At 36.1% G+C, this 56313-nt stretch carries 70 protein-coding genes and 2 pseudogenes (1 of these 72 only partly in view); 12 read left to right on the top strand and 60 right to left on the bottom strand.

Annotated elements, in window-relative coordinates:
- Positions 1–116 precede the first annotated feature (116 nt).
- Positions 117–653, bottom strand: a complete 537-nt coding sequence (locus AC2IP4_RS19260) for a nucleotidyltransferase family protein (protein ID WP_486310850.1) — start codon at positions 651–653, stop codon at positions 117–119.
- Between the two features lie 258 nt (positions 654–911).
- Positions 912–1058, bottom strand: coding sequence for a hypothetical protein (locus AC2IP4_RS19255; protein WP_196581848.1), 147 nt, complete (start codon positions 1056–1058; stop codon positions 912–914).
- A 335-nt stretch (positions 1059–1393) separates the two neighbouring features.
- On the opposite strand from AC2IP4_RS19255, the gene AC2IP4_RS19250 reads away from it, so the two are divergent.
- Positions 1394–1684 (top strand): hypothetical protein, encoded by a 291-nt coding sequence (locus AC2IP4_RS19250; RefSeq protein ID WP_486310892.1) that lies wholly within the window; start codon positions 1394–1396, stop codon positions 1682–1684.
- A gap of 149 nt (positions 1685–1833) precedes the next feature.
- Here the strand turns inward: AC2IP4_RS19250 and AC2IP4_RS19245 are convergent, their stop codons facing one another.
- The 15 genes from AC2IP4_RS19245 to AC2IP4_RS19175 all read right to left on the bottom strand — a co-directional run bounded on the left by AC2IP4_RS19245 (position 1834) and on the right by AC2IP4_RS19175 (position 12489).
- Positions 1834–2364 carry a hypothetical protein gene (locus tag AC2IP4_RS19245; RefSeq protein ID WP_155663177.1) on the bottom strand — a complete coding sequence of 177 codons (531 nt, stop codon included), beginning with the start codon at positions 2362–2364 and terminating at the stop codon, positions 1834–1836.
- 44 nt (positions 2365–2408) lie between these two features.
- Positions 2409–3254, bottom strand: a complete 846-nt coding sequence (locus tag AC2IP4_RS19240; RefSeq protein WP_054776360.1) for an IS3 family transposase — start codon at positions 3252–3254, stop codon at positions 2409–2411.
- Between the two features lie 11 nt (positions 3255–3265).
- Entirely contained in the window at positions 3266–3574 is a 309-nt protein-coding gene (locus AC2IP4_RS19235; protein ID WP_023604646.1) for a transposase, read from the bottom strand.
- 185 nt (positions 3575–3759) lie between these two features.
- Positions 3760–4044, bottom strand: a complete 285-nt coding sequence (locus AC2IP4_RS19230; protein WP_486310891.1) for a hypothetical protein — start codon at positions 4042–4044, stop codon at positions 3760–3762.
- A 293-nt stretch (positions 4045–4337) separates the two neighbouring features.
- Positions 4338–5093 (bottom strand): hypothetical protein, encoded by a 756-nt coding sequence (locus AC2IP4_RS19225; RefSeq protein WP_486310890.1) that lies wholly within the window; start codon positions 5091–5093, stop codon positions 4338–4340.
- A 206-nt stretch (positions 5094–5299) separates the two neighbouring features.
- A complete protein-coding gene (locus AC2IP4_RS19220; protein WP_486310889.1) occupies positions 5300–5872 on the bottom strand; it encodes a hypothetical protein in 573 nt (190 codons plus the stop codon).
- Positions 5873–6132: 260 nt separating this feature from the next.
- Complete coding sequence (locus AC2IP4_RS19215) at positions 6133–7197, bottom strand: hypothetical protein (RefSeq protein WP_486310888.1); 1065 nt, start codon at positions 7195–7197, stop codon at positions 6133–6135.
- A 239-nt stretch (positions 7198–7436) separates the two neighbouring features.
- Positions 7437–7847 carry a VOC family protein gene (locus tag AC2IP4_RS19210; protein ID WP_069594778.1) on the bottom strand — a complete coding sequence of 137 codons (411 nt, stop codon included), beginning with the start codon at positions 7845–7847 and terminating at the stop codon, positions 7437–7439.
- A 195-nt stretch (positions 7848–8042) separates the two neighbouring features.
- Positions 8043–8699 carry a hypothetical protein gene (locus tag AC2IP4_RS19205; RefSeq protein ID WP_486310887.1) on the bottom strand — a complete coding sequence of 219 codons (657 nt, stop codon included), beginning with the start codon at positions 8697–8699 and terminating at the stop codon, positions 8043–8045.
- A 135-nt stretch (positions 8700–8834) separates the two neighbouring features.
- A complete protein-coding gene (locus AC2IP4_RS19200) occupies positions 8835–9422 on the bottom strand; it encodes a hypothetical protein (protein WP_486310886.1) in 588 nt (195 codons plus the stop codon).
- A gap of 142 nt (positions 9423–9564) precedes the next feature.
- The gene (locus AC2IP4_RS19195; RefSeq protein ID WP_486310885.1) at positions 9565–10029 is read right to left on the bottom strand and encodes an ASCH domain-containing protein; all 465 of its coding nucleotides are present in this window, start codon (positions 10027–10029) and stop codon (positions 9565–9567) included.
- Positions 10030–10186: 157 nt separating this feature from the next.
- Entirely contained in the window at positions 10187–10417 is a 231-nt protein-coding gene (locus AC2IP4_RS19190) for a hypothetical protein (RefSeq protein ID WP_486310884.1), read from the bottom strand.
- Between the two features lie 68 nt (positions 10418–10485).
- Positions 10486–11442: an IS30 family transposase gene (locus tag AC2IP4_RS19185; RefSeq protein WP_486310642.1), complete on the bottom strand. Its 957-nt coding sequence runs from the start codon at positions 11440–11442 to the stop codon at positions 10486–10488.
- A 59-nt stretch (positions 11443–11501) separates the two neighbouring features.
- Entirely contained in the window at positions 11502–11756 is a 255-nt protein-coding gene (locus AC2IP4_RS19180) for a hypothetical protein (protein WP_486310883.1), read from the bottom strand.
- A gap of 151 nt (positions 11757–11907) precedes the next feature.
- Positions 11908–12489: a hypothetical protein gene (locus AC2IP4_RS19175; RefSeq protein ID WP_486310882.1), complete on the bottom strand. Its 582-nt coding sequence runs from the start codon at positions 12487–12489 to the stop codon at positions 11908–11910.
- Positions 12490–12848: 359 nt separating this feature from the next.
- Between AC2IP4_RS19175 and AC2IP4_RS19170 the strand changes: the two genes are divergently transcribed.
- Positions 12849–13973, top strand: a complete 1125-nt coding sequence (locus tag AC2IP4_RS19170) for an ISAs1 family transposase (protein ID WP_375319889.1) — start codon at positions 12849–12851, stop codon at positions 13971–13973.
- 22 nt (positions 13974–13995) lie between these two features.
- Here the strand turns inward: AC2IP4_RS19170 and AC2IP4_RS19165 are convergent, their stop codons facing one another.
- Positions 13996–14799 carry a caspase family protein gene (locus AC2IP4_RS19165; protein WP_486310881.1) on the bottom strand — a complete coding sequence of 268 codons (804 nt, stop codon included), beginning with the start codon at positions 14797–14799 and terminating at the stop codon, positions 13996–13998.
- Complete coding sequence (locus AC2IP4_RS19160; protein ID WP_486310880.1) at positions 14796–15206, bottom strand: TIR domain-containing protein; 411 nt, start codon at positions 15204–15206, stop codon at positions 14796–14798. Before AC2IP4_RS19160 ends, AC2IP4_RS19165 begins: the two co-directional genes overlap by 4 nt.
- 312 nt (positions 15207–15518) lie before the next feature.
- Between AC2IP4_RS19160 and AC2IP4_RS19155 the strand changes: the two genes are divergently transcribed.
- Entirely contained in the window at positions 15519–15761 is a 243-nt protein-coding gene (locus tag AC2IP4_RS19155) for a type II toxin-antitoxin system ParD family antitoxin (protein WP_017019247.1), read from the top strand.
- On the top strand, positions 15758–16057 hold the full coding sequence (locus AC2IP4_RS19150; protein ID WP_017019248.1) for a type II toxin-antitoxin system RelE/ParE family toxin: 300 nt from the start codon (positions 15758–15760) through the stop codon (positions 16055–16057). Before AC2IP4_RS19155 ends, AC2IP4_RS19150 begins: the two co-directional genes overlap by 4 nt.
- Positions 16058–16751: 694 nt before the next feature.
- Here AC2IP4_RS19150 and AC2IP4_RS19145 read toward each other — a convergent pair.
- Entirely contained in the window at positions 16752–17204 is a 453-nt protein-coding gene (locus AC2IP4_RS19145) for a GNAT family N-acetyltransferase (protein WP_486310879.1), read from the bottom strand.
- 764 nt (positions 17205–17968) lie between these two features.
- Between AC2IP4_RS19145 and AC2IP4_RS19140 the strand changes: the two genes are divergently transcribed.
- The 3 genes from AC2IP4_RS19140 to AC2IP4_RS19130 all read left to right on the top strand — a co-directional run bounded on the left by AC2IP4_RS19140 (position 17969) and on the right by AC2IP4_RS19130 (position 19960).
- Positions 17969–18217, top strand: coding sequence for a type II toxin-antitoxin system Phd/YefM family antitoxin (locus AC2IP4_RS19140; RefSeq protein WP_045103969.1), 249 nt, complete (start codon positions 17969–17971; stop codon positions 18215–18217).
- Positions 18207–18491 (top strand): type II toxin-antitoxin system RelE family toxin, encoded by a 285-nt coding sequence (locus AC2IP4_RS19135; RefSeq protein WP_012535033.1) that lies wholly within the window; start codon positions 18207–18209, stop codon positions 18489–18491. Before AC2IP4_RS19140 ends, AC2IP4_RS19135 begins: the two co-directional genes overlap by 11 nt.
- A gap of 368 nt (positions 18492–18859) precedes the next feature.
- Positions 18860–19960 (top strand): ISAs1 family transposase, encoded by a 1101-nt coding sequence (locus tag AC2IP4_RS19130; protein WP_486310151.1) that lies wholly within the window; start codon positions 18860–18862, stop codon positions 19958–19960.
- A gap of 5 nt (positions 19961–19965) precedes the next feature.
- On the opposite strand, the gene AC2IP4_RS19125 is transcribed toward AC2IP4_RS19130, so the two are convergent.
- The 8 genes and pseudogenes from AC2IP4_RS19125 to AC2IP4_RS19090 form a co-directional block, all read right to left on the bottom strand.
- Positions 19966–20490: a hypothetical protein gene (locus AC2IP4_RS19125; RefSeq protein ID WP_486310878.1), complete on the bottom strand. Its 525-nt coding sequence runs from the start codon at positions 20488–20490 to the stop codon at positions 19966–19968.
- Between the two features lie 162 nt (positions 20491–20652).
- Positions 20653–21609 carry a DUF4917 family protein gene (locus AC2IP4_RS19120; RefSeq protein WP_486310877.1) on the bottom strand — a complete coding sequence of 319 codons (957 nt, stop codon included), beginning with the start codon at positions 21607–21609 and terminating at the stop codon, positions 20653–20655.
- 151 nt (positions 21610–21760) lie between these two features.
- A complete protein-coding gene (locus AC2IP4_RS19115; RefSeq protein ID WP_155654025.1) occupies positions 21761–22357 on the bottom strand; it encodes a DUF2971 domain-containing protein in 597 nt (198 codons plus the stop codon).
- Between the two features lie 383 nt (positions 22358–22740).
- Positions 22741–24183, bottom strand: a complete 1443-nt coding sequence (locus AC2IP4_RS19110; protein ID WP_486310876.1) for a DUF2971 domain-containing protein — start codon at positions 24181–24183, stop codon at positions 22741–22743.
- 142 nt (positions 24184–24325) lie between these two features.
- Positions 24326–24592, bottom strand: a pseudogene (locus tag AC2IP4_RS19105) (GNAT family N-acetyltransferase); the annotation flags it as partial.
- Positions 24593–24630: 38 nt separating this feature from the next.
- On the bottom strand, positions 24631–25755 hold the full coding sequence (locus tag AC2IP4_RS19100) for an ISAs1 family transposase (protein WP_486310362.1): 1125 nt from the start codon (positions 25753–25755) through the stop codon (positions 24631–24633).
- A gap of 118 nt (positions 25756–25873) precedes the next feature.
- A pseudogene (locus AC2IP4_RS19095) lies at positions 25874–26068 on the bottom strand (GNAT family N-acetyltransferase); the annotation flags it as partial.
- A 179-nt stretch (positions 26069–26247) separates the two neighbouring features.
- Positions 26248–26427 (bottom strand): hypothetical protein, encoded by a 180-nt coding sequence (locus AC2IP4_RS19090; RefSeq protein ID WP_486310875.1) that lies wholly within the window; start codon positions 26425–26427, stop codon positions 26248–26250.
- 65 nt (positions 26428–26492) lie between these two features.
- Here AC2IP4_RS19090 and AC2IP4_RS19085 point away from each other — a divergent pair, with 65 nt between their 5' ends.
- The gene (locus tag AC2IP4_RS19085) at positions 26493–27614 is read left to right on the top strand and encodes an ISAs1 family transposase (RefSeq protein ID WP_486310649.1); all 1122 of its coding nucleotides are present in this window, start codon (positions 26493–26495) and stop codon (positions 27612–27614) included.
- A gap of 4 nt (positions 27615–27618) precedes the next feature.
- Here AC2IP4_RS19085 and AC2IP4_RS19080 read toward each other — a convergent pair whose 3' ends face one another.
- From AC2IP4_RS19080 to AC2IP4_RS19060, 5 genes are all read right to left on the bottom strand, one after another.
- Positions 27619–27981, bottom strand: a complete 363-nt coding sequence (locus AC2IP4_RS19080; protein ID WP_486310874.1) for a hypothetical protein — start codon at positions 27979–27981, stop codon at positions 27619–27621.
- Between the two features lie 41 nt (positions 27982–28022).
- Positions 28023–28235 carry a hypothetical protein gene (locus AC2IP4_RS19075; RefSeq protein ID WP_486310873.1) on the bottom strand — a complete coding sequence of 71 codons (213 nt, stop codon included), beginning with the start codon at positions 28233–28235 and terminating at the stop codon, positions 28023–28025.
- Between the two features lie 125 nt (positions 28236–28360).
- Positions 28361–28843: a GNAT family N-acetyltransferase gene (locus AC2IP4_RS19070; protein WP_486311208.1), complete on the bottom strand. Its 483-nt coding sequence runs from the start codon at positions 28841–28843 to the stop codon at positions 28361–28363.
- Between the two features lie 939 nt (positions 28844–29782).
- On the bottom strand, positions 29783–30313 hold the full coding sequence (locus AC2IP4_RS19065; RefSeq protein ID WP_486310872.1) for a hypothetical protein: 531 nt from the start codon (positions 30311–30313) through the stop codon (positions 29783–29785).
- 147 nt (positions 30314–30460) lie between these two features.
- The gene (locus AC2IP4_RS19060) at positions 30461–31018 is read right to left on the bottom strand and encodes a hypothetical protein (protein WP_486310871.1); all 558 of its coding nucleotides are present in this window, start codon (positions 31016–31018) and stop codon (positions 30461–30463) included.
- A 208-nt stretch (positions 31019–31226) separates the two neighbouring features.
- Between AC2IP4_RS19060 and AC2IP4_RS19055 the strand changes: the two genes are divergently transcribed.
- Together AC2IP4_RS19055 and AC2IP4_RS19050 are read left to right on the top strand one after the other, a co-directional pair.
- Positions 31227–31448, top strand: a complete 222-nt coding sequence (locus AC2IP4_RS19055) for a TA system antitoxin ParD family protein (RefSeq protein ID WP_105055931.1) — start codon at positions 31227–31229, stop codon at positions 31446–31448.
- Positions 31441–31731, top strand: coding sequence for a type II toxin-antitoxin system RelE/ParE family toxin (locus AC2IP4_RS19050; protein ID WP_045103942.1), 291 nt, complete (start codon positions 31441–31443; stop codon positions 31729–31731). The genes AC2IP4_RS19055 and AC2IP4_RS19050 overlap by 8 nt, the downstream gene beginning before the upstream one ends.
- Positions 31732–31863: 132 nt before the next feature.
- Here the strand turns inward: AC2IP4_RS19050 and AC2IP4_RS19045 are convergent, their stop codons facing one another.
- From AC2IP4_RS19045 to AC2IP4_RS18975, 15 genes are all read right to left on the bottom strand, one after another.
- Positions 31864–32787 (bottom strand): arginase family protein, encoded by a 924-nt coding sequence (locus AC2IP4_RS19045; protein WP_486310870.1) that lies wholly within the window; start codon positions 32785–32787, stop codon positions 31864–31866.
- A 318-nt stretch (positions 32788–33105) separates the two neighbouring features.
- Positions 33106–33486, bottom strand: coding sequence for a hypothetical protein (locus AC2IP4_RS19040; protein ID WP_486310869.1), 381 nt, complete (start codon positions 33484–33486; stop codon positions 33106–33108).
- A 1030-nt stretch (positions 33487–34516) separates the two neighbouring features.
- The gene (locus AC2IP4_RS19035) at positions 34517–35662 is read right to left on the bottom strand and encodes an IS91 family transposase (protein ID WP_486310868.1); all 1146 of its coding nucleotides are present in this window, start codon (positions 35660–35662) and stop codon (positions 34517–34519) included.
- 222 nt (positions 35663–35884) lie between these two features.
- A complete protein-coding gene (locus AC2IP4_RS19030; protein ID WP_069582252.1) occupies positions 35885–36295 on the bottom strand; it encodes a VOC family protein in 411 nt (136 codons plus the stop codon).
- 193 nt (positions 36296–36488) lie between these two features.
- On the bottom strand, positions 36489–36953 hold the full coding sequence (locus AC2IP4_RS19025) for an ASCH domain-containing protein (protein ID WP_486310867.1): 465 nt from the start codon (positions 36951–36953) through the stop codon (positions 36489–36491).
- A gap of 268 nt (positions 36954–37221) precedes the next feature.
- Positions 37222–37368 carry a hypothetical protein gene (locus AC2IP4_RS19020; RefSeq protein WP_017019179.1) on the bottom strand — a complete coding sequence of 49 codons (147 nt, stop codon included), beginning with the start codon at positions 37366–37368 and terminating at the stop codon, positions 37222–37224.
- A 236-nt stretch (positions 37369–37604) separates the two neighbouring features.
- Positions 37605–37922: a hypothetical protein gene (locus AC2IP4_RS19015; RefSeq protein ID WP_155692088.1), complete on the bottom strand. Its 318-nt coding sequence runs from the start codon at positions 37920–37922 to the stop codon at positions 37605–37607.
- Positions 37923–38093: 171 nt separating this feature from the next.
- A complete protein-coding gene (locus AC2IP4_RS19010) occupies positions 38094–38597 on the bottom strand; it encodes a GNAT family N-acetyltransferase (RefSeq protein ID WP_486310866.1) in 504 nt (167 codons plus the stop codon).
- A 145-nt stretch (positions 38598–38742) separates the two neighbouring features.
- Positions 38743–39501: a TIR domain-containing protein gene (locus tag AC2IP4_RS19005; RefSeq protein WP_486310865.1), complete on the bottom strand. Its 759-nt coding sequence runs from the start codon at positions 39499–39501 to the stop codon at positions 38743–38745.
- A gap of 166 nt (positions 39502–39667) precedes the next feature.
- Entirely contained in the window at positions 39668–40090 is a 423-nt protein-coding gene (locus AC2IP4_RS19000) for a GNAT family N-acetyltransferase (RefSeq protein WP_486310864.1), read from the bottom strand.
- Positions 40091–40244: 154 nt separating this feature from the next.
- Positions 40245–40847, bottom strand: a complete 603-nt coding sequence (locus AC2IP4_RS18995; RefSeq protein ID WP_486310863.1) for a putative adenosine monophosphate-protein transferase Fic — start codon at positions 40845–40847, stop codon at positions 40245–40247.
- Entirely contained in the window at positions 40840–41295 is a 456-nt protein-coding gene (locus tag AC2IP4_RS18990) for a YhfG family protein (protein ID WP_012535201.1), read from the bottom strand. Before AC2IP4_RS18990 ends, AC2IP4_RS18995 begins: the two co-directional genes overlap by 8 nt.
- A gap of 407 nt (positions 41296–41702) precedes the next feature.
- Positions 41703–42848: an IS91 family transposase gene (locus AC2IP4_RS18985; RefSeq protein WP_486307435.1), complete on the bottom strand. Its 1146-nt coding sequence runs from the start codon at positions 42846–42848 to the stop codon at positions 41703–41705.
- Between the two features lie 207 nt (positions 42849–43055).
- A complete protein-coding gene (locus AC2IP4_RS18980; protein ID WP_486310862.1) occupies positions 43056–43814 on the bottom strand; it encodes a TIR domain-containing protein in 759 nt (252 codons plus the stop codon).
- A 156-nt stretch (positions 43815–43970) separates the two neighbouring features.
- Positions 43971–44516 carry a hypothetical protein gene (locus AC2IP4_RS18975; RefSeq protein WP_486310861.1) on the bottom strand — a complete coding sequence of 182 codons (546 nt, stop codon included), beginning with the start codon at positions 44514–44516 and terminating at the stop codon, positions 43971–43973.
- A 335-nt stretch (positions 44517–44851) separates the two neighbouring features.
- On the opposite strand from AC2IP4_RS18975, the gene AC2IP4_RS18970 reads away from it, so the two are divergent.
- Positions 44852–45019 (top strand): hypothetical protein, encoded by a 168-nt coding sequence (locus AC2IP4_RS18970; RefSeq protein WP_486310860.1) that lies wholly within the window; start codon positions 44852–44854, stop codon positions 45017–45019.
- Between the two features lie 12 nt (positions 45020–45031).
- On the opposite strand, the gene AC2IP4_RS18965 is transcribed toward AC2IP4_RS18970, so the two are convergent.
- From AC2IP4_RS18965 to AC2IP4_RS18955, 3 genes are all read right to left on the bottom strand, one after another.
- A complete protein-coding gene (locus AC2IP4_RS18965; RefSeq protein WP_486310859.1) occupies positions 45032–45271 on the bottom strand; it encodes a hypothetical protein in 240 nt (79 codons plus the stop codon).
- 321 nt (positions 45272–45592) lie between these two features.
- Positions 45593–46498: an AbiTii domain-containing protein gene (locus tag AC2IP4_RS18960; protein ID WP_486310858.1), complete on the bottom strand. Its 906-nt coding sequence runs from the start codon at positions 46496–46498 to the stop codon at positions 45593–45595.
- Positions 46499–47394: 896 nt separating this feature from the next.
- Complete coding sequence (locus tag AC2IP4_RS18955) at positions 47395–48540, bottom strand: IS91 family transposase (RefSeq protein ID WP_486307435.1); 1146 nt, start codon at positions 48538–48540, stop codon at positions 47395–47397.
- A gap of 296 nt (positions 48541–48836) precedes the next feature.
- Here AC2IP4_RS18955 and AC2IP4_RS18950 point away from each other — a divergent pair, with 296 nt between their 5' ends.
- Complete coding sequence (locus tag AC2IP4_RS18950) at positions 48837–49127, top strand: hypothetical protein (protein WP_486310857.1); 291 nt, start codon at positions 48837–48839, stop codon at positions 49125–49127.
- Between the two features lie 185 nt (positions 49128–49312).
- Here AC2IP4_RS18950 and AC2IP4_RS18945 read toward each other — a convergent pair whose 3' ends face one another.
- From AC2IP4_RS18945 to AC2IP4_RS18905, 9 genes are all read right to left on the bottom strand, one after another.
- Positions 49313–49591 (bottom strand): hypothetical protein, encoded by a 279-nt coding sequence (locus AC2IP4_RS18945; RefSeq protein ID WP_486310856.1) that lies wholly within the window; start codon positions 49589–49591, stop codon positions 49313–49315.
- A gap of 156 nt (positions 49592–49747) precedes the next feature.
- Positions 49748–50485, bottom strand: a complete 738-nt coding sequence (locus AC2IP4_RS18940) for a phospholipase D-like domain-containing protein (protein ID WP_486310855.1) — start codon at positions 50483–50485, stop codon at positions 49748–49750.
- Positions 50486–50626: 141 nt separating this feature from the next.
- Positions 50627–51142, bottom strand: coding sequence for a DUF6933 domain-containing protein (locus tag AC2IP4_RS18935; RefSeq protein WP_486310854.1), 516 nt, complete (start codon positions 51140–51142; stop codon positions 50627–50629).
- Positions 51143–51305: 163 nt separating this feature from the next.
- Positions 51306–51740 carry a GNAT family N-acetyltransferase gene (locus tag AC2IP4_RS18930; protein WP_486310853.1) on the bottom strand — a complete coding sequence of 145 codons (435 nt, stop codon included), beginning with the start codon at positions 51738–51740 and terminating at the stop codon, positions 51306–51308.
- 136 nt (positions 51741–51876) lie between these two features.
- A complete protein-coding gene (locus AC2IP4_RS18925; protein ID WP_486310852.1) occupies positions 51877–52629 on the bottom strand; it encodes a GNAT family N-acetyltransferase in 753 nt (250 codons plus the stop codon).
- A gap of 8 nt (positions 52630–52637) precedes the next feature.
- The gene (locus AC2IP4_RS18920) at positions 52638–53168 is read right to left on the bottom strand and encodes a GNAT family N-acetyltransferase (RefSeq protein ID WP_005423934.1); all 531 of its coding nucleotides are present in this window, start codon (positions 53166–53168) and stop codon (positions 52638–52640) included.
- Positions 53165–53434, bottom strand: coding sequence for a type II toxin-antitoxin system TacA family antitoxin (locus AC2IP4_RS18915; RefSeq protein WP_486310851.1), 270 nt, complete (start codon positions 53432–53434; stop codon positions 53165–53167). The genes AC2IP4_RS18920 and AC2IP4_RS18915 overlap by 4 nt, the downstream gene beginning before the upstream one ends.
- 428 nt (positions 53435–53862) lie before the next feature.
- Positions 53863–55008 carry an IS91 family transposase gene (locus AC2IP4_RS18910; RefSeq protein WP_486307435.1) on the bottom strand — a complete coding sequence of 382 codons (1146 nt, stop codon included), beginning with the start codon at positions 55006–55008 and terminating at the stop codon, positions 53863–53865.
- Between the two features lie 403 nt (positions 55009–55411).
- On the bottom strand, positions 55412–56313 hold the 3' portion of the coding sequence (locus AC2IP4_RS18905) for an IS91 family transposase (RefSeq protein WP_486307435.1). Its footprint extends 244 nt past the window's final position; the window shows 902 of its 1146 coding nt (coding positions 245–1146); its start codon lies beyond the right edge, outside the window; it ends in the stop codon at positions 55412–55414.

The following is a 56313-nucleotide window of genomic DNA, read 5'->3' as shown; positions in this document are numbered from 1 at the left end:
ACGCCTGCATAACACGTTTGCTACCATACATACCTAGCTGAATTTTACTGCCTTAATCACTGAAACTAAAGGCAAACTGACAACGCCGAATGTAGCAAATCGTGTTGATGCATTTGTTATAACGCAGTTCTCAATTTAGACCAATGACTCAGCCAATCTTTCGACGTTACACGGTCACTGAAAATTTCTAAAGAACGTTTCGGATTATGTGTAACCTGCAAATTGAACAACGATTCAAAGCCAAAAGCAGAAATACATTCATATTTTCCATTGCCTAATTTTCGTATGGCTACCGCTGTTTCTTTTTCTGGCCAATAACTCATTGCGTCGATAATATTTAAATACGGTTTATCACCATTTCGTTTGTGCATAATTGCTTGATTACGCACTTCCCAATTCAATTCTGGCATCAATGCAGAAAGCTGAGATTCTATTAGTTTGTAGTTTTCAGGATTAGATTCAGTTTCATCGAAATAAATAACGTCAACGTCATTCAAAGGCGTTGATACTAATTTCTGATGCAAATGATCCCACACCAAATTTCGGACGAAACCAGCGGCTAAATAGCAATGAGGTAAATTGAGCTGCCGAACACAATCAAGAGCTTTAACCCTTAATTCATCTTTCTCAATTAATGTGATAATTCTATCCATAACCACCCTGCGTTATAACGCCTGCATAACACGTTTGCTACGATATAGGCTTAGCTGAATTTTAACGCCTTAATCACTGAAACTAAAGGCAAACTGACAATGCCGAGTGTAGCAAATCGTGTTGATGCATTTGTTATAACCATCTGATAATGTTACTGAAACCGTAACTGTTTACCTTCAACATTATAATCACTACCTTGATCATCTTATTTCCAGCAAGTCATGCTCTTTGGCACCGATAACTATCAATTATTTGCTTTATTTTTTCTTCGTAACAATAACGTAATTAACTAGAGTTAATCCAATGACAAAACACCAAAATTGTAAGCTAGGTAGCACCGTTGAAACAGATCCAACAAGTAAACCAGATCCAAGCCCAATTGCAATTTTTTGAAGAGTTGTCATTTTCAAAGTCCTTTTTTATTCAATGATTACTAAATAGCTGCAATCTATAGTATGAAATCAATTCTACCTTAACTATCACTTAAACAATTAATATTTAAGTGTATTTGAGAAATATCTCACCTAGGTTATAACGCCGCCATAACACGTGCTGACGACCAACTTTCAAAACCAATTATACTTCAAACCAAAAACGCCGAATGTTATAAGCATCGTGTTGATGGCTTTGTTATACGGCACAGATAAAATTAATTGCGTGGTACCAAGATATTACCCTCAGTTACACTAGCTAAATACGGTTATGATACTTACAACCGACACAAAATCAAGAGAACAAAATGGACGCTATTGCTCATTTAATTATCATTTTAGGAAATCCATTTGCATATAAAATTGGACGCCTAATTATTTTAATTTTAAGCATTGGGAAATTGTCCATTCAACCATTACCAACTAAGTTTCCCGCCAATTTCGTACAAGCCTTCGATAAAGATAAGGTCGTAGAAAACCAAGAGAAACAAAACCACTCAATATCATATGGAATTGCCATTTCAATTGGTTACGCTGTAACTATGGCTATATTTGGAACCCTATTATTTTATAATATTGATGGGTTGATTGAAGCATAACCATCGATGTAAAACACCCGTATAACGCCTGCATAACACGTTTGCTACCATGAAGATTAAGCTCAATTTACCACTTAACACGGTAAACTCAAAGAAACCTAGAATGCCGAATGTAGCAAATCGTGTTGATGCGATTGTTATGTTTCGCCCTACAACGACTGACCAACTTCCCAAACGCACGCTACACAAGATACAGGTTTTACATACCTACTTTGTTTGGTATCGAACGTTACTTTATGAAGTGGCTTTACTTGATAATTAGGTAAACATTCAATATATGCTTGACGACCATCATCAGGTAATTGATGGTTAAATACGTCGACTAGAGCACAGAATAATCTTATACACTTTTCTTCTTTGATCCGACCAAGTTTTTCAATATCGTTTTGATATGCTGTCGTTGTATCTCGCAACTTAAATTCAATTGCTATGGTATAACCAGAATCCAATTTAAAAACTAAATCAGTTGGTCCGCCATTTTTAAGATCGCATTCCCTACACCATTCAACTGTCGTTTCACCAAAGATACTCTTTGATTCTTTGATAATTGCCTTACCGCATTCATATGCAAAAGCTAACTCAGGCATATGAAATATACCTTCCTGTGAAATATCAGATAGTTCTTTATTTTCACTCTCAGCCACAGAGCAGATTATCTGAGCGATACGATTAATATCCATATTTTCCCTTTAGAAACTGGTGTGCCCCTCGAAAAGCGAACACTTTATTTTACAAATTTACTTTCAAATTCAAATGGACTCAAGTTGTTTAATGTTGAGTGACTGCGCTTACGATTATAGAAGATCTCAATATATTCAAATATGCCAGTTTGAACATCGGTAACTGTTTGATAATTCTTTGGGTAAATCAGTTCGACTTTTAGTCGACTGAAAAAGGATTCCATTGCTGCATTATCCCAGCAGTTTCCTGTTCGACTCATACTTTGGACGCAACCATTATCATTTATAAGTTCTTGATAATTGTTAGAACGGTATTGAACTCCTCGATCTGAATGAATGATTAAACCTTGTTTAATCTTTCTTCGACGGAAGGCCATTTTTAATGCATCTGAAATAAGAACCTCAGTCATTGAGTCGTCTAATGACCACCCAATTATTTTCCTTGAAAATAAGTCCATAACAACGGCCAGGTACATAAATTTATCATTAACCCAAATGTACGTAATATCTGTTGTCCAACGTTCGTTGGGGCTTTCAGCGGTAAAGCGCCGGTCTAAAATGTTGCCTACCACATTACGAGTTGATTCAACTCGTCGTCCATAACGGAAGCCTTTTCCGTTATGGGCTCTAATACCTCGATCCTTCATGATCTTTGCTACATAATTAGTTGAACAAGGATATCCTAGCTTTACAAGCTCATTCCTAACTCTTCTAGAGCCGTATTTAGCCTCAAACTCAGCAAAGGTTGATAATATCTTCTTTTCAAAGTCTAGCCTCCTTTTGGAGGCTTTGCTTAATGATTTATTATGCCATGCATAAAAACCAGTTGAAGATGCTTTTAAAACTCGGCAAAGAAAACGAACACTATAGTTACTTCTAAAATCACGAATAAGAGCGTACTTTACTCTTGGTTTTTGGCAAAGTACGCCGCTGCCTTTTTTAAGAACTCATTCTCTTTTTTTAGGTCATTTAGCTCTTTTCTCATCTTACGCATTTCTGAGTTTTCTTTTATTGAATAATCGATACCATCATGAACCGTAAACTGTTTATTTGTCAGAAGGTTAAACTGTCTGCGCCAGTTATAAATTTGATTAGGGTGTAACCCTAATTCCTTCGCGACGGAAGCCGTCGTTCTATCTTTTTGATCTGCGAGTCGAACAGCTTCTTTACGATACTCTTCAGGGTAAGATTTAGTATAATGCTTGCTCATGGTAGCCTCCAGATAGGTATAACCTAAGTATAGAATGTGTTCTAATTCTGTGGGGCACACCAAAACATAACGCCTGCATAACACGTTTGCTACGATACAGACTAAACTGAATTTTACTGCCTTAATCACTGAAACTAAAGGCAAACTGACAACGCCGAGTGTAGCAAATCGTGTTGATGCATTTGTTATGTGCGTTTCAATTTAGACAGATGTTTTTGATATTTACGCTCTCGAAAAAACCATGAAATTAGACTTGTTGGTATCAATACACAAATTGCAATTGTGATATAAATCGCTGATTCTTGTATTGATGATAAATACCACACAGAAGATGGGAAAATAAAACCAGCAAGAATGTGTCCAACAAGTAAACCAAATAGAGCAAGACTAGAGTTACGTATCATATAGCTAATCATTCCTCTTTTACGTTCATTTTTCCATTTGTGAAATTCAATATCAGGATCTTTCATAAAGCTTAACCTTATATCGTGAACTAGATTTCAATTGAGTCATTAAGAATTTAACGATACTGTTAATCTTCATTTCTCAAGCTAAGAGATTATACTCTTCATGATAAATAAAATACGCTCTACTCAATAGAAAAGAGAAGAAGCTCAAACAATAAAAAAGCACATAACGCCTGCATAACACGTTTACTACGATACAGACCTAACTGAATTTTAACGCCTTAATCACTGAAACTAAAGGCAAACTGACAACGCCGAGTGTAGTAAATCGTGTTGATGCATTTGTTATATGCAAATCACCATTGACTAAGATCGAACCCAAGCATGAATGCAGCCTTATCTAAATTTCTAAACTCTTTTTGATTAAAATCAACTGTATCAAGCTCGGCCATATAACGAATAAACCAAGACGCTTTCTTATTCGCTAACATTTTCCTCTTTTCATTTGGGCTTTTATAAAGTTGAAGTAAGTCAACTGCAGGCTTTTCCATAACTCTTATACGAATTTTTCCATCGCTATTTTTTACATTGCCACCAAACGTTAATAATCCTTTACTGATAATTTGTAACTCTAGCTTCTCTTTGTCGGTTAAGGTATTACAGAAATCTAACAATACTTGATTAATAAATGCTGCAACTCTTGAATCATAGATCGTAGTGTACTGAAACATAAAAGAATAAACTTTAGTCCACCCACTTGACCAAATTACTTTAAAGTTCGGTTCACTAAGATTATTATCATCTTCAAACCACTTTTTAGCTTTATTCAAGTAACATCTTAAGTCACCTTTCCGATGAAGCTTTAAAGCAGATAATATATTTGATTTTTGAACATCACCCCAATCAAAGATTTCAATACAAGTTATGAGTAGATCTTTGTTATCAGCTAAGCTTTTAGCATCAAGTATATTGATAGGTAAATCAATAGATACTTGATATTCACTTTCACCAATATAATTGTATTTACATCCAGCATCGTGGATCGAGTTGAATTCAGTCGTTAATTGATCGTTATAATTAATCCTGAAATTCCTATTTGATACTGAATTCAAATAAAAATAATTGAACCCTAATCTTTCTAGCTTATTTTTAAAGTCATTGTAATTAATACCGTATCCCCCCTTGCATATAACGCCTGCATAACACGTTTGCTACGATACAGACTTACCTGAATTTTGCTGCCTTAATCACTGAAACTAAAGACAAACCGACAACGCCGAGTGTAGCAAATCGTGTTGATGCATTTGTTATGTGGCTATTACCAATTAACGCAAATATCACTAATAGACAATGGATCTAGCAGCTTAATTCTCATAACTTTAAGAATACTTGAACAAGCTAATGAGAGGTCATCAAGCCCAATACTTTTAGTTTGATTAATAGTTAAGTGAGCTACACCATTATTTGTCTTGAGAGTGACTTCTTTGATGGCTGTGATTTCTCTCTCTGTCAAAGAGCTGAAGATATAATCCGCATTTGCACTATTAGTAGAGGGCTTACTAAGACCAAAGCTTTCAATCGTAAGATCGTCAGGACGCGCATTATAAGACTGTAGTGGTAAGTTCGTAGCTTTTACCGTGTAGCCCAAAAATTGCACCATAACTCTAACCATTGTAATCCCAGTATCTAGAATAGGATCGGTTAAGTCTCGGTGATTAGATCCTACATTGATCTTTAAATTTCCAAGTGTGAACTTTACATTTTCAAAACTTTCACCAGAAGCAAACATTTCTTGACTAATTTTTCCACATAATGAAATCTCTTTAAGTCGCGGCTTGATACGTTCATTTACAGTTCTAATTTTTTCTGTTTGGGTTGCCAAAAGATGCATAGTTGCCTCAATAGTTATTATGAAACTTTATTCTATCATATTGATTTAATATACTTTGTGATATAGATAATCCTCTGACACTTTACAAATTCTACCGAGTTGTCCTGCCACATAACGCCTGCATAACACGTTTGCTACGATACAGACCTAGCTGAATTTTAACGCCTTAATCACTGAAACTAAAGGCAAACTGACAACGCCGAGTGTAGCAAATCGTGTTGATGCATTTGTTATGTGCAAATCACCAACTACCATTTTAGCTATTTTTGTGGAAATAATTCGAAAAGAATAACTTCTAACGATGACAACTCTAATAAAAAGGTGTTCTTTTGAGTTGTTTTTAATAAAACGGAATCATGTCCAGATAGATGACTATACCTTTTATCTAAGTGCTGTCCAAAAGACTCCTCAAGTCTAATTAAACACTCCTCTAACAAAGTAACTTCCTTTGCCAGGATTTCTAGCAAAGTAAAATATTTTGCCAATATAACTGTCATTTTAGTCAATACAAGTTCACGCATAGCTCTAATAGTTTCCTTTTGCTGTGGTGAGTTATGACTAGATACATTATAAATAGAATATTGGCTTTCAAAGTCAGCTTTTATTCCATCAAGACTATCAATATTAGTGTTTATGATTTTTCTTATGTTACTTGAATGTAATTCTCTACAAAAATTACCTATACACTCATTGATGATAACTTGATCGTTATCCTTTTTGTTTTCTTTAAATTCAGGACTCGATATTATTTTTTGAGAAAAAACACCTAAATCTAAGCTAATTTCAAGCTTACTTGTAACATCTTGTCTAGATAAACATAAATAGTGAAACAATTGATATAAGTCTTGAGCACCAAGTTTATGTATTTCATTAGTTATTTTTGACGTAAAATTGTGACTATTGGAAACATGACGTTCTTTTTTGAACATTTTTAACCAACTTGAAAATACTTGATCTTCTTTTTTGGTTTTATATGCTATTTCTAGTAGCCGATAAATTGTGTTGAATTCATTAGACTTATCAACACGATGCTGGCTTAATATAAATATTAATCCATTATATTTATCTATTTGATTGTTAGCTTTAACTGTTTCTTCTTTTCGGTCAAGATTATCCTGACGTTTACTAAGTTTAGAGTTTTGATATATAAGTAAAATCAATGTAACAAAACCACTTATCGAAGCTAACCAAGTGCCATAGTTACCAAATTCACTTGTTGTTGTAAAAAATGACTCGGTTAAGGCTTGATCTGAAAACCGACCGAGAAAAAAGAAACCAAAGAAAATACCAACAACACCACACAAAAAGCTAACCAGATATAGCACTACAACCTCAACTTAAAATACAATCAAACAAAGACTCTTATTTTAAAGCAACCTATAAGCACAACCAAATGATTATTCTACAAGGTAAACGTTCACAATTAGCACATAACGCCTGCATAACACGTTTGCTACGATACAGACTTAGCTGAATTTTACTGCCTTAACCACTGAAACTAAAGACAAACTGGCAACGCCGAGTGTAGCAAATCGTGTTGATGCATTTGTTATATGCTACAGACTTAGTTAGCTTGATTTAACTGCAATAAGTCCCATTTTGTACCGTATAAGTCTTTAAATACAACAACTGTGCCGTATTCTTCAACACGTGGTTCTTCAGTAAACTCGACACCTTGAGCTTTCATAAACTCATAGTCACGCCAGAAATCATTAGTTTGAAGAAATAAGAAAACACGACCGCCAGCTTGATTGCCAACTGATTCTAATTGGTCATCATTGCTTGCTTGAGCCAATAGCAAATTTGTTCCTGTTGAATTAGGTGGAGATATTTGAACCCAACGTTTACCACCGCCTAAATCTGTATCTTCGACAAGTTCAAATTGTAGTTTTTTGGTATAAAATTCAATTGCATCATCATAATTTTCAACAACTAAGGCGATATTACCAATTCTTTGTTCGATGGGCTTATTCATTTGTGGCTCACTACAGTTCAAAAGTAGAATTCTACCCTATTTAGCTCATAAACTCATTTTTGCATATAACGCCTGCATAACACGTTTGCTACGATACAGACTTAGCTGAATTTTACTGCCTTAATCACTGAAACTAAAGACAAACTGACAACGCCGAGTGTAGCAAATCGTGTTGATGCATTTGTTATATGCGCCTTAAATTGTTAGTGCTTTTATTGCTCGTTCGACACCAAGGCGTGGACTGCTAATGACTGGAATAGAGACGTTAACATTATTTTGAACCTCAGACATTGAAGCCTGAGCTAATACGATTAAGTCATACTTTGTCTCATTAGAGGTAATTACGGCACTGATTTGCTCATAATATTGTTCCATTTTGCCAGCTAGAAAGTAATCCCATGCATTTTCAACACGGCACAAAGTAAGCTTAGATTTTGAGTTGTGTTTGGCTAGCGACTTCAACAACAGTTCACGAGTTGGCTCTAAAGTACTTTCTAATGCCGCAAGAACCAAAATATTATTTCCATTTTCAACAGCAAAGTCAGCCATTGCCTGATCGACTCGTTGAACTTTACAACCATTTAAGTTATCTATTTCTTCAGCAATGCCACCAATCGATGAACAAGTGATCACAATGACTTTGCTGACTAAACTCAAAGCTTCCAACTGGGCTAGAAGGTTAGATTTTAATATCGAATCAACACCAAACTGCTGAGCATGAGTTAACAATGACTCATCAACAATATGATTTATAAGCAAATTAGGCGAAAGCTCAGCAACTAATGAACCAAATTTTTCAATATGAACCTGACCTGTATGTATAAAAGAAATATCGTATTTCACTTTTTTCATCCTTGAAGCATATAACGCCTGCATAACACGTTTGCTAATATGCAGATTAAGCTTAAATTTACCACTTAATGCGGTAAACCCAAAGAAATCTAGAATGCCGAATGTAGCAAATCGTGTTGATGCATTTGTTATAAGTTACTCAACGCCCATTTCACTTTGCTTTAATTTCATCAACTCTTGTTTTAAAACATTTGATAAAATATAATCTTGATTATGTGTTGCAAAAAAATCAAAGATATCAACTAATAAATCGATACAAGTATTAGGCGTCAGCCATTCATTTTTAGTTATGTTATATTTCCCGAAATCTGTACTTTTGTTATGTACAAAATGATTTCTTGTGATTTTTAAACTTTCAATCCTAATAGATAAATCAGTAATACTATTTTTATCTTCCGACGTAGAAATTAATTCGATAAACTCATCTTTTATATTTTGTTGAGATACTTTGCTTGCATACGTCTTTGAACGTATAACACAAGCATAGTCATAAAAATAAGCTTCTAAAACCATTCCTGTAAAAACACTCGCTGTTATCGAGCGGTCAAAAAATTCAGGATATTCTTGGTTAATAATTTCAACTTCCGGAACATGACCAAATTTAGAATGCATTTCTTTCACTTCTAAACAATAGTGTTTAAATTGGAACGCTACTATTTTTATTAACTTTCCTAACCCACTTGCTCTATACTGCACTAATTCATCATCTTGTAACTTTAGCATTTTACCTCACAAACTTATAACGCCTGCATAACACGTTTGCTACCATGCAGATTAAGCCAAAATTTACCACTTAATACGGTAAACTCAAAGAAACCTAGAATGCCGAATGTAGCAAATCGTGTTGATGCATTTGTTATATTGCCTATTGATAAACGACATGAAATCGTTCCAATACAAGAACCATGTCCTCAGTAGGCTTAATATTTAACTCTGAACATTCAGCAGCAAAGAAACGCCAATGAGCTTCACGCCACCATGTTAATGAACGGTCGCCCTCGCCTTCTGCATAAGCAAAATCAGCCGTAACTTCGTTATATTTACACGTTTCAACTGAATCAATTTCAATGATACAAATTGGTTTTCCATTCCAATCAACGACCACTTGTAAGTGACCAACGGTTGGAATTGGTTCTTCACCAGATTCATACCAAACGTTTAAACTACAAGTTGCTGTCTTTTGACCAATTCGGATTAATTCCGCACATAAATTGGCATTATGCTCATCAGCACAGAAATAGTCTGAACTGAATGATTGATATTTTTTACGCTCAGTTTCAGAAAGTGAACTAAGATATTGATTCAAGTAGATTTGAGACTGTTCTTCCATGAAATCCTCTTAACTATTTTCGCAATATAACGCCTGCATAACACGTTTGCTACTATGCAGGCTTAGCTGAATTTTACTACCTTAATCACTGAAACTAAAGGCAAACTGACAACGCCGAGTGTAGCAAATCGTGTTGATGCATTTGTTATGTTCGTTCTTAATTGGTTCGTTTTAAATCCAATTTAGCAATTTTCATTACTTTTTCTAAAGCCAATTTATGTTCTTGATATTCTTGCTCGAAAAAATCAAACTTAGGCTCATTATAATAATCAAGTTGTTCTCGTTGTCTTAATTTGCTGAGAATATCCCCTGCCTTATCAGATATATAAAATGTACCAATATCCGTTGCTTTACTTAAAGATGATGAAGCTAAAATATATTTATGCATCAATTCAGATTCACGTTCTTCTGATAAACCAGTACCTTGTCCGTAATCTTCTTTATGTACACGGAAGGCTAGATCGTAACAATAACCGACACACGCTTACCGTTTAAAAACTCACTCGGACTCAGAAAATTTAATGCCTTTCTAGGCCTCGAATTAATCAAAAGCTCTGCCTGTTTAATCTCTTTTGCTGCAAGTTCTCCAATGGCCATTCCCTTTGGGAAAAAACGTCTTAGTAAACCATTGGTATTCTCATTCAAACCTCGCTGCCAGGAATGGTAAGGTTTAGCAAAATAAATGTCACAGTTCAGATGCTTAGCTATCTTAGCATGACCCGCAAACTCTCCGCCATTATCAAATGTGATTGTTTTGCAAAGCCCTTTAAAGGGCTTCATCATGCGATTTATTCCACGAGTAACGGCTTTTTTGGACTTACTGCGTACTTTACAGGTAACTAATAGCTTAGATACTCGCTCTACCATCGTGACTAAATACCCATCTTGGCCATAAACTGTATCACCTTCCCAGTGGCCAACTTCTGATTTATCGTCAACAATTGTAGGCCGTTGAGAGATATCAACACGGTTAGGGATTAATCTTGCTCCTGCTTCTACACCTTTACGTAGTTTGTATTTTTTACCTTTTCGAGCAAGCATTCTTTGCCAATGCTCTCTTTTAACTACATTGTAAATCGTACTGCAACATATTGTATTTTCTATTTTTTCTTTACGCATCCGTCCAGATATCTGCTCTGGACTCCAACCAAGTCGCAGGTATGTTTGAATAATTTTCTTATTCTTTTGGTTACATTTTGTATGCTTAATTGAAAGTGTTCTTTTTTGAAAAGCATGTCTATGCGCTTGCTCGGCAGAATAACTTCCAGCAGGACAGCGTCGTAATTCCCTTGAAATGGAACCATTGCTCCGTTTTAATTTTTGTCCTATTTCCCGAGCAGAAATACAGTGTGTATTCCAAGCTTCAATCTGGTATCTTTCACTTAGTGTCAGTTGCTTATATTGGTGTCCCATGGGATTACCTTAGTTGATTGTGTGAGAGCTTGAAGCTTATAGGCAACTGACTCTCTAATCTATACCAAAGTGTGTCGGTTATTCTTGGGATCTAGGAAGTAACTAATCATGTCATAAAGTGCATTGATAATTTCCTCATATGCTTGTTCACTGCGTGTTACTTGAGATTTATAACTCTCCAACTTCACATCATACTCATGCTTAATCGATGCATTTAAACGAGTAATCAACCAATTTCGACTCAAATAAACACCTATCGACGTAAGAGTAACGGTCGACATAGAACCTAAAATCGCAACTAAAAATGTTTCCATATAACCTCTTAATTAACTCGTAGAACATAACGCCTGCATAACACGTTTACTACCAAGCAATTATACTTAAATTTGACGCCTTAAAACGAGAAACACCCGACAACCAGAGATGCCGAGTGTAGTAAATCGTGTTGATGCGATTGTTATACCATTATGACTCAGAAGTTGAATTTTGTGGCCTTTGACCTTCCTCTGGTACATTTTCTCGGTGACTTGCTTCTTGAGATCTAGAAGGACGTAAAAATTGAGCACCATTTAAACTTTTTTTCTTAATATCCTGCTCACTTGATACCATTTTTTTTATTTCATTTTCATTCATTATAGATTCCTTTTTATGATTATCCGTCAATGCTAAACCACCTATAGATAGCATGAAAACAATTCCAAGAACAAAAAATATCATCGCTATTTTATCTAGCCAGCAAAGAATAACATCATCCTCACAATTATCTTCCGTCAAGATTCTTTTCAAAAAATTGGCGTTTCTAGTAAAAATGAACAGTACCGATAATATACTTATTAAAAAAGCAAAAACTGCTAGCAAATACATTGTTATTGCTAGAGGTGTTTTTGCTCCTACCGTTGTTGCAAGTGTAACGAGAAAACCAACTCCGATTGTAGATAAACTCATAATATGCTTATCTTTTTCAAACTTAGTTGTATACCAAGCATTTAAAGTTACATTATAAAATGCAACCTCTTTTTGCATTAAAGTTTCATTATCTATCGACATAATAATTACTTAAAATTTAATCCATATAAGTTTACATAGCTTTGATTTAAATTCTACGTTCTTTAACTAAACGCCAATAATGATTACCTAACGATGTCAATCTGCAACTTTTTGATTCCATTGCAGCAAAATACATATAGTCGGAGTTCACTGGCACAACAAGCCCTACACTTTGTAATTTTTGTAGTTCTTTGAAAATGGTAACATTTTCATCGGTTGCATAAGGTTTAACTACAGGGTTCCCGCATGTTATTTACGCGGATTTTCTTAATTTTTCGGGATAAAAATTTAAAAATAAGTTGAATTTGGCGATCTGACGTGATCTTATACTGTTTAGATAACTAAATGAGATTCAAAAGATGAATTACGACGAATTCAAAGACCATTTTAACATATTAAGTGATAGCCGTCAGAAACGAAAAATCACTTACGATTTCTTCGAAGTTTTGTTCCAAGTGGTGACAGCCATGTTGTGTGGAATGAAAACCTGGGATGAGATAGAAGCCTTTGGAGAAGAGAACTTAGAATGGCTTAAAAAGTTCAGTCCATATTTATCAGGCATTCCAAGTCAAGATACAACGGCTCGCATTGTTGGATTGGTTGACCCAGATGAATTTTCTCTTTGTTTTACTCGATGGTGTAACGACATTCAAAATGAAAAGTCGTTAGAAACCAATCATATAGCTATTGATGGGAAGTCTTTAAAAGGCACGTATGATTATAGTAAGAAGAAATGCCTAACACATATGGTTAATGCTTATTCTGTTGATACTGGTCTGGTTTTAAGTCAACTAAAAACGAGCTCGAAATCGAATGAAATAAAGACTATCCCTGAGTTGCTTAAATTAATCAGAGTTAAAGGTCGAGTAATTAGTGTTGATGCAATGGGTTGCCAGAGAGCAATTGCAGAGCTAATAGTTGAACGTAAAGGGGACTATTTAATGTCAGTAAAAGACAATCAACCAAGTCTCCATAAGGTTTTTACTGAACACTTTTCGTTAGGGCAATTATGCGATTATGCGAGTGATTCTTTTGAGGAAGAAGAAATTTGTCTACGGGGTCGTAAGACCTTAAGAAGTTATATTGTTGTTCCATTTACGGATAAATATGGAGATTTTGCCTCTAAATGGAAAGGCTTAAAAAGTTTATGTATAGCAACGACTTATCAACAGAAAAACGGAGAGCCTTCGGGAAGTTTAGGCGTTAGATACTTCATTTCTTCTAAGGAAATGAAAGCAGAAGAATTTGGCCAATTATGCCGAGGCCATTGGGGCGTAGAAAGTATGCACTGGTGGTTGGACACTGTAATGAATGAAGATAACAGCCGGATCATCTACAAGCATGCATCAGAAAACCTATCTCGAATTCGTCAAATGTGTATGAATTTTATTAAGCTTGTAGAGATGAAAGGGACATTGAAACGAAGACAATTGAAATGCGCGTTAAATACTGAGTTTCGAGAGAGAGTTTTGTTTGGTACTTAAGGGTTTTTAACAATTTTGTAACTCACGAGGGAACCCTGGGTTTAACTATAGAGTGCGGTACGTTTTCTTTGTTTGTATCTTCAAATGATGGATCTAATTGAAATTCATCTTGGGCATTTGGAAATAATTTTATTATTTTCCTTAAAATACTAAGAGGAACTTGCGGCGTTACCTCTCTTAATGAGGTAAATCTGGTCACATTTGTTTTAAATACAGGTCTTTGTTGCCACGCACCTAACGCTTGATCTATATATGCATAAATACCACCTGGTGATACATGGCCTCGCAAGTCTGCGGCTCCACCTTGAAGAGCATCAATTAATAGGTTGGTAAAAACACCATAACCATTAATTTCTAAAGATGCCTCCTTTGCGCTACTTGCAGTTAATATAGTTATTCCTTCATTAATTTGCATTGCACCACAACCTTCAGTAGCATTTCCAAATGCACCAGAATGACAGCAATCCAAGATAATAATCTTATTTTTCACTTTCGAAGCATTGGCTAGTTTCAGTATTTCATCCATTGAAATACCTTCATCATATTGATCATGATCAGGGGTGACCAAATAGCCACCTAGCTCATTCAAAAAACCATGCCCAGAAAAATATAATAATGCAGTATCACTTTCTCCAGAAAATAATTCTGAGATCATGCCTTTTAATTTTGATTTGGTTTTTACATCAGTCTCTAGTCTTACATCAAAATTAGGAGCCCCGTCACCATGGGTTTCTAAAATAGATGTAAGTCCAGCTGCATCATTGATGCAGCCTTTTAGTGGTGCTGATGGGTAATCATTAATACCAACTACCAGCGCTTTTTTCATTTATTTTTACCTTCACCCATCATTTGAGTAATTGCACTTTCAATTCCGCTCCAATTCCAACTGATAGTTCGGTTTCTAGCTAGTCCTTTAGGCAAATTACTTTGCGTATTAGCACCATCAACATATATACCAAAAACAGGAACATTTTGACTTTTGGCCATTTCAATTTCTTTTCCAACACCAGTAGCACTCGCCATAGTTTTACCAGATAACACTATGACCATGTTACATTTATTAATTTTATCTTTAACGATACTTTCCCATTGAGATTGAGGCATAGCAGATTTTGCAGACCAATCTTCAATAGAAAATGGGGTTTTAGAGTTTTTACTTTGCCCAACAAAGAGAGTTTTTTCTGTTTCGTTATGATCGAAATCAAAACTGATAAAAGCGCGAGGATTTGCCATCTGAAGTTGCTCCATTATTATTACAGCTTACCATTAAGCCTACTTTTTATATGGGTATTGTTACTTTGAATTTCAATGATGTTATCTAATTTTCTTTAATTCTGTAGGATTAACCCATGGTATAACGCCGCAATAACACGTTTGTTACTGCACAAACCAGCCTGAATTTTAACGCCTTAAACACCAAAACCCAAGACAAACCTAGAATGCCGAATGTAGCAAATCGTGTTGATTGCTTTGTTATGCGCGACTTGACTAATTTGAATTTTATACCATAATCACTATATTATTTGGTATTTTATGGTTAAGGCAATGGCTAAAAACACAAGTATTACTTTAGGTGATCATTTTGAAGGCTTTATTAGCTCACAAATTCAATCTGGAAGATACGGCTCAACCAGTGAGGTTATTCGATCTGCATTACGTTTACTTGAAACACAAGAAACAAAATTGCATACATTACGTAACTCTCTTATTGAAGGAGAAGAAAGCGGGGTCGCTGATTACGATCTAGATTCATTTATTAATGAACTTGATAGCGAAAATTCAAAATGAAGCCATTCACATTAACGATTTCAGCAAAAAATGATCTTAAGGACGTAGCTATATTTACGGCTCGTCGTTGGGGAAAAGAGCAACGAAATATTTACCTTAAACAGTTTGATGATTCTTTTTGGTTGTTAGCGGAAAATCCAGATATAGGTAAAGGCTGTGATGAAATTAGGAATGGTTATCGAAAATTTCCCCAAGGTAGCCACGTAATATTTTACAAACAAACAGGTAGCCAACAAATACAGATAATTAGAATCCTGCACAAAAGCATGGACATCTCCCCTATTTTTGGCGCATAACGCTGGCATAACACGTTTATTACCATGCAGACCAACCTGAATTTAACCGCCTTAATCACAAAACCCAAGACAAACCCAGAACGCCGAATGTAATAAATCGTGTTGATGCGATTGTTGTGCGTGCTTACTTTTGGCTTGGCCAGCTTGGTAAAGAACTGCCCTGCCAAGATTTTCTAAGCCTAGATTCTAATTTACCGATGCCAATTAAGCGAACAAAATGTTCTTAAACTGCGAGATAAAGTGAATGGAAAACAGATACATTTCTTACACCATTTGAACGGTTTGGTTTCAGCAGATTTGGAACTGATAAACCAAATATCCTAACAACAATTGGGATTGAAAATGCTGCGAGCAAAACACTGATGCAGACTAAAATGAGGCATAACCAAAGAACAATTGAAGCGTAAAATAGCTTCTGAAACGCCTGAACTTAGGGAAATAAGGGCCAATTTGCCGAACCTAATAATAACGAAAACCAAAAGGCAATAAAGAAGAAAGGAACGCTTACTAAGCCGAAACTACGAAAGCCGCGATCCTTTTGATGAACCGTACAAAAAATTTCGGACTCAGTACGCACAACGCCTGCATAACACGTTTGCTACGATACAGACTTACCTCAATTTTAATGCCTTAATCACTGAAACTAAAGGCAAACTGACAATGCCGAGTGTAGCAAATCGTGTTGATGCATTTGTTATACCTGTACTACCCTTTGAGTATAATGCTCAAAAGCAACAACTTTATCGTAACCTTCAGATATATAAAGAGACTTAGCCTCTATATTATCAACAGAAGTAGCTAGTTTCACGGTTAGAGCCCCCGTTTCAATAGCAAACTGTTTTACGCGTTGAAGAAGTGACCGAGCAACACCTTGTTTTCGTGCTGATTCATTAACAAACAAATCATTGAGATACCACATTCGCTGCATTGAAACGGATGAAAAAGAAGGATAAAGTTGAACAAAACCCAGCGGCCGATCTTCACTCGAATAAGCAATAAAAATTACCGAATCAGCATTATTTAATCGTTCTAATATAAACTGTTGAGATTCAAATAAATTCTCTCGTTGTCCGTAAAACTGTCGATAAGCATCGAATAAAACCGAAATATCATCTAACTCACTAATTTTACATTCTATTATTTTCATTGAAATCTCCCTATTTCAGAAAAAGGTATAACGCCGCAATAACACGTGCGAACGACCGACTAACCAAACCAATTATACTCCAAACCGCGAATGCCAAATGTAAATAGCATCGTGTTGATTGCTTTGTTATACGAGCCTTGCTTTCGCTCCAATTAACTTGGTAAAGAACTGATTTACCAAGATTTACTGTAAACTGAGTTTAATTAGACTGGCTCAATTTAGCGAGCAAAATATCATTTCACCAACAATAACTGTGAAACGAAGCAATCCCTTTTTCTTACACCATTTGTACGATTTGGTTTCAGCCTATTTTGAGCTAATAAACCAAATATCCTCACCACAATTGGGATTGAGAATACTACGAGGAAAACACTGATTCAGGATAAAATGAGGCAAAACCATGAACAATTGAAGCGTGAATTGGTTTCTGAAACCCATGAATTTTTGGCAATAATGGTCAATTGCCGAATCTGATGAAATGAAGACTAAAAGGCAACAAAGAAAAAGGAAACTCACCCTACTTTCACACCTAAAAAACTAATGGCTCAATCGCTGAACTGAGCCAAAAAACTACGATCTTAGAGTTCGTGTAACGCCGCAATAACACGTTTATTACTACGACGACTTAGCTGAATTTTACTGCCTTAAACACCGAAACCAAAGGCAAATCTACAACGCCGAATGTAATAAATCGTGTTGATTGCTTTGTTAAACCGCAATGACACGCTATAATGACCGAATAATCAACCTAATTAGAGACTATTATGACTACTAGAATTTTAGCTGATGTTGCAGCAAGCATTACCGAGTTTAAAGCTAACCCAATGAAAGTGGCTTCAAGTGCTTATGGTGAAGCTGTTGCTGTATTAAACAGAAATGAGCCTGCATTTTATTGTGTACCAGCAGAAGCTTATGAGCTATTGATGGATCGAGTTGAAGATCTAGAACTATTATCTCTTGCCGCAGAACGAGAGAATGAAGAAACTATTTCGGTAAACATCCATGACTTATAAGTTAGATTTCAAAAAGAGCGCATATAAAGAATGGAATAAACTAGGTGCAACGCTTCGTGAGCAATTTAAGAAAAAGTTATTAGAACGCTTAGATAATCCTCACGTGCCAGCGTCAAAACTATCAGGCGCTGATAATTTATACAAAATTAAGCTACGACAATCTGGTTACAGGTTAGTATACAAAGTTGAGGATGACGTAATAATTGTCACTGTTTTAGCTGTTGGCAAAAGAGAACGCAGCGACGTATACAAAAAAGCGATGCACCGAATTTGACCATGGCGGTTTAACGCCTGCATAACACGTTTGCTACCATGCAAACTAAGCCTAAATTTACCACTTAATATAGTAAACTAAAAGAAACCTAGAATGCCGAGTGTAGCAAATCGTGTTGATGCATTTGTTAGCTGTATCTAGTAATACCATTTAACCTTGTGTGCTCCTTTATTTTTGAATAAATCCTGGAGTATTTCGGCCTTTTTTATACTTGCCTTGTCAGTCAGGGCTGCAATCGCAAGTGTTATAAAAGCGAATGAGATTAAAGATGCTAAAAACCATAATGCGCCATTAAACATACAGGGCGGGATCGCACTTTGTTAAAAAATATGATCTAATAGTGCCAAATCCATAATCACGCAGCCACTTTGAACTTAATCGAACACCTATCAGTCGTCCAAGATACCCGATCAGACATTAATCAGAAGCATGACCTTATTGACGTTATGTTCCTTGTAATTAGCGCTATCACATCGGGGTGTGAAGGCTGGCAAGATATTGAATTATTTGGAAAAGATAAATTAGATTGGTTGAGACAATACAGAGCATTCGAACATGGCATTCCACGCCGACATACAATAGCTCGTATTTTACGTTCAATTGTTGCTGAATCTTTGCTAGAAGCGTTAGCCCTTTGGATTAATGAACAACGCACGAGTCAAAACAAGCCGATTATAGCATTCGATGGAAAAGTGTTGCGTGGTTCATACCGAAATGACAAAAAAAACGCGTTACAATTGGTCACAGCCTACGATACTGAACGTGGTCTTGTATTGAGCCAAAAGCCGACAAAGAGCAAGAATGGCGAGATCAACGTTGTACGCCAAATGCTTGATGTTATTAACGTAAAAGACAGTGTCATCACCATTGACGCTCTGCATTGTCAGCGCGATACACTGGAGAAAATTGCAGAAAAAAAGGCTCACGTTGTTGTTCAAGTAAAGAACAATCAGCCCAAATTAAGAGCGGCTGTTGTTGACCAATTTCAAGCTGTCTTTGATGCAGGTAAAGAGAAAATAGTTACCGAAATCAAAGAGAAGCGCCATGGTCGCAGCGAAGAACGATACGTATTCCAGTTAAAGGCCAAGTTACCCGAAGAGCTTGCTAATAAATGGCCGACGGTACGAAGCATCATAGCGGTGGAACGGCACAGAGTGATCAATGGTAAAGGCAGCGTAGACACCTCATACTACATAAGCTCTATGTCTCCAAATCACAAATTATTAGGCCACTATATCCGTCAGCATTGGCGTATTGAAAACAGCCAACATTATGTTTTAGATGTTGTTTTTAAAGAAGATAGCTCGCGAATAACGTTAGATGGTGCAGTGGAGAATATAGCGTTATTTAGACGCTTTGTTATGAACATGCTGAAGCAATGCGATTGTGGGGCACCAAGCCAAAAAGTGAAGTTGAAGAAAGCTAGTTGGAATGATGATTATCGGGCTCGAATCTTCTTTGGGTTATAAATTAATCAAAGTATGCTCGCGCCCTGATTAAACATATAATATTTAGTTTCAAAAATTGAATCTATATTGAAATTTTTAATGACGTACAGCCCGAAAAATGCTCCAGTCATAGCAAATACCCAATATAATATATGAGCAACTATTGGCCTGAACAAACGTTCCACCTTTCTCCGCTTAGGGTTTTGATACTTATTTTTAAATATTAGAATACTATTATCCAATATAAGGTATTTCTTAGATGAACCATATAAATCAATAGCTAAGGTTGGGTTTGGAAGATTTAAAAGAGCTTCTATTGTCTTAAAATTAACGAGTAATTTAAAATGGCTTCTAAACATTTGTTCTGCGATTAAGCGACTAGCCCCATTTGAACTATCAGAAATTGATTTACATAATAACTCTAAGCTTTGTATTTTAAAGGTACGATTCGATGCTAATACATAATGAGCCAGTTTAAATAGTGGTAATAATGTCAACGTCGTCATAACTACTGTCGCGACAGCTGGGTATTCATTTAATAGTTCTTTCACGAGGTAAATACTCCTTTGATACAGCTAACGCCTGCATAACACGTTTGCTACTATGCAGACCTAGCTGAATTTTACTGCCTTAATCACTGAAACTAAAGGCAAACTGACAACGCCGAGTGTAGCAAATCGTGTTGATGCATTTGTTATGCAAATTCTACACAGCTAGTTAAGCGATAAAGGATGACTGTCAGAATTAAAGAAAGATACCTCTATTTTTGAGCCCGCAAAATATGCCTTAATACTACTAGCAAATGCAAGTTTATCCTCATCTTGCATGCCGCTATATACACTAACCGCTAATCTTGTAATGCTACTTGCCTTAATCGCTGATAAAATATGTTCATCGTATTCTTTATCTAATCCATGACCAAAAACGATTAAGCTGTCATTCATATCCATAAGTGATCCATAACAAAAGCTTAGATAATCATTTTCACGAATGCGTCTAAGTTTCATTTGAGACTTACCTTCTGATATAAATAAAGGAATAGTTTCCAAAGTCTTTTCACCAACAATTTGTTTAATTGAAGTTTCACCAGTAGCTCTAACTTTTTGAGTAACTCCTGACATATTAGTTCTCAAGTGTAGAGCACCATGCAAATAATAAATCGGTGACTTATTATCAAAAATTTTAGCATCACTAGCATCAAATGAAGAGACCGCTCCCCAAAAGTAATCGCAATAACCTATAAAATCATTTGCCATAATTGACCAATAAGGTATTAAATCATAATTCGTAGTGAATATTGCCTTATAACCTGTTAAAGCCTTCTCTATCTTTCTAACCGGCACATCCTCATAATCGACATGGGCTTTATTAACCGCTTCAATTAATGATTTACGTACATTATAGTAAAGGCTCTCGATTGCATCGATATTCCAAAAATTAACTAGATACGCATGATAAATTACACGTAAAACCTCTTCAAAGTTAACAGTATCAACTCTTCCTTTTTCAAATAAACCTCGCGCATGAGGATACATTCCAATCTGATTCTTATCCACAATTTCAAGCAAGGAGTCATATCTGAAATTGCGACTAATACCAATACTAAAACCATTTCCGAGTAAGAGATTAGCCCACTCTCCAGTTTCAATATCTTTCCAATCCTTAATCATAAATACTTACCTTTTTAATTTGCATAACGCCTGCATAACACGTTTGCTACTATGCAAATTAAGCTCAAATTTACCACTTAATACAGTAAACTCAAAGAAACCTAGAATGCCGAATGTAGCAAATCGTGTTGATGCATTTGTTATACGATTTTTAATAATCGACAATCTCAATTAAATAACTATTTTCCTTTAACTTAGCTCGTTTAATGATCATGTCCGGATTGACAGATTTACCTATACCTGTAACCAATTTTTGTTGGTCTTCTGGCATTTTATCACCAATAATTATTTCGCATAACGAACTTACGCTATAGCCATGTAAATTACTGTCTGACATCGAAAGAATTCTAAATTCATTTTCATAACGCCATGACTCCGATTTACTAGCAATTGTACCAACCACATAATCAATATAATTTAACTCTGATACGCCAAGCATCGCTGGAGATTCAATGAATTCATTTATATCGATAATATTAGGTGTATTTTGGTAACTCACTTTTACGGGTCTAATAACTCGGTCTGAAGCTTTATGAATATCAGCTTGCAGTTTTTGGCTATCAAAAACTAAGCAAAAGCCTCTTAACCCATCAGCATAGTGAGACCACATTAAGTTGTCAGTTATAGGGTCACAATCATTATCAGATAATGATAATGAAATAACTTTCGAGAGCTGAATTAATTTTAAAACTATATCAAATTCTGACTTAGCTAATTTTGACAAAAAATCAGGATGAGAAACGTCCAAATGTTCTAAACCCAGTTCTTTTTGTTTTTGCTTCCTTTCTTCTGGATTGATGTCTTCGTTATCTTTCCATTCAACTAAATTTTCCCAAAGCTTGTAACTCGTATCAGAAATTGACTGTTCAAGAACAAATACTCCTTCAAATGGATCGTTAAAAGAACCTATATCCGAGAACCAAAGTTGAGAGTTTGCTAATGCTGATAGACTATATGTATCAACAGCTCTAAATTTATATAATTTTGAAATTTTAACTATCCTCTAAATCGTATAACGCCTGCATAACACGTTTGCTACGATACAGACTTAGCTGAATTTTACCGCCTTAATCACTGAAACTAAAGGCAAACTGACAATGCCGAGTGTAGTAAATCGTGTTGATGCATTTGTTACACCTCGTTTTGAAATTTGATTAAATTCATTGGGTAATAACAAATACACTTTTCATCAGAAGAATAATAGGCTTGATAAAAGCAAAAATCATCGCGTTTACTCTCTCTACATTTTTCTTCTATGATCTTAAGGATTTTTAATTTATCTTCTTTACTAGTTTTAATTCCAAAAATAATTCCCTTAAGAGATTTAAATTCATAATTTAAAGACCGATCTTTAGGCTCAGAAAAACTGTCAAATGAATTTTCTAAAATTAGTCGATATTCATGTTCATAAGACCAATCTTGAGACTTGATAGCAATATCTCGATAGAAATTGTTCCAATAGTTATCTCTCCATTTATCTTCGGAATCCATCATATTATCCGCACATTTACTTATTTCACCATCTAATGAATACCACATTGATTGAATCGTAAATGTAGGCAAACGTCCAAGCATGCGAAAGAAATCAATTTCACCATAACCTTCTACATAATTTATAGGGTAAAACTCCCGCTTACTAAACCCATATGTTGGACCGTCAACTGAAGAATAACCATTTCTTCCTTTCAAATTTAAAAAATTTTTATTATCAATATTTTCTGAAGAAAATATGAGGCACGCACCTGAGTGATTATCACCATAGTGTCCCCATACAGATGAACTTTTACATTCGGACATAAAACAGGCCGTGTACCACTCAGGGAAAACTAATGTTTCAAGTTGTTCTATATATGCATCGGGAAAATCAACTAGGACTAAGTTTTTGTTCTTTGTGCTTTGATTAAATATACCATTATATGTATGGATTAAATCCATTTGATAAAAGGTACTTCTTTGTGCAGAAAATAAAGCATTAACTACCTTGTCTCCATCAATTGATTCTTTTAAACTTTTTTCTAATTGACCAATAAAATCAGTATCAATTAAATTTTTAATTGCTTTATCAGAAGAAGTTGCTTGCTTTTCTCTTTTTGGTATTAAATTGTTACTTTCATACACGTTAAATATTATATCGAGAGCAAATTGATGCACATTATTGAGGTAAAAGAATAATTCATTTTTTCTAATTGGCGTTGTTCTATTTGAAATATCTTCAATTAACTTCAAAACATTTTTGTTATCAAAAAAATCATTTACCATTTTTTCAAATAATATTTTATATTCTAATGTTGGAAATAGTGCATCATTTGAGAGTACTAAAATGTCTTGTTTAGATATTGGATGCTCTTCACCCGAAATTAAAAGTAAAGAACTTAACTTTTCTAGGCATAGAAGATAATGTTTGAATAGATTACGCCACACAATATAATCACCACTCCAATACATATCCCTAAACCCTTCCATAGGATCATTTAATGATTCTGGATCTGCAAAATAAATACTTTGATTTTCTAACTCTTGAAACTCCCCTAACAAACTACTAATTTTTCTAAATCTATAAAACTCATTACTCATATTTATTTCCTTCGCTTAGAGGTGTAACGCCTGCATAACACGTTTGCTACGATACAGACCTAGCTGAATTTTACTGCCTTAATCACTGAAACTAAAGGCAAACCGACAACGCCGAATGTAGCAAATCGTGTTGATGCATTTGTTATAAGCACATTCTCACACGGTTCATATGAACAAATTGAGCATCTTCTGATGTTACTTGGAAACCAAATTTACGATATAAACCGCCTACTCGATTGCCTTGCAAATAACACAATTTCACTGGTTTATTCTCGCTATCAGCAAACTCTAAACATTGGCTTAAAACCTGACTTCCTATTCCTTTCCCGTGAAAGCTTGGTAATAAAAAGAAACGGCAAAAATAGAAATGGTCGCCTTTGTTTTGAAGTAAATAGCTACCTACGGCTTCAGGGTCCACGCATGAGTTGCTAAAATGTTAAATTACAGCTAAGTGCCAAATAATACCATCTCTCTAAAGTCTGTATTAAGTGCACATTTCAACTGCCGTTTCTTTAACGTTCCTTTTAAATCCACCAATTTTATGAAGTTCATACACATCTGGCGGATCCTAGATAAATTCTCTGCAGCATGCTGATACATTATCTTACTGTCGTCTTCTTTCATTACGCTATCCAACCACCAATGCATACTTTCTACACCCCAATGGCCTCGGCATAATTTACCAAACTCTTCTGCTGATAATTTCTTAGATGATATGAAATATCTAATACCTAAAGACCCTGAGTTACTTTTGTTATGTTTATTATAAGTCACTGCTATACATAAACTTTCTAGACCGTCCCAATCAACAGAGAAGTCTCCAAATGCTTCTGTAAATGGCACAACATAATAAGACCTAACCATTTTTCTTCCGCGCTTACCGACTTCTTCCGTTTCAAATTTATCACACTCTAAATGAGCAAGTTGAGCAAAAGAAAATTTATTTAAAAACATATTACGTAAGCGTTCTTGGTTACCTTTCACTGCTAATAAGTAATCACCTTCTCTATTAACAATATCTGCTGCAATTGTTCTCTGACAGCCCATTGCATCAAGACTAATAATTCTGTTTTTAACTTTAATTAGCTTTAGTATTTCAGGAATTGTCGTTATTTCATTGCTTTTGGAATCTGTTTTTAATTGGCCTAAAACCAAGCCTGTATCAACAGAATAAGCATTTACCATATGAGTTAAGCATTTGTTTTTACTATAGTCATATGTTCCTCTTAATGATTTCCCATCAATCGCTACATGAGTCGTATCTAATGATTTTTCATGCTGAATATCATTGCACCACCGTGTAAAACAAATTGAAAATTCATCGGGGTCAACCAAACTAACTATTCGAGCAATGGTATCGTGACTCGGTACTCCATGAGAGTAATCGCTAAATTTTCTAAACCACGTTAAATTCTCTTCACCAAAGGTATCTATCTCGTCCCAGGTCTTCATTCCACACAACATTGCGGTAACCACTTGGAACATGACTTCAAAGAAATTATACGTCGATTTTCTCGACTGACGTGTATCGCTTAATATGTTAAAATGGTCTTTAAAATCGTCGTAATTCATTATTTTGTCTTCTTCTGTTTTGTTAACAGTATAAGATCATTTCTAAACTTCGAATTCAAGCTATTTTAAAAAATTATATCCCGAAATATTAGAAATCACTGCGTAAATAACATGCGCGGACCCTGCCTACGGCTTCACCTGACATTTCAATGATGGTTGGTTTTTCCTCATCCCATTCATCTTGATGCATTTCACGTTGGATTTTATCGTCCCAACCAAACACAGCTTTAATTGGCTCAAATTCAGCCGCCTTTTTAAGTTCAAATAAGAACTCAAAATCACTATCTTTCGCTAAACGCGTAGAAAATTTCAAACCTTTACCTCTGGCTCAAATAACCTTAATAAATCGGTGCTTATAACGCCTGCATAACACGTTTACTACTATGCAATTATACTCAAAATTGACGCCTTAAAACGAGAAACACCCGACAACCTGAGATGCCGAGTGTAGTAAATCGTGTTGATGCGATTGTTAGGTTTATTTTGTCAGCATCAGTTATACCGACCTAATTCACCAATAATTTTACTTGCTTGACCTTTTAAGCGTATTAATGACTCATAAGCTTCGTTTACCTTTGCTGTTTCACCATGCAGTGGTATTGATAATGTATTTAATATAATTTTTTCACGATTATACGCGGCAGGGTGAGATCGTGAACGTTTTTTAGTCAATTTAAAGATCGATTTGACGATCACATTTAGTTGTGATCATATACTCCCTTTTTAGGGAGAGCATCATGCATATTGACCATTTTAAAGAGCATTTTCACACTGTTACTGACCAACGCCAAAGTGCGAAGACCACTTATTGTCTGTTTGAGGTTCTATTTGGCTCTTTATGCTCTGTAATCGCAGGAGCTAAAGGGTGGTTCGATATTCGTGAATATATTCTTGGGCATCATGACTGGTTTAAACTCAATGGATTGTTTTTAAATGAAATTCCTGCTGATGATACTATTGCACGCATCATATCTACTATCGAGCCTAAGCAGTTTCAAGAATGCTTTATTAATTGGATGTCTTCAATTCATACACTAACGAAAGGTCAAGTGATTGCTATTGATGGAAAAACACTTCGAGGCTCCTACAATCGTGAAGATAGAGCCAGTACCATCCATATGATCAGTGCCTACGCTTCATCAAATAAACTCGTGCTGGGGCAGTTAAAGACCGAACAAAAAAGTAATGAAATTACGGCAATACCAGAACTAATACAGATGCTCGACATAAAGGGAGCATTGATAACTATCGATGCAATGGCATGTCAAACCAAGATAGCAAAAGTCATTACTGACAAAGGCGGAGACTACTTACTTGCAGTAAAAAGTAACCAAGGAAAGCTTCGTAAAGCAATAGAAAAAGCATTTTCAAAAGAGCGAGCAAACATGGCAGATACTGTTGTTTTTGAAGAAAGTCATGGACGCATCGAATCACGTCAATGTTATGTATTAGGGAGTAACAAGCTTGAGGGTGACTTCAGTCGTTGGGTTAGCCTAAAAAGCATAGTAATGATTGAAAACTTTCGTTTTGAGAAAGGAAAGAAGCTAGATTTAGAGTACCGTTACTACATTAGCTCAAAGGAGCTGAGTGCAGAGCAGGCTGCTAATGCGGTTAGAGAGCATTGGGGTATTGAATCTATGCATTGGGTACTTGATGTTAGTATGAATGAAGATGCGTGTCAGATATACAAGGGGCATGGTTCAGAAAACGTAGCCTGCTTGCGCCATATGAGTCTGAATATGCTTCGAGAAGAGCCGACTAAACTCAGTATTGTCGGAAAGCAGAAACGCTGCATGATGAATACCTCTATGTTAGAGGCAGTATTAAACGCTGGTTTTAATAGTATGGCTAAAAACTAAACACTCATGCGGTCGCCCTGTTATACGCGGCCACACTATTCCCGATTTTATCGTTTAATGAATATGCTAAAGTCTCAATATAAACAACGTCACCTTGTGATGAACAGTCTAATTCTACTTTTTGCTGATTTAAGGCTCCTGCATAAACAGCTTGTGCCATTTTTAGATCTAATTTCAAATAGCAAAGAATTGGTTCGACTACATACTGTGACTTGAATTCATCCTTGTATTTTTGTCCTTGCATTTTTATTGAGTATCTAAAATCCAATTGCTTAGTCAGCACTCCAATAAGTAAGCCCAATGAAGTCGTTATCGCGCCAACTATCACACCACTATTTTCAGATAAAAAATTTTCTAGATCCAACACTAACCACCTATAAGTATCCAAACGATTAAGAGTAAATAACTTTAATTATTTAATATGTCTTCAAGTAAGGCTTTCGCACTATTTGAAGGATAGCGGTCAAAGATTAAGTGTCCATTTGGAAACTCATAAACACCTACCTCCTTAAGAGACAGATTATTATTTCTAGCATATAAGCACGCTCGTTTAATATTATTATTCTCACGTTGCTTACTTTTACGTAAATCTTTAAGTATCGAACCAGTTTCAGTATTCATTTAACTCTCATTTTTAGATTTTAAACCTAACGCCGCAATAACACGTGCGAACGACTTACTTACCAAACAAATTATACTCTAAACCGCGAATGCCGAGTGTAATTAGCATCGTGTTGATTGCTTTGTTATACGAATTTCTCAACAGATAAAGTGACTAACTTCTCATCATTATAAATTACTACTGAATCATCAATTTCCATTCCTAATTTTTCAAGGATTTTAATTGATGGGATATTATCTTTTACTGCCACACCATATATCTTCTGATGATTACCCAACCCAAATGTAAACCTCAAAACAGCGTTAGCAGCTTCATATGCATAACCCTTTCCTTGAGCGTTTTTCATAAAGCCATATCGAATATCACTACATTCAACATTTGGCGAGGTTTCTACACCAACATAACCAAGCTTAACCTCTGGATTAACTTTTGAATAAACAATAAAAGAACCAAAACCCAGCTTCCAGTGTTCAATTCTTTTAGCTACATGCTGAAAGATTTCATCATCATTATAAGGTGCAGATTTTGGAAGATATTGGCTCATCAATGGGCAAGACATGATTTGCTTATAGATATCAATATCCTCAATCATTACTGGTTTTAGTATTAGCAGGGCGAGAGCGTGAATGGCTAACTTTTGTTCATTAAAATATTAACCTGACGTTTTGCATAAGTAACCGAGTTCAATAGAGTTGAGATACTATTAAATTTTACTTAATAATAACGTTACAAATTGACAAAGAATTACATTCTCAACAAAATTTCAACTCACGCTCTTACCCTGTTAGTATTAGCCGTTCTGTCTCGATCATCCTTGTATCCACCTTATTCGTATAACGCCTGCATAACACGTTTGCTACTATGCAAACCAAGCTGAATTTTAACGCCTTAATCACTGAAACTAAAGGCAAACTGACAACGCCGAGTGTAGCAAATCGTGTTGATGCATTTGTTACACGATCTTTGTCAACGCTTCACTTTAATTGGTAAAGAATTGATTTACCAAGATTTACTGTAAACTGAGTTTAATTAGACTGGCTCAATTTAGCGAGCAAAATATCATTTCAACGACAATAACTGTGAAACGAAACAATCCCTTTTTCTTACACCATTTGTACGATTTGGTTTCAGCCAGTTTGGAACGGAGAAACCAAATATCCCAACAACAATTGGGATTGATAATGCTGAGAAGAAAACACTGATGCAGACTAAAATGAGGCAAGGCCATGAACAATTGAAGCCTGAATTGGTTTCTGAAATCCATGAACTTTTGGCAATAATGGTCAATTGCCGAACCTGATAAAACGAATATTAAAAGGCAACAAAGAAAAAGGAAACCCACCGTACTTTCACGACTAAAAAACTAGTGGCTCAATCGCTGAACTGAGCCAAAAAACTGCGATCTTAGAGTTCGTGTAACGCCTGCATAACACGTTTGCTACGATACAGACCTAATTGAATTTTACTGCCTTAATCACTGAAACTAAAGGCAAACTGACAACGCCGAGTGTAGCAAATCGTGTTGATGCATTTGTTATGTTTCGCCCTACAACGACTGACCAACTTCCCAAACGCACGCTACACAAGATACAGGTTTTACATACCTACTTTGTTTAGTATCGAACGTTACTTTATGAAGTGGCTTTACTTGATAATTAGGTAAACATTCAATATATGCTTGACGACCATCATCAGGTAATTGATGGTTAAATACGTCGACTAGAGCACAGAATAATCTTATACACTTTTCTTCTTTGAGCCGACCAAGTTTTTCAATATCGTTTTGATATGCTATCGTTGTATCTCGCAACTTAAATTCAATTGCTATGGTATAACCAGAATCCAATTTAAAAACTAAATCAGTTGGTCCGCCATTTTTAAGATCGCATTCCCTACACCATTCAACTGTCGTTTCACCAAAGATACTCTTTGATTCTTTGATAATTGCCTTACCGCATTCATATGCAAAAGCTAACTCAGGCATATGAAATATACCTTCCTGTGAAATATCAGATAGTTCTTTATTTTCACTCTCAGCCACAGAGCAGATTATCTGAGCGATACGATTAATATCCATATTTTCCCTTTAGAAACATAACGCCTGCATAACACGTTTGCTACGATATAGACCTAGCTGAATTTTAATGCCTTAATCACTGAAATTAAAGGCAAACTGACAACGCCGAGTGTGGCAAATCGTGTTGATGCATTTGTTATGTCACGACTAAAAGTTGGGTACATATTCTCCATCTGGGTATGGTAAATATGAATTAACAAAGCGCATAAGCAATAAATACTTTTCAACTGAATCATAAAACTCGTCTTTACTTCCAATTGGACGATCTTTATACGCGTGAATAGCATTACGCCTCTGTTGAACAAGTTCAATATATTGGTACCATTCTTTATTAAACAACTCTTTTTTTCTTATGAACTGTTTCAACTTCTCCAAAGTCATCGAATCTGGGTCGACTTGCTTTCCTTTGTTCGAGGTTTTATCAATATCATTTAAATAATCTTTATAAAAGACACTCAAAAATAATTTAAGTGTTCCCTCAATTAAAGCACCTAGATTGGCCCATGCAAGAATTAATTGACCATCATAACAGTCTGGTTCAAACTCCCACTTTAATAAAGTTTTAGAAAGCGATACCTGCCAATCTAAACGTGATTTTGACATTAAATCAGCGGCTTCTTTAGGTGCCCATCCATGGCTATTACTCCAAAATACTGCTAATTGCTCGTTACCCGAGATTATACTCTTAACATTTAACTCAAACATTTTGATCCTTAGTGACATAACGCCTGCATAACACGTTTACTACTATACAGATCAAGCTGAATTTTACCGCCATAAACACCGAAACTAAAGACAAACCTACAATGCCGAATGTAGTAAATCGTGTTGATGCGATTGTTATGGCGCAACTTGCGACAACCGTAGCAATATACTACAATAATGAAAATCAACTTTAAATAGGATACTTACAATGGCTACAGCAAGCATCAGATTAGACCAAGACCTTGTGCAAAAAGCTACTATTATGGCTAAAGCATTCAGTCGCACCGCACCAAAACAAATTGAACACTGGGCTAAAATTGGTGAAATGATGGAAGATAACCCAGAACTATCATATGAGTTTGTAAAACAAGCAATTATTGCCAAAGCTGAAAAAGAAACAGGAAAATTGGAGAGCTATAGTTTTGGCTAATATAACTCAAATTTTACAGACACCTACATTTAAGAAAGCAGTAAAAAAGTTACATAAAAATCAAAAGACGGATCTTGATAATGCAATTAAAGAATTAATGAAAGAGCCATTATTAGGAGAGCAAAAAAAAGGTGACTTGTCATTTTTACGTGTCCATAAATTCAAAATGGTTAAGCAATTAACACTGCTTGGTTACAGTTACGAAGATGGCACGGTCACCCTTGAGCTAATGGCATTAGGATCTCATGAAAATTTTTACCGTGATGTTAAAAATATCTTCTGAGCCATAACGCCTGCATAACACGTTTGCTACGATACAGACTAAACTGAATTTTACTGCCTTAACCACTGAAACTAAAGGCAAACCGACAACGCCGAATGTAGCAAATCGTGTTGATGCATTTGTTATACGAAATTACGCACGGAATCCCCATACTGCATCAATGAGTTTGACCATTAATTCTTTAGATACACCGTTTTCATCAAGCTCAGGCATATATTCAACAAAATCAGCGCCTACAAATTTAGAACTAGAAGATATTGTATGAACTAGATGCAACACTTCCCTAGCCGTTAAACCACCTACATTTGGAGTTGCACAGGCTCGAAATATGCTGCCATCTAAAGCGTCATAATCAAATGACAAATAAACATGGTCGTAGTCTTGTTCTAATTTTACCATTAGGATTTCAACAACCGTATTGAAACCGTGTTTTTCAATAAATGGCATATCATAATTAGTAATGTTCAACTCATTAATTAAGTCAAACTCATTACGCATTAAATCTCGCACACCAATATAGTAAACATCTTCGGGCTTAACTTCGAGGTCGGTTGGAATGTTCCATTCATTATGAGGATATTGATTCATTAACAGAGCAAGAGGCTTACCGTGCAAATTACTATCTAAGCTGTTATTTATGTCGGCATGAGCGTCAACCCAAACAACAGCGACTTTCTTGCCCTGTTCTTTTTGGTAAAATTCCATCGTTGCTTGTAACGTGCCAACCGCAATAGAGTGGTCGCCACCAATTGTGATAGGAATACGATTATTCTGATAACTATTTAAAAGTGTAGATTTCAAATCATTTGCATAGTGATAAAGTGCTTTATCTTTATCGCCGTTATCGATGAAGTTTTTAACTTCAGCCGTTACAGCAACATCACCTAAATCAACGATATCTGAAGCCCAGCGTTGAGTTCTAACCTGAATCCAATCGCTAAGTCCTACCCATGAACGTTCATCCATTTCACGAAGACCATCAACCGTGTTTTTTTCAGTTGTCACACACCCAAGTTGATTAAAAGGTGCGCCAATAATATCAAAGCCTTTTTTCATAAGTATTCCATACACTTAATTAAGTCCATTTCGTATAACGCCTGCATAACACGTTTGCTACCATGCAGATTAAGCCTAAATTTACCACTTAATACGGTAAATTCAAAGAAACCTAGAATGCCGAATGTAGCAAATCGTGTTGATGCATTTGTTATATGCGTAAATCATTTCTTGGAGAGCTTAAACCATATTCTTTTTGATAACTCCCAAATTGATATTGAAAGAACAATTAGAAATATTGCATCACCACCTAAGAAGTAGGAGATAACCAGAATTAAAATTACGATTATTATTGATGTAATAATTAACAATAAGCGATCAGGCATTAAGCAACTCCGGATTTTGAGATAGCACAGTTTCTAACCATGAACCTGTAATTCCATTATCACGACCAAAATCTAACACTTGCGATAAAGAGCAGCTCGTATTTTTATAAAATGACCTTGCCGAACTACCAATTACAGCGCCAGCCCAAAATGCAGCATAAACTCCAGCACCAACAGTTCCTGCACGGGCAACGGCTGACAATGGAACTCTAGGGTTACTTGCTAACGTTATTACTTTATCAATTCGATCAATCATAAGCCAAGAAAGAGCACCTGCTCCCACTACATTTTCAGTAGTTGGAAGGTTTAAAAGCTTAAGGTTCTCATCAATATCATATTTAAATGAGTTTAAATCCATTGAACAGCTAGCCATGATATTCTCCATTAATTAAAAAGAAAACTATACCAACAACCTACATTCCATCGATTAAAAATACTTATTTTATCGAGCTATAGCTAAAGATATAAACTAATAAATCAATCAGTTACATTATTAAAACCAAAGAAGCATATAACGCTGGCATAACACGTTTATTACCATGCAAACCAATCGGAATTAACCGCCTTAATCACAAAACCCAAGGCAAACCCAGAACGCCGAATGTAATAAATCGTGTTGATGCGATTGTTGTGCGTGCTTACTTTCGGCTTGGCTAACTTGGTAAAGAACTGCCCTGCCAAGATTTTCTAAGCCCTGATTCTAATTTACCAATAGTAATTAAGCGAACAAAATGTTCTTAAATTGCGAGATAAAGTAAATGGAAAACAAATACATTTTTTACGACATTTGAACGGCTTAGTTTCAGCTAGTTTGGAACTGATAAACTAAATATACTCGCCACAATTGGGATTGGAAATGCTGCGAGGAAAACACTGATGCTGACTAAAATGAGGCATAACCAAAGAACAATTGAAGCGTAAATTAGCTTCTGAAACGCCTGAACTTGGGGAAATAAGGGTTAATTTGCCGAACCTAATGAAATGAAAACCAAAAGGTAACAAAGAAGAAATTTACGCTTACTAAGCCGAAACTACGAAAGCCGCGATTCTATTGATGAACCGTGCAAAAAATTTCGGACTCAGTACGCACAACGCCTAGAATAATGCGTGCAAACGACGGATTAATAGCGCTAAATATACTTTAAACCGCGAATGCCGAAGGTTACAGCATCGCATTGATTCGATTGTTAGATATGCCGATTGTGATGTGGTTGCAGCAGCTGTTAAATTTTCCGAGCAAGCCTGCGCCGATGTCTTTGTAATTTCTATATACTAAAACAAGAAAAATCACACTTTTCACAATCTAAAAAAACATCCCATTTCAAACATATAAACCAACTAGCACACGATAACTGGAATCGCTTGCAGCAGCAAGCTTTCTACACGAAATAGAATAATCCTTATCACATTTTCGATGAAAAAATAAATTCACCGTTTATCACTCTGAATCGAGCCAATACCGTAACCTTGCCTCCACATTCATCACAACATGGTACTTGCCCTTTGCTTTCCGCGTATTCTCGCCATAATAAAGGACTAATGTCCTTTATCCGCTCTTGGCCAAGATACTGTCGAGCTGTATTCAGTCTCTCTCTACATCGATTATGATACAAACCAACAAAGTGATATTGCTGTTTTTTCGGTATCGCTATATGACTCAATATACGCTCAATAAATTGATTAGGCTTTAGCCTAAGCATTTCTGTTTTCTTTGTTTGATGAGACTTATACCTAACTCGCACTTCCTTGTTTGATACATGCATAATTTGACTGTTTTTTATGGCTCCGCCACGAACATACCTCGCTAAATATTTAACGACTCCAGCACCATGGGAGTACGGTTTGGTACAATGAACTACCCAATCAAAAACGCCCCATTTATTAAAAAGGTTAAGTACATTTTGCTTAGAAAGTGATTCAGGGTAATTTAACTCTCCTTTATTCATTGCTGCGCGTAGCGCTGCAATGAACTTACCGCGAAACAGCTTCATCATCACTCTTGCAGGAAACAGAATACTTTTCTTTGGCTCAACCCAACCATCATTACCTAATCCTCCATGGGTAACTAAACAATGAATATGAGGGTGAAACGTTAAATTTCGAGCCCAGGTATGTAGGGCTAAAACACACCCAACCTTAGCACCTAGAAATCGCTCATCCGCGCTTAATATCTGAATAGTTTTACGAACAGAATCGAACAGTGTTTGCTGGCATAACGCTCTGTTATATTTCCATATTTCATGCAACTCATGCGGAAGAGTAAATACCCAATGATGATGAGAAGTATCTAAAATAAACGAATCTACTTTTTTAAGCCATTGCTCTCTTTTGAGAGCACCACACTGTGGGCAACTTCGATGCCCACTGCTATTGTACCAATAGCCATTGAGGTGCCCATTATCACAATACAGCGCATGACCTCCCATCGACGAAGTTCGACAAGATGAAAGCCGACTGATCCCCTTAAGTTGATATAAAGGGAGTCGATGGTTCTTCGAATATGATTCAAACCTTTTTTGCAAAAAGGTTTGAACTGTATGTTTACTCATACAGTAAACATAGTAAATCTAACCAGAAAGGAGATGTTTAAGAGGGAGAATTACGAGGCAGCGCACTCTTCGAGCTTGCTCGGCAGATTTAACGCCTGCATAACACGTTTGCTACGATACAGACCTAGCTAAATTTTACTGCCTTAATCACTGAAACTAAAGACAAACTGACAACGCCGAGTGTAGCAAATCGTGTTGATGCATTTGTTATATGCTACAGACTTAGTTAGCTTGATTTAACTGCAATAAGTCCCATTTTGTACCGTATAAGTCTTTAAATACAACAACTGTACCGTATTCTTCAACACGTGGCTCTTCAGTAAATTCGACACCTTGAGCTTTCATAAACTCATAGTCACGCCAGAAATCATTAGTTTGAAGAAATAAGAAAACACGACCGCCAGCTTGATTGCCAACTGATTTTAATTGGTCATCATTACTTGCTTGAGCCAATAGTAAATTTGTACCCGTGGAATTAGGTGGAGATATTTGAACCCAACGCTTACCACCGCCTAAATCCGTATCTTCGATAAGCTCAAATTGAAGTTTCTTAGTATAAAATTCAATTGCATCATCATAATTTTCAACAACTAAGGCGATGTTACCAATTCTTTGCTCGACGGGCTTATTCATTTGTGGCTCACTACAGTTCAAAAATAGAATTCTACCCTATTTAGCTCATAAACTCATTTTTGCATATAACGCCTGCATAACACGTTTGCTACGATACAGACTTAACTGAATTTTACTACCTTAATCACTGAAACTAAAGGCAAACTGACAACGCCGAGTGTAGCAAATCGTGTTGATGCATTTGTTATATTGCCTATTGATAAACGACATGAAATCGTTCCAATACAAGAACCATGTCCTCATTAGGCTGAATATTTAATTCTGAACATTCAGTAACAAAGAAACGCCAATGAGCTTCACGCCACCATTTTAATGAACGGTCGCCCTCGCCTTCTGCATGAGCAAAATCAGCCGTAACTTCGTTATATTTACACGTTTCAACTGAATCAATTTCAATGATACAAATTGGTTTCCCATTCCAATCAACGACCACTTGTAAATGACCAACAGTTGGCATTGGTTCTTCACCTGATTCATACCAAATATTTAAGCTACAAGTTGCTGTCTTTTGACCAATTCGGATTAATTCCGCACATAAATTGGCATTATGCTCATCAGCACAGAAATAGTCTGAACTGAATGATTGATACTTTTCACGCTCAATTTCAGAAAGTGAGCTTAGATATTGATTTAAGTAGGTTTGAGACTGTTCTTCCATGAAATCCTCTTAACTATTTTCGCAATATAACGCCTGCATAACACGTTTGGTACTATGCAGATTAAGCCTAAATTTACCACTTAATACGGTAAACCCAAAGAAACCTAGAATGCCGAATGTAGCAAATCGTGTTGATGCATTTGTTATAACCATCTGATAATGTTACTGAAACCGTAACTGTTTACCTTCAACATTATAATCACTACCTTGATCATCTTATTTCCAGCAATTCATGCTCTTTGGCACCAATAACTATCACTTATTTGCTTTATTTTTTCTTCGTAACAATAACGTAATTAATTAGAGTTAATCCAATGACAAAACACCAAAATTGTAAGCTAGGTAGCACCGTTGAAACAGATCCAACAAGTAAACCAGAACCAAGCCCAATTGCAATTTTTTGAAGAGTTGTCATTTTCAAAGTCCTTTTTTATTCAATGATTACTAAATAGCTACAATCTATAGTATGAAATCAATTCTACCTTAACTATCACTTAAACTATTAATATTTAAGTGTATTTGAGAACTATCTCACCTAGGTTATAACGCCGCAATAACACGTGCGAACGCTATCATTACCAAACCAATTACACTCCAAACCGCGAATGCCGAATGTAAATAGCATCGTGTTGATTGCTTTGTTATGTGCGATTAACAGAATGGATGTGAACCAACTTTATAATGCGCTAAAGATACTAAACTTAAAGTATTTCGATGTTTTGGATAGTCTTTAGGGAAAATCCCACCATTCATCGGATTATAATTAGTACCAGCCTTGTTATAACCTTTCTTCTTACAGAAACTCTCAACTGCAGATAAATCATGCCAACTAAACACCGTTTTATTACCATTTGAATTAATGACCGTTATATATTCATCATTAAAGTTCAAATCAATCGCTGAACGACCACCAAGTGTAGGTATTGTTAGTTTTTTTAAATTAAGTAAATCTTGATTCGATTTTGACATTGTAGAGTAGACCTTATTATAAATCCCATGACACTATACCGCACTTTGGATTGTAATTTAATCTTTAAGCACATAACGCCGCAATAACACGTGCGAACGCCTTAATTACCAAACCAATTATACTTCAAACCACAAACGCCGAGTGTAATTAGCATCGTGTTGATTGCTTTGTTATACGAATTGCTCAACAGATAGAGTGACTAACTTCTCATCATTATAAATGACTACTGAATCATCAATTTCCATGCCTAATTTTTCTAGGATTTTAATTGAGGGGATATTATCTTTTACTGCCACACCATATATCTTCTTATGATTGCCCAACCCAAATGTAAACCTCAAAACAGCGTTAGCAGCTTCATATGCATAACCCTTTCCTTGAGCGTTTTTCATAAAGCCATATCGAATATCACTACATTCAACATTTGGCGAGGTTTCTACACCAACATAGCCGAGCTTAACCTCTGGATTAACTTTTGAATAAACAATAAAAGAGCCAAAACCCAGCTTCCAGTGTTCAATTCTTTTAGCTACATGCTGAAAGATTTCATCATCATTATAAGGTGCAGATTTTGGAAGATATTGGCTCATCAATGGGCAAGACATGATTTGCTTATAGATATCAATATCCTCAATCATTACTGGTTTTAGTATTAGCCGTTCTGTCTCAATCATCCTTGTATCCACCTTATTCGTATAACGCCTGCATAACACGTTTGCTACCATACAGACTTAGCTGAATTTGACTGCCTTAATCACTGAAACTAAAGGCAAACTGACAACGCCGAGTGTAGCAAATCGTGTTGATGCATTTGTTATGCTACATCCAATTATTCGTCGACGAATCTTCAAATAAAATGGTTGAAGCACCTTTTCGAGATACGACGTAACTCCAGCGTTTAGCCGCAATTTCAATATACTTTACAGCCGAACCTTTAGCTAAACCTAATTCTCTATCAACATCTGTATATTTGATTGCAGATCTATTGTCACGACTAGGGCGCTGACCCATCCATGATTGGATAAGAGAAATACAATCATTTTCATCTGTTATTAAGTCTAAATCACTAGACTCTTCCTCAACTATTGCAAGTGAGATACTTTGTTCAATAGAAACAGTTTTTAATCCTAGCTTTCCAATTACCTTATTAATTCGATTACAAGCAGGGCCTAGTGAGGCGACCAAATTACCATCCTGTCTTTCAGCATCAAATGTTGCTGGTGTAATACCAAGTAAGTCTGTAGGAAGATGAAAGTCTTCCTGACCACGCGGAATCACGATAAAATTACGCTCACGCCCTAACCCACCAACAAATAAACCTAATTCAAAAACCACATTATCTCGAACCGTTTTTTTAGATTCGCCTCTTAATTCTGTAATATCATCAGGCGAAAAAACAAACAGACCGAAATCAGAATCTTCTAATACATCCATTAATGATTCCATTGTATATTTATTCAAATCAAATACACCCTGGGACCAAACTGTCACTTCTACAAAGTGCTCTAAATTTTCTTGGATTGCATAAGCTACATCCAAGTTTTCAACTGATGAGCCAATAAACAACTTAGGCTTCATATAGTCACTCTCCTTTTAAAATTTCACACTGTGGCATAACGCCTGCATAACACGTTTGCTACGATACAGGCCTAGCTAAATTTTACTGCCTTAATCACTGAAACTAAAGGCAAACTGATAACGCCGAGTGTAGCAAATCGTGTTGATGCGATTGTTATGTGTGTTCTTATTGAACCAATGAACTTTTAAGTACGAAATGATCATCGATCGTTTCAATTACTGTCCATTTTAGGTTTGAATACAATGCAGGAATATGAGTAAAAACCAGCAACTCTGGCTCAGTCATTTCATTAACCATTTTTTCAGCATGATTAATCAATTGTGAGCTAATTCCTTGCTTACGATTTTCCGGTTTAATAAAGACAGCATTAATCCAAACTGCCTGATCTTGAGTAATTGGAGATAGAAAACGAGTAAAAACTAAACCACCAATTAATTCACCATTTTCTAAGGCAATAATAGGATTTGGGATAACTTTTCCATCCTTTGTTGTAGCCAGTGGTTCAACATCATCCCACTCACTTTCAAACCATTGATACAATTCAGATAAATACGGTGAATTACTTTCAACCGTTTGAATTAAAACCATAATTACTCCATAAAACCTATCATTTCCGTGAAAACACATAACGCCTGCATAACACGTTTACTACTATGCCATTATACTTAATATTGACGCCTTAAAACAAGAAACACCCGACAACCTGAGATGCCGAGTGTAGTAAATCGTGTTGATGCGATTGTTAACTGCGCTTTTCAGCTTTAGTTACACAAACAGAAAACAGCTCTTTCATTGGCACATAATTACAATGATAACCATGGATATTTGCGGCTACCCACTGCTCAGAAGTAATACCAGAAAAATTAATATTGTAACCACAGTTGATTGCAATATGCTCAAACAACAAACGTTGGGCACGACCATTTCCTTCACGGAATGGATGTAAAACATTAATATCGCAATAATACTCAGCTAATTTAGTAAGAAATTCATCGTATGGTAGATCTACTAAATACTTATCTTTTTCTAACATTGAAAATAGATTATTTGCTTCTTTTTCAATCCTAGCTACATTACAGAAACGTGTATTTCCCTTTGAAATATCAATCGTTCTTAACTCGCCAGCCCATTCAAATAGATCGGAGAATAACATATGATGAATTGAACGCAGATAGCTGAAATCGTAAGGAGGCAATTGAAACTCTACATACATTGCAGCTAACGTTGTTAAATCACGTTCAGCAGCCTCTAATACCGCTTCATTGTTGATATTGAGCTTATTAACAAGAACCGAACTATTTTCGTAAGTATAAGGATCTTGTGTTGTGCCATATTTATCAGCCATTGAGCGCCTCTAACGAATTTACGTTTGAGTATTTGTTTAACAAAATTTGACGTTGTTGCTCTCTGTCGAGTGATAAATCGAAATTACTAGCAACATCATGCCCCTCTAAACGCATACTTTCTTTAAAGTTATCCATTTTAACTTGCTCGAAATAGGCATGCTTTTCTTCGTAAGAAGAAAGCATTGAATTACTTGGCATAACTAAATCAATATCATTAAGTTGAGACTGGATCGCCTTCCCTGATTCAAAAACACCCCAGCTATTAATAGAAAAACGGAAGGTTCGACCCTGGCGCTCTCTTTGAATGTTTAAGCCTAAATTTTCAACTAATGAATTAACTACGGATTGTACTTTACGTTCAGAAATCCCTGTTGCAGCCACGATAGCTTGAGTATTTGGAGATTCTAATCGTGTCATTGCAGCTAAAACTAATAATTCGTACTTCATGCTTACCTCGCACATTTATGCGGAAATAATATCAGTTTACTACTCAAAGAGAATGATTACCATATTTGAAAGCTAAATTAACAAAGAAGCAGTTAACGCCTAGAATAATGCGTGCAAACGACGGATTAATAGCGCTAAATATACTTTAAACCGCGAATGCCGAAGGTTACAGCATCGCATTGATTCGATTGTTAGATATGCCGATTGTGATGTGGTTGCAGCAGCTGTTAAATTTTCCGAGCAAGCCTGCGCCGATGTCTTTGTAATTTCTATATACTAAAACAAGAAAAATCACACTTTTCACAATCTAAAAAAACATCCCATTTCAAACATATAAACCAACTAGCACACGATAACTGGAACCGCTTGCAGCAGCAAGCTTTCTACACGAAATAGAATAATCCTTATCACATTTTCGATGAAAAAATAAATTCACCGTTTATCACTCTGAATCGAGCCAATACCGTAACCTTGCCTCCACATTCATCACAACATGGTACTTGCCCTTTGCTTTCCGCGTATTCTCGCCATAATAAAGGACTAATGTCCTTTATCCGCTCTTGGCCAAGATACTGTCGAGCTGTATTCAGTCTCTCTCTACATCGATTATGATACAAACCAACAAAGTGATATTGCTGTTTTTTCGGTATCGCTATATGACTCAATATACGCTCAATAAATTGATTAGGCTTTAGCCTAAGCATTTCTGTTTTCTTTGTTTGATGAGACTTATACCTAACTCGCACTTCCTTGTTTGATACATGCATAATTTGACTGTTTTTTATGGCTCCGCCACGAACATACCTCGCTAAATATTTAACGACTCCAGCACCATGGGAGTACGGTTTGGTACAATGAACTACCCAATCAAAAACGCCCCATTTATTAAAAAGGTTAAGTACATTTTGCTTAGAAAGTGATTCAGGGTAATTTAACTCTCCTTTATTCATTGCTGCGCGTAGCGCTGCAATGAACTTACCGCGAAACAGCTTCATCATCACTCTTGCAGGAAACAGAATACTTTTCTTTGGCTCAACCCAACCATCATTACCTAATCCTCCATGGGTAACTAAACAATGAATATGAGGGTGAAACGTTAAATTTCGAGCCCAGGTATGTAGGGCTAAAACACACCCAACCTTAGCACCTAGAAATCGCTCATCCGCGCTTAATATCTGAATAGTTTTACGAACAGAATCGAACAGTGTTTGCTGGCATAACGCTCTGTTATATTTCCATATTTCATGCAACTCATGCGGAAGAGTAAATACCCAATGATGATGAGAAGTATCTAAAATAAACGAATCTACTTTTTTAAGCCATTGCTCTCTTTTGAGAGCACCACACTGTGGGCAACTTCGATGCCCACAGCTATTGTACCAATAGCCATTGAGGTGCCCATTATCACAATACAGCGCATGACCTCCCATCGACGAAGTTCGACAAGATGAAAGCCGACTGATCCCCTTAAGTTGATATAAAGGGAGTCGATGGTTCTTCGAATATGATTCAAACCTTTTTTGCAAAAAGGTTTGAACTGTATGTTTACTCATACAGTAAACATAGTAAATCTAACCAGAAAGGAGATGTTTAAGAGGGAGAATTACGAGGCAGCGCACTCTTCGAGCTTGCTCGGCAGATTTAACGCCTGCATAACACGTTTGCTACCATACAGACCTAACTGAATTTTACTGCCTTAATCACTGAAACTAAAGGCAAACTGACAACGCCGAGTGTAGCAAATCGTGTTGATGCATTTGTTATATGTGTTCGACTAAGCCTGATGAAAGAGCAAATTTACGACCTTCACTGGTTAAACGATATACCATTGACTTAGAAATTCGGTTCGAGTGACCAAACCGCATATAATTAATAGAAACAAGATCCTCTATAGCCTGATTTAAATACGGGCGTAATTTCGCATCGGAGTAATGGATCTGTGCAGTATCAAAACTTTCACTGGCATTTCCTACCGCAGAAATTAATATGCTTAAAGCTTCTTCACTTAATTCTATTTCCTTCCCTTGATCCTCAAATTCGAGTTCAATGTCCGGATCTTCAAAAACACCTTCAGCTTTAATCACTGCTTTCATCTTAGTACACGCGAAAGATAGTGCCGAACTCAAATCCTTATCCGAGCGATTTGAATCATAATCAGCAATAGTTACTCCGGCTAAATCCGTTGGTATATGTAAATCTACATCTCTTGGTTTTACGATAAAACATCGCTCTACGCCTAAGTTACCAATGAAAATACCCAGTTCAAAAAGCACATTATCTCGTACTGCGCTTCGTGTATTTCCACGCATTTCTAAGCCATCGTCCGGAGTAAATATAAAAACCCCGAAATCTGATGAATTTGCACGCTCAATTAGTGTTGTTAAAGTTATACTTGATAATTGAAATGCGTTTGACCAGAGCGTATTCTCCGAAACATACTCAAGGTTGACGTTTACAGCTTCTGCAACATCTAAGCCTTCTACTGATGATGCTATAAACAATTTGGGTTTCTTATTCACTATACCTCCTAAACATATAACGCCTGCATAACACGTTTGCTACCATGCAAACTAAGCCAAATTTACCACTAAATACGGTAAACAAAAAGAAATCTAGAATGCCGAATGTAGCAAATCGTGTTGATGCATTTGTTATACGATTAAAGTCTTCACAATTTAATTGTATTGAACTAAATGAATATCATTTTCCGCTAATATATGTTTTATATCTGCTAACTGTAACTTAGTTAAATGACTTTGCTGATTATCTAAGTCTAAAATCCAACCCTTTGATAACCATTTTTTTAAATGCCATAAACTAGTTTTTGACGCTACAAAATAGCCAGCAATACAAGCTAAAAAATAATAAATACCTAAATAGGTATAATCTTCACCAACAGCTAATGAATTATATGCCCCAAAAAAGGCAATGGTAGATGAAAGGAATGGATTTATTGCATCAAAAATCATGGATGGTAAAGCTGCACCAATAAAGAAACCAACAGAGTTAGAATCAAGTAACCAATCCTGCATACCTAAAAAAAGTCTACTGATAAGTAATATCATAGCTAAAAAAAGATATACAAAAGTTCCTTTTATATCTCTTTTAAATAATGTGCTACCAATTCCGAATACTAGTGTCGAATAAGAAAAACCAACTGATATCGATTTTTTTAAAACAATATCATTAACTTTTTTTGTTAATACAACAGTGTACGCCATGTGTTGCCTCGTAAGTATTATTCAAATTTTGAACTGTCATTTCAAAATGAATAAGTAATCAAATTAAGCGTCGCATAATCTACGTTTTAGTGTCATTAGTCTAGATTAATTTGATTAGCTTTATTGATATAAATCAATTTAAAATTAAAACGGTATTCCTATCAAAATCGAACTCGTATAACGCCTGCATAACACGTTTGCTACTATGCAGATTAAGCCTAAATTTACCACTTAACTCGGTAAACCAAAAGAAACCCAGAATGCCGAATGTAGCAAATCGTGTTGATGCATTTGTTATGCCTTGCTAAACTCAATACAAACATAGGAGAATCATAATGAATATATTAGCCGAACAAGAAAAATTAAGAACACAAAAGTGGGATGCTCATAGAAAGGCATTAAAATACTTTGAAAAACGAGCTAAATTATACAATCTAAAATTTTTAGATAAAGATTTTTCATATACGGAGAAAAATGAAATATCAAAAGGTAAGCCCCATTAGAGGGGCTCAGTATTACCAATCATCGTAGTCTGTTTTCATCGGATTCCATTCCTCAGATTTCTGACAGATGTCGTGATACAAACTTAGCACAGAGTTGAACTCCTTGGTCAAAGTTGCACCTTCAACTGGGTCTGTACATTGTAATAGTAATTCGTCTAATTCCTTCAATCGCTCATTGAGTACAGAGGCAAATTGAAGTTCATGGTCTAAATTACTTTGCTGCTGTTGCGTCTTGCTATGTTGTAAAGTCATAAATGACCTCCTTCTTTGGTTATGGTAAAAATAATCAATATGTAACTCCTCGATTATGCTATTGTTTTTAAAAACGTTAGCAATAATTTAAATTTTGAGAATTACTCTAGATTTACTTTCTATCACACTCAAAGCGTCTGCTATTGCAGCTTAGCAAACGAGGGGAATATATAGAATACAAGCCTATATGTCAACAAGAAAGGCATAACGCCTGCATAACACGTTTACTATTATGCAATTATACTTAAAATTGACGCCTTAAAACGAGAAACACCCGACAACCTGAGATGCCGAGTGTAGTAAATCGTGTTGATGCATTTGTTATGAAACACTGCCGATAATTGCGCTTAACTGCGCTAATAAACCAGTTGCAACTATACTTCCAGTGGTACCTTCAATAATATTTCGCACACTTTTAAGGCATTCGGATAAAATGATTTTCTTTGGCTTTGGGGAACCTAATTGATGATCAATAGTAGATATTTCAGCATCAAGCTCAGCTTTATCATTTTCGTTTAAAGTAAGTTTATCCACAGATAATTTAAGAACTTCTATAAACTGTGCAATATCATCATTACTAATTGTAAATTCAAGTGTTTGCTGAGAATGTGTTGAAGCTTGTTGTAACTGGGAATTTTGCATACTACCAATATTATTTGTAATATTAGTTACAACGCTTTCAGCAGCTTGTTTTTCGTTACTTGAAAAAGTCATACCTTCTCCTTTAATACCTTTCTTCTCAAGTTCTAATGACCAATTAAGAATCTCATTTCTTAAAGAATCTAAAACGCCATGTATTTGATTTATACCAATTTGAAGAATTGGCTCCATTGGAACATCCATCATTCCCATGAGATCATCACGTGTCTGAGGTGGATAGTTCATTGTTAATGTTCCTGATGTATTCAATTTAACGAGACTTTCAAGCTCAGCAATGGGCTGAGATATAGATCTGGACGATAAAAGACTAGATAATTCTGGATCTCTAATATGAAAAGGAATTAAACCTCGCATTGGATTGTTTACTTTCAATGTACCACTAATTTCTCGGTATCGAGGAAGTTCCACTTCAGCAACAGAATAGCCATTTAATTCTTGTCTAAGCCAATCCTCAATATCTACAACCCCTAACTTTCTTGATATAACAAGAGCTTTTCTCAATAGATTGGTAATATCAATTTTATTATCTAAAGCATCTCTTTGTAATTCTAATACTAACCCTGACATTAACTACATCCTCTTGTTTCATAACGCCGCAATAACACGTGCGAACGACCGACTTTCAAAACCAATTACACTCCAAACCACAAACGCCGAGTGTAATTAGCATCGTGTTGATTGCTTTGTTACACGATCTTTGTCAACGCTTCGCTTTAATTGGTAAAGAACTGATTTACCAATAATATTTACAAACCAATTTTAAATTACAAAAGCTAATTTAGCGAACAAAAGAACCGTTCAACTACAAAAACTGCGAAACGAAACAATCCTTTTTCTAGCACCATTTGTACGATTTGGTTTCAGCAAGTTTTGAGCTGATAAATCAAATATCATTGCCACAATTGGGATTGAAAATATGGCGAGTAAAACACTGACGTAGGATAAAATGAGGCATAACCAAAGAACAATTGAAGCGTAAATTAGTCGCTGAAACGCCTGAATTTAGGACAATAATAGTTCAATGCCGAACCTGATGAAACGAACACCAAAAGGCAACAAAGAAAAAGATAAACCACCCTACTTTCACGCCTAAAAAACTAACGGCTCAATCACTGAACTGAGCCAAAAAACTGCTATCTTTAGTTCGTGTAACGCCTAGAATAATGCGTGCAAACGACGGATTAATAGCGCTAAATATACTTTAAACCGCGAATGCCGAAGGTTACAGCATCGCATTGATTCGATTGTTAGATATGCCGATTGTGATGTGGTTGCAGCAGCTGTTAAATTTTCCGAGCAAGCCTGCGCCGATGTCTTTGTAATTTCTATATACTAAAACAAGAAAAATCACACTTTTCACAATCTAAAAAAACATCCCATTTCAAACATATAAACCAACTAGCACACGATAACTGGAATCGCTTGCAGCAGCAAGCTTTCTACACGAAATAGAATAATCCTTATCACATTTTCGATGAAAAAATAAATTCACCGTTTATCACTCTGAATCGAGCCAATACCGTAACCTTGCCTCCACATTCATCACAACATGGTACTTGCCCTTTGCTTTCCGCGTATTCTCGCCATAATAAAGGACTAATGTCCTTTATCCGCTCTTGGCCAAGATACTGTCGAGCTGTATTCAGTCTCTCTCTACATCGATTATGATACAAACCAACAAAGTGATATTGCTGTTTTTTCGGTATCGCTATATGACTCAATATACGCTCAATAAATTGATTAGGCTTTAGCCTAAGCATTTCTGTTTTCTTTGTTTGATGAGACTTATACCTAACTCGCACTTCCTTGTTTGATACATGCATAATTTGACTGTTTTTTATGGCTCCGCCACGAACATACCTCGCTAAATATTTAACGACTCCAGCACCATGGGAGTACGGTTTGGTACAATGAACTACCCAATCAAAAACGCCCCATTTATTAAAAAGGTTAAGTACATTTTGCTTAGAAAGTGATTCAGGGTAATTTAACTCTCCTTTATTCATTGCTGCGCGTAGCGCTGCAATGAACTTACCGCGAAACAGCTTCATCATCACTCTTGCAGGAAACAGAATACTTTTCTTTGGCTCAACCCAACCATCATTACCTAATCCTCCATGGGTAACTAAACAATGAATATGAGGGTGAAACGTTAAATTTCGAGCCCAGGTATGTAGGGCTAAAACACACCCAACCTTAGCACCTAGAAATCGCTCATCCGCGCTTAATATCTGAATAGTTTTACGAACAGAATCGAACAGTGTTTGCTGGCATAACGCTCTGTTATATTTCCATATTTCATGCAACTCATGCGGAAGAGTAAATACCCAATGATGATGAGAAGTATCTAAAATAAACGAATCTACTTTTTTAAGCCATTGCTCTCTTTTGAGAGCACCACACTGTGGGCAACTTCGATGCCCACAGCTATTGTACCAATAGCCATTGAGGTGCCCATTATCACAATACAGCGCATGACCTCCCATCGACGAAGTTCGACAAGATGAAAGCCGACTGATCCCCTTAAGTTGATATAAAGGGAGTCGATGGTTCTTCGAATATGATTCAAACCTTTTTTGCAAAAAGGTTTGAACTGTATGTTTACTCATACAGTAAACATAGTAAATCTAACCAGAAAGGAGATGTTTAAGAGGGAGAATTACGAGGCAGCGCACTCTTCGAGCTTGCTCGGCAGATTTAACGCCGCCATAACACGTGCTGACGACTCACTTTCCAAACCAATTATACTCTAAACCAAAAACGCCGAATGTTATAAGCATCGTGTTGATGGCTTTGTTATACGGCACAGATAAAATTAATTGCGTGGAACCAAGATATTACCCTCAGTTACACTAACTAAATACGGTTATGATACTTACAACCGACACAAAACAAAGAGAACAGAATGGACGCTATTGCTCATTTGATTATCATTTTAGGAAACCCATTTGCATATAAAATTGGACGCCTAATTATTTCAATTTTAAGCATTGGTAAATTGTCCATTCAACCATTACCAACTAAGTTTCCCGCCAATTTCGTACAAGCCTTCGATGAAGATAAGGTCGTAGAAAACCAAGAGAAGCAAAACCACTCAATATCATATGGAATTGCCATTTCAATTGGTTACATCGTAATCGTAGCTATATTTGGAACCCTATTATTTTATAATATTGATGGGTTGATTGAAGCCTAACCATCGATGTAAAACACCCGTATAACGCCTGCATAACACGTTTGCTACGATACAGGCCTAGCTGAATTTTACTGCCTTAATCACTGAAACTAAAGGCAAACCGACAACGCCGAATGTAGCAAATCGTGTTGATGCATTTGTTATGTGCGTTCTTACTATTTAAGTGCTTTTATTTATAATTCAGGCTAAGAAAAAATTCGGTGTCTTTCTTTATAAAATAGCTTAAAGCACAACAGCCAAGATGAAATTAAAAAGAACAGGGCTGCTTTATCATACTTTTTACCAATCTTGTTAATAGCAAGCTCTCTAAACGCTTCCACTTTAATTTGCTCATCAGCATAATCAAGAAACCACCAACCAATGGCATGAATTATAAAAAATGCAATAATTCCAAACCAAAAAGCTGCCTGCATTTTCCTTGAGTATATGAAAACGGTGACAAACTCAGTTAACCAACCTCTCATCTAATTACATCCTTGTAAATATTAATAACCTTCGAGCACATAACGCCTGCATAACACGTTTACTACAAAGCAATTATACTTAAAATTGACGCCTTAAAACGAGAAACGCCCGACAACCTGAGATGCCGAGTGTAGTAAATCGTGTTGATGCATTTGTTATACGAATTTATACTGTTGAACTAACTTTATAAACTCTTGAGAATAATCATCTGCTAGCTTGGTGCTGTATGATAAATTTAGAGTTTCTCTATTACTTGTTGCAGCTCGATTCGTCCAATTATATGAACCTTGCAGAACTACCCTAAAATCAACTATACAAAACTTATGGTGCATTAATTGCCTTTTGGGATCAACTGCTATGAGTTCTATAAATGGATTTAGATAATTACCGATACGATCATTCTTTGAATCTTTGCTCATAACTACACGAACATTAAGCCCCTGCTTTACTTTTTTCACTAGTGCATCAGCTAGATCTCTATCAGTAAACCAAGCAACCGCAACCCAAATAGAAAATTTTGCAGATTCAATTACTTCTAAAAGCTTTTCTTTATGACCTATAAAATACTGTTCTGAAAGCAAGTCTTCACTCCGATAAAATCCAGATTCAGGATTATCAGCGATTTCATATAGATGATCGATTAATGCAAATACACTTGTTTTTAGTTCTCGAGCCTCCCACATATGGCGTACATTCGTATTGATATTATCTGCATCAGCAAGTAACGCTGCATTGGGAACACGCTTTACACTGTACAAAAATCGATTAACAACCTGAACAAAGTCTCTAACGTGACTTTCTTGAACATTCAAAAAATCATCTTCGCTACAGCTATCAAAAGGAAATTCAACGACTTCATTTGCTAGGTTAAAAATTTTCTGATCTATTTTCATACTCATCACTTATTTTATTCGTATAACGCCTGCATAACACGTTTGCTACGATACAGACCTTGCTGAATTTTACTGCCTTAATCACTGAAACTAAAGGCAAACTGACAACGCCGAGTGTAGCAAATCGTGTTGATGCGATTGTTATGTTGTTTCTCCAAGCGCCTGTTTAAGCTCATTAATTGCATAAGTTAATTTAAGATTCGTCTGAGGAACTCTGTTAAGTTTCATTCCGAGATCAACAACGTCAATTTCAGACAAACCACCTTCGGAGTCAATCCATATGCTATACAAATATATTAGGTCAGTCATAGAGCCAACCTTACTTCTATTATCAGTTTTAGTGTATTGAATTATCGTCTGGTTATCAGAAAATGCAGCAATCGCCTGAGGACTAATACCTTCCGCTTTCAACTGCAAACATAGTCCTTCAAGAAAGTGCTTTCTTAACGTTTTGATGTGCTCTTTTCGGACACCAATAATGATAAATGAGAATAAAGTTTTCTCTTCCATAAAGACTAAAACTTTACGGCGATTTTGAGTAAAAGAGTTAACAAACCAATTACCTAGAACAAACCTTTCAGATTCAATTTCATTTAGGTCACTTGGTTTCAGGCCAATGAAATCTTGAACTTTTTTGGTACATTTAAACTGAAACATAGATCACCCCAAGGTACTGAAAAACCTTATTTTACACCAACAACATAACGCCTGCATAACACGTTTACTACTATGCAGATTAAACTGAATTTTACCGCCATAAACACCAAAACCAAAGACAAACCTACAATGCCGAATGTAGTAAATCGTGTTGATGCATTTGTTATGTGTTTGAACTTAAAGTAAATTCCATTTCAATTAGCCCATTCACTTCCACGGTTTGCGTAAACCCTTTTTCTTTATATAACTTGATTGCTGGATTTTCGTTGAACACACGAAGAAGTAACTTTTTCGATTGATGCTGTCTAGCGTGATTTATAATCATATCGAGACTTTTCGCACCGATACCCTTACCGTGAAATTCTGGGCTTAACTGTAAATCTCGGAGAAAAGTGGTCGATTCGTTATAGCTAAAACGAACAATACCAGCTCGATGATTATCCGCAAATATTTCAAAGTTATCAAATAGTTCCCAATTTTTGATAAACAGATTACTGTCCCAAACAATATTCCGAGTTAAATAATAACTAGCCATATTGGACTGAGTTAGTGACTCCGCATATTTTACCTCAGAAGCTCTTTTAAACTGGATATCCATACTTACCCCTTGGGAACACATAACGCCTGCATAACACGTTTGCTACTATGCAAATCAAGCTCAAATTTACCACTTAACACGGTAAACTCAAAGAAACCTAGAATGCCGAATGTAGCAAATCGTGTTGATGCAATTGTTAGCTGCGCCTTTCCAGTTTGAATGACAAACTAGCTTTTACTGCCAACCACTCACTATTAATTATTGAAAATACAACGGTATCTCGATAGCTACCATCAGCCATTTGTTGATGATTTCTAATTACACCGTCCTGCTTTGCCCCCAAACGAGCTATTGCATTACGTGAAGCATGATTATGCCAATGAGTACTAAACTCAACTGCAATTGCTGAGAGGTTTTCAAATGCATGAGAAAGAAGAAGAAACTTACATTCAGTATTTACTGATGTTCTCTGGTAACTTTTCGCATACCACGTATAACCAATTTCCACCCGTTTATTCACACAATCGGCATGGCATAAACGAGTTGTACCGATTATGGTTTGAGTCTTATTATCAACGACAGAAAAAGCCAAAGAACGTCCAGCGTCTTGTTCGCTTAAAGCCAATTCAATATAACTGTTTACAGTCTCTTCATTTGGTATTTTTGTATACCATAAGTCCCAAAGTTCACCATCAGAAGCAGCTTCAATTAAAGCTGATACATGCTCGCTCTGTAGTGGAATTAATGTAACTGTTTTACCTTTAAGCTCCGTAACGGAAAGCCATTTCTCACCTTGCATACTAAAATCCTTCTTTGAAGCAGCTAACGCCTGCATAACACGTTTGCTACCATGCAGCTTAAGCCTAAATTTACCACTTAATACGGTAAACTCAAAGAAACCTAGAATGCCGAATGTAGCAAATCGTGTTGATGCATTTGTTATATTCACTCTTACGTCTAAGTGAATAACTGACCGACTGTTTTCATCGGAATGAACATTCTTACACGACCATTGATTTCACAAAGAACCTCGAAACCATATTTTGCGTAGAATGACTCTGCTTGTTCAGTTAAACAATCAACAACAATGGCATAAGCTCTCATATGAGAATTAATTTCCCAAAGATATTCGAGAGCTTTGATTAAGCTAACTTTACCTAACCCACTTCCATGAAATTCTTTATGAACTGCAAGTTGAGCTAAAAGAAAAACAGGAACTGGATAGCGCGGTAATTTTTTAGCCATCGCTTGTGGCAACGTATCACGGCTAATCGAACTTGGCGCAATACTATAAAATGAACAAATTGGATATTTCTGATTTGGTAATGGCACTGAAGCAGGCAAAACCATTGTGCGGCTGATACCTGCTTGCATATGTTTAGCAGCTTGAGTTTGGATAAAATCATTTAACTCTTTTTCCCCACAGTCAAATGATGCTCTATCGTGCTGTGATTTATCCAATTCTTTGAAAGTTTTGGAATAACTCACTTAAACTCACCACTTTTAGTAAATGCAGCGGCTTCAAGTAATGCTTTATTCGGAGCCTTAACCTCGTCACAAGCAATCATGAATTGATCAAATACATTTGCTTCAACAGTGATGCTTTCATGCTCAGAAATTACCTGAGTTGAATCTTCGTCCATTAGACGAACAACGTATTCAGTTAAGCTTTTTAAACCAAGTAAAGCTGAAGCTTTCTCAGCCTTAGCTTTGATTTCTTCATCCAAACGGATATCAAGTCTTGCAGTAGCCATAAAACCTCCAAGTGTACGGAGTAATTCCGTATTTAATATGAGTATAAGATTTAAACGACCAAAGTGCAAATTGTACGGAGATAATACGGATTTAATTTTTAAGCTTTGTGAATATAACGCCTAGAATAATGCGTGCAAACGACGGATTAATAGCGCTAAATATACTTTAAACCGCGAATGCCGAAGGTTACAGCATCGCATTGATTCGATTGTTAGATATGCCGATTGTGATGTGGTTGCAGCAGCTGTTAAATTTTCCGAGCAAGCCTGCGCCGATGTCTTTGTAATTTCTATATACTAAAACAAGAAAAATCACACTTTTCACAATCTAAAAAAACATCCCATTTCAAACATATAAACCAACTAGCACACGATAACTGGAACCGCTTGCAGCAGCAAGCTTTCTACACGAAATAGAATAATCCTTATCACATTTTCGATGAAAAAATAAATTCACCGTTTATCACTCTGAATCGAGCCAATACCGTAACCTTGCCTCCACATTCATCACAACATGGTACTTGCCCTTTGCTTTCCGCGTATTCTCGCCATAATAAAGGACTAATGTCCTTTATCCGCTCTTGGCCAAGATACTGTCGAGCTGTATTCAGTCTCTCTCTACATCGATTATGATACAAACCAACAAAGTGATATTGCTGTTTTTTCGGTATCGCTATATGACTCAATATACGCTCAATAAATTGATTAGGCTTTAGCCTAAGCATTTCTGTTTTCTTTGTTTGATGAGACTTATACCTAACTCGCACTTCCTTGTTTGATACATGCATAATTTGACTGTTTTTTATGGCTCCGCCACGAACATACCTCGCTAAATATTTAACGACTCCAGCACCATGGGAGTACGGTTTGGTACAATGAACTACCCAATCAAAAACGCCCCATTTATTAAAAAGGTTAAGTACATTTTGCTTAGAAAGTGATTCAGGGTAATTTAACTCTCCTTTATTCATTGCTGCGCGTAGCGCTGCAATGAACTTACCGCGAAACAGCTTCATCATCACTCTTGCAGGAAACAGAATACTTTTCTTTGGCTCAACCCAACCATCATTACCTAATCCTCCATGGGTAACTAAACAATGAATATGAGGGTGAAACGTTAAATTTCGAGCCCAGGTATGTAGGGCTAAAACACACCCAACCTTAGCACCTAGAAATCGCTCATCCGCGCTTAATATCTGAATAGTTTTACGAACAGAATCGAACAGTGTTTGCTGGCATAACGCTCTGTTATATTTCCATATTTCATGCAACTCATGCGGAAGAGTAAATACCCAATGATGATGAGAAGTATCTAAAATAAACGAATCTACTTTTTTAAGCCATTGCTCTCTTTTGAGAGCACCACACTGTGGGCAACTTCGATGCCCACAGCTATTGTACCAATAGCCATTGAGGTGCCCATTATCACAATACAGCGCATGACCTCCCATCGACGAAGTTCGACAAGATGAAAGCCGACTGATCCCCTTAAGTTGATATAAAGGGAGTCGATGGTTCTTCGAATATGATTCAAACCTTTTTTGCAAAAAGGTTTGAACTGTATGTTTACTCATACAGTAAACATAGTAAATCTAACCAGAAAGGAGATGTTTAAGAGGGAGAATTACGAGGCAGCGCACTCTTCGAGCTTGCTCGGCAGATTTAACGCCTAGAATAATGCGTGCAAACGACGGATTAATAGCGCTAAATATACTTTAAACCGCGAATGCCGAAGGTTACAGCATCGCATTGATTCGATTGTTAGATATGCCGATTGTGATGTGGTTGCAGCAGCTGTTAAATTTTCCGAGCAAGCCTGCGCCGATGTCTTTGTAATTTCTATATACTAAAACAAGAAAAATCACACTTTTCACAATCTAAAAAAACATCCCATTTCAAACATATAAACCAACTAGCACACGATAACTGGAACCGCTTGCAGCAGCAAGCTTTCTACACGAAATAGAATAATCCTTATCACATTTTCGATGAAAAAATAAATTCACCGTTTATCACTCTGAATCGAGCCAATACCGTAACCTTGCCTCCACATTCATCACAACATGGTACTTGCCCTTTGCTTTCCGCGTATTCTCGCCATAATAAAGGACTAATGTCCTTTATCCGCTCTTGGCCAAGATACTGTCGAGCTGTATTCAGTCTCTCTCTACATCGATTATGATACAAACCAACAAAGTGATATTGCTGTTTTTTCGGTATCGCTATATGACTCAATATACGCTCAATAAATTGATTAGGCTTTAGCCTAAGCATTTCTGTTTTCTTTGTTTGATGAGACTTATACCTAACTCGCACTTCCTTGTTTGATACATGCATAATTTGACTGTTTTTTATGGCTCCGCCACGAACATACCTCGCTAAATATTTAACGACTCCAGCACCATGGGAGTACGGTTTGGTACAATGAACTACCCAATCAAAAACGCCCCATTTATTAAAAAGGTTAAGTACATTTTGCTTAGAAAGTGATTCAGGGTAATTTAACTCTCCTTTATTCATTGCTGCGCGTAGCGCTGCAATGAACTTACCGCGAAACAGCTTCATCATCACTCTTGCAGGAAACAGAATACTTTTCTTTGGCTCAACCCAACCATCATTACCTAATCCTCCATGGGTAACTAAACAATGAATATGAGGGTGAAACGTTAAATTTCGAGCCCAGGTATGTAGGGCTAAAACACACCCAACCTTAGCACCTAGAAATCGCTCATCCGCGCTTAATATCTGAATAGTTTTACGAACAGAATCGAACAGTGTTTGCTGGCATAACGCTCTGTTATATTTCCATATTTCATGCAACTCATGCGGAAGAGTAAATACCCAATGATGATGAGAAGTATCTAAAATAAACGAATCTA

The organism is Aliivibrio thorii (assembly GCF_057368585.1).
This window is presented reverse-complemented; position numbering and strand designations above follow the sequence as displayed.

What these genes read in the sequence shown, in the direction of transcription:
- AC2IP4_RS19175 (WP_486310882.1), bottom strand. Translation starts at nt 12,489, where the DNA reads ATGTCGATAGATAATGAAACTTTAATGCAAAAAGAGGTTGCATTTTAT.
- AC2IP4_RS19005 (WP_486310865.1), bottom strand. Translation starts at nt 39,501, where the DNA reads ATGAAGCCTAAGTTGTTTATTGGCTCATCAGTTGAAAACTTGGATGTA.
- AC2IP4_RS19235 (WP_023604646.1), bottom strand. Translation starts at nt 3,574, where the DNA reads ATGAGCAAGCATTATACTAAATCTTACCCTGAAGAGTATCGTAAAGAA.
- AC2IP4_RS19245 (WP_155663177.1), bottom strand. Translation starts at nt 2,364, where the DNA reads ATGGATATTAATCGTATCGCTCAGATAATCTGCTCTGTGGCTGAGAGT.
- AC2IP4_RS19045 (WP_486310870.1), bottom strand. Translation starts at nt 32,787, where the DNA reads ATGAAAAAAGGCTTTGATATTATTGGCGCACCTTTTAATCAACTTGGG.
- AC2IP4_RS18970 (WP_486310860.1), top strand. Translation starts at nt 44,852, where the DNA reads ATGAATATATTAGCCGAACAAGAAAAATTAAGAACACAAAAGTGGGAT.
- AC2IP4_RS18960 (WP_486310858.1), bottom strand. Translation starts at nt 46,498, where the DNA reads ATGTCAGGGTTAGTATTAGAATTACAAAGAGATGCTTTAGATAATAAA.
- AC2IP4_RS18985 (WP_486307435.1), bottom strand. Translation starts at nt 42,848, where the DNA reads ATGAGTAAACATACAGTTCAAACCTTTTTGCAAAAAAGGTTTGAATCA.
- AC2IP4_RS18975 (WP_486310861.1), bottom strand. Translation starts at nt 44,516, where the DNA reads ATGGCGTACACTGTTGTATTAACAAAAAAAGTTAATGATATTGTTTTA.
- AC2IP4_RS19010 (WP_486310866.1), bottom strand. Translation starts at nt 38,597, where the DNA reads ATGATTGAGACAGAACGGCTAATACTAAAACCAGTAATGATTGAGGAT.
- AC2IP4_RS19155 (WP_017019247.1), top strand. Translation starts at nt 15,519, where the DNA reads ATGGCTAAAAACACAAGTATTACTTTAGGTGATCATTTTGAAGGCTTT.
- AC2IP4_RS18910 (WP_486307435.1), bottom strand. Translation starts at nt 55,008, where the DNA reads ATGAGTAAACATACAGTTCAAACCTTTTTGCAAAAAAGGTTTGAATCA.
- AC2IP4_RS18990 (WP_012535201.1), bottom strand. Translation starts at nt 41,295, where the DNA reads ATGAAGTACGAATTATTAGTTTTAGCTGCAATGACACGATTAGAATCT.
- AC2IP4_RS19055 (WP_105055931.1), top strand. Translation starts at nt 31,227, where the DNA reads ATGGCTACAGCAAGCATCAGATTAGACCAAGACCTTGTGCAAAAAGCT.
- AC2IP4_RS19145 (WP_486310879.1), bottom strand. Translation starts at nt 17,204, where the DNA reads ATGAAAATAATAGAATGTAAAATTAGTGAGTTAGATGATATTTCGGTT.
- AC2IP4_RS19110 (WP_486310876.1), bottom strand. Translation starts at nt 24,183, where the DNA reads ATGAGTAATGAGTTTTATAGATTTAGAAAAATTAGTAGTTTGTTAGGG.
- AC2IP4_RS19250 (WP_486310892.1), top strand. Translation starts at nt 1,394, where the DNA reads ATGGACGCTATTGCTCATTTAATTATCATTTTAGGAAATCCATTTGCA.
- AC2IP4_RS19135 (WP_012535033.1), top strand. Translation starts at nt 18,207, where the DNA reads ATGACTTATAAGTTAGATTTCAAAAAGAGCGCATATAAAGAATGGAAT.
- AC2IP4_RS19030 (WP_069582252.1), bottom strand. Translation starts at nt 36,295, where the DNA reads ATGAATAAGCCCGTCGAGCAAAGAATTGGTAACATCGCCTTAGTTGTT.
- AC2IP4_RS19205 (WP_486310887.1), bottom strand. Translation starts at nt 8,699, where the DNA reads ATGAAAAAAGTGAAATACGATATTTCTTTTATACATACAGGTCAGGTT.
- AC2IP4_RS19015 (WP_155692088.1), bottom strand. Translation starts at nt 37,922, where the DNA reads ATGTCAAAATCGAATCAAGATTTACTTAATTTAAAAAAACTAACAATA.
- AC2IP4_RS18950 (WP_486310857.1), top strand. Translation starts at nt 48,837, where the DNA reads ATGGACGCTATTGCTCATTTGATTATCATTTTAGGAAACCCATTTGCA.
- AC2IP4_RS19165 (WP_486310881.1), bottom strand. Translation starts at nt 14,799, where the DNA reads ATGAAAAAAGCGCTGGTAGTTGGTATTAATGATTACCCATCAGCACCA.
- AC2IP4_RS19150 (WP_017019248.1), top strand. Translation starts at nt 15,758, where the DNA reads ATGAAGCCATTCACATTAACGATTTCAGCAAAAAATGATCTTAAGGAC.
- AC2IP4_RS18940 (WP_486310855.1), bottom strand. Translation starts at nt 50,485, where the DNA reads ATGAAAATAGATCAGAAAATTTTTAACCTAGCAAATGAAGTCGTTGAA.
- AC2IP4_RS19180 (WP_486310883.1), bottom strand. Translation starts at nt 11,756, where the DNA reads ATGGAAACATTTTTAGTTGCGATTTTAGGTTCTATGTCGACCGTTACT.
- AC2IP4_RS19195 (WP_486310885.1), bottom strand. Translation starts at nt 10,029, where the DNA reads ATGGAAGAACAGTCTCAAATCTACTTGAATCAATATCTTAGTTCACTT.
- AC2IP4_RS18995 (WP_486310863.1), bottom strand. Translation starts at nt 40,847, where the DNA reads ATGGCTGATAAATATGGCACAACACAAGATCCTTATACTTACGAAAAT.
- AC2IP4_RS19000 (WP_486310864.1), bottom strand. Translation starts at nt 40,090, where the DNA reads ATGGTTTTAATTCAAACGGTTGAAAGTAATTCACCGTATTTATCTGAA.
- AC2IP4_RS19020 (WP_017019179.1), bottom strand. Translation starts at nt 37,368, where the DNA reads ATGACAACTCTTCAAAAAATTGCAATTGGGCTTGGTTCTGGTTTACTT.
- AC2IP4_RS19190 (WP_486310884.1), bottom strand. Translation starts at nt 10,417, where the DNA reads ATGCATAAATATATTTTAGCTTCATCATCTTTAAGTAAAGCAACGGAT.
- AC2IP4_RS19210 (WP_069594778.1), bottom strand. Translation starts at nt 7,847, where the DNA reads ATGAATAAGCCCATCGAACAAAGAATTGGTAATATCGCCTTAGTTGTT.
- AC2IP4_RS19075 (WP_486310873.1), bottom strand. Translation starts at nt 28,235, where the DNA reads ATGAATACTGAAACTGGTTCGATACTTAAAGATTTACGTAAAAGTAAG.
- AC2IP4_RS19255 (WP_196581848.1), bottom strand. Translation starts at nt 1,058, where the DNA reads ATGACAACTCTTCAAAAAATTGCAATTGGGCTTGGATCTGGTTTACTT.
- AC2IP4_RS19260 (WP_486310850.1), bottom strand. Translation starts at nt 653, where the DNA reads ATGGATAGAATTATCACATTAATTGAGAAAGATGAATTAAGGGTTAAA.
- AC2IP4_RS19065 (WP_486310872.1), bottom strand. Translation starts at nt 30,313, where the DNA reads ATGGATATTAATCGTATCGCTCAGATAATCTGCTCTGTGGCTGAGAGT.
- AC2IP4_RS19100 (WP_486310362.1), bottom strand. Translation starts at nt 25,755, where the DNA reads ATGAATTACGACGATTTTAAAGACCATTTTAACATATTAAGCGATACA.
- AC2IP4_RS18965 (WP_486310859.1), bottom strand. Translation starts at nt 45,271, where the DNA reads ATGACTTTACAACATAGCAAGACGCAACAGCAGCAAAGTAATTTAGAC.
- AC2IP4_RS19140 (WP_045103969.1), top strand. Translation starts at nt 17,969, where the DNA reads ATGACTACTAGAATTTTAGCTGATGTTGCAGCAAGCATTACCGAGTTT.
- AC2IP4_RS19040 (WP_486310869.1), bottom strand. Translation starts at nt 33,486, where the DNA reads ATGGCTAGCTGTTCAATGGATTTAAACTCATTTAAATATGATATTGAT.
- AC2IP4_RS18915 (WP_486310851.1), bottom strand. Translation starts at nt 53,434, where the DNA reads ATGGCTACTGCAAGACTTGATATCCGTTTGGATGAAGAAATCAAAGCT.
- AC2IP4_RS18930 (WP_486310853.1), bottom strand. Translation starts at nt 51,740, where the DNA reads ATGGATATCCAGTTTAAAAGAGCTTCTGAGGTAAAATATGCGGAGTCA.
- AC2IP4_RS19160 (WP_486310880.1), bottom strand. Translation starts at nt 15,206, where the DNA reads ATGGCAAATCCTCGCGCTTTTATCAGTTTTGATTTCGATCATAACGAA.
- AC2IP4_RS19170 (WP_375319889.1), top strand. Translation starts at nt 12,849, where the DNA reads ATGAATTACGACGAATTCAAAGACCATTTTAACATATTAAGTGATAGC.
- AC2IP4_RS18955 (WP_486307435.1), bottom strand. Translation starts at nt 48,540, where the DNA reads ATGAGTAAACATACAGTTCAAACCTTTTTGCAAAAAAGGTTTGAATCA.
- AC2IP4_RS19025 (WP_486310867.1), bottom strand. Translation starts at nt 36,953, where the DNA reads ATGGAAGAACAGTCTCAAACCTACTTAAATCAATATCTAAGCTCACTT.
- AC2IP4_RS19085 (WP_486310649.1), top strand. Translation starts at nt 26,493, where the DNA reads ATGCATATTGACCATTTTAAAGAGCATTTTCACACTGTTACTGACCAA.
- AC2IP4_RS19185 (WP_486310642.1), bottom strand. Translation starts at nt 11,442, where the DNA reads ATGGGACACCAATATAAGCAACTGACACTAAGTGAAAGATACCAGATT.
- AC2IP4_RS18945 (WP_486310856.1), bottom strand. Translation starts at nt 49,591, where the DNA reads ATGAGAGGTTGGTTAACTGAGTTTGTCACCGTTTTCATATACTCAAGG.
- AC2IP4_RS19120 (WP_486310877.1), bottom strand. Translation starts at nt 21,609, where the DNA reads ATGATTAAGGATTGGAAAGATATTGAAACTGGAGAGTGGGCTAATCTC.
- AC2IP4_RS19200 (WP_486310886.1), bottom strand. Translation starts at nt 9,422, where the DNA reads ATGCTAAAGTTACAAGATGATGAATTAGTGCAGTATAGAGCAAGTGGG.
- AC2IP4_RS19220 (WP_486310889.1), bottom strand. Translation starts at nt 5,872, where the DNA reads ATGCATCTTTTGGCAACCCAAACAGAAAAAATTAGAACTGTAAATGAA.
- AC2IP4_RS19060 (WP_486310871.1), bottom strand. Translation starts at nt 31,018, where the DNA reads ATGTTTGAGTTAAATGTTAAGAGTATAATCTCGGGTAACGAGCAATTA.
- AC2IP4_RS18935 (WP_486310854.1), bottom strand. Translation starts at nt 51,142, where the DNA reads ATGTTTCAGTTTAAATGTACCAAAAAAGTTCAAGATTTCATTGGCCTG.
- AC2IP4_RS19230 (WP_486310891.1), bottom strand. Translation starts at nt 4,044, where the DNA reads ATGAAAGATCCTGATATTGAATTTCACAAATGGAAAAATGAACGTAAA.
- AC2IP4_RS19035 (WP_486310868.1), bottom strand. Translation starts at nt 35,662, where the DNA reads ATGAGTAAACATACAGTTCAAACCTTTTTGCAAAAAAGGTTTGAATCA.